Origin of the sequence: Leuconostoc sp. LN180020 (assembly GCF_014844115.1) — a bacterium.
Classification (GTDB): Bacteria; Bacillota; Bacilli; order Lactobacillales; family Lactobacillaceae; genus Leuconostoc; species Leuconostoc citreum.
Map to the genome: position 1 here is coordinate 115343 of NZ_CP039736.1, position 52158 is coordinate 167500.

Below are 52158 nucleotides of genomic sequence, written 5' to 3' on the forward strand. Positions count from 1 at the left end.
CGCTGTGCTTGCAATGCGTCATTGAAACCGACTACATCAACAGTCAAGCCTTCATCTGCAGCTTGCTCTTGTGTCAACTCAAGTGGAAAACCATACGTATCAGATAACTTGAAAGCATCTGCGCCCGAAATCACTTGTTGTCCTGATGCTTTTGCCTTTGCTATAACATCATTTAGTAATGACAAACCACCTGTGAGTGTAGCATTAAAGCGTTTTTCTTCGGCAGCAATGGTCTTTTGAATTTTTTCAGTGTTATCAGCAATTTCAGGGTAATAACTCTGCATAATCTCAGCAACGATTGGGACTAACTTGGTTAGGAATTCACCTTGAATACCTAATTTTTGTCCATGCAAAACTGCGCGACGTAATAAACGACGAATGACATAGCCACGACCTTCATTGGCAGGTAACGCTCCGTCACCAATAGCAAATGTGATGGCCCGAATGTGATCAGCAATCACTTTAAAACTTGTATTACTTTCTGAATCTTTTGTCGCATCGTAAGTATAGTCGGGCGACATTTTTTCAGTTGCACGGATAATTGGCAAGAAGAGATCAGTGTCAAAATTTGTACGGCCGTTCTGGAATACTGATACGAGACGTTCTAATCCCATACCCGTATCAATATTTTTATGTGGTAATTCAGGATATTGTGCATTATCAGTTAAACCAGGCAAATGATTGAACTGGGAAAAAACAATATTCCATATTTCCAAGTAACGTTCATTTTCACCACCTGGATACATTTCAGGATCATTGTCAGGCAAATTTTGAAAAGCAGGCCCACGGTCGAAGAAAATTTCTGAATCTGGTCCTGAAGGCCCTTCACCAATATCCCAAAAGTTATCTTCCACTTCATAGATATGGCCTTCAGGCAAATCTGTTTTTTCTAGCCAAATCTTTTTTGCTTCTTGGTCTTTAGGGTAGACTGTGACATAGAGTAAATCTTTGTCTAAGCCATACCATTCAGGACTGGTTAATAACTCCCAAGCCCATGGTATTACTTCTGCTTTAAAATAATCACCAACAGAAAAATTACCCATCATTTCAAATAATGTATGGTGACGTGCTGTTTTACCGACATTTTCAATATCGTTTGTACGAATCGCCTTCTGGGCATTAGTAATACGCGGATTTTTGGGTATGACCGAACCATCGAAATACTTTTTCAAAGTCGCTACGCCCGAGTTAATCCATAATAACGTTGGATCATCTTGCGGGATTAGATTTTTTGATGGCACAATTTCATGCCCTTTTGATGCAAAAAAGTCCAAAAACATCTGACGGACTTCTGATGACGTGAGTTCTTTCATCACTAATTTCTCCTTTAGTTGGTTAAAAATATAAAAAGACCAAAACAAAGTGCGGACGCGTGACCGTGGTACCACCGCAATTTGTAATGATCTTTCATCTTTACCTTCATAAGCTCATAACGCTGAGTCGCGGCATCTTTTCAGACACAATCATGATCTGGGAGCGTAAAATTAACGTTGTGTGTTTTTCATCAACCAACACATTTCTAACTGCCAAACGTAAATTTTATATATCCAGATTTCTTAAATTATTATAGCACATTACCAGCCAATGTGATTATCCGTTTCTGGCAAAGTAAGCTGCCCAGCTTCAAGCTCTGAAAACGCCTGGGATATCATAGTAAATGCTGATTCTAGTGCTGCTTGCGTTATCACAAGTGGTGGCTGAAAACGCAGCGTATTGCCACGTAAACTAATCATAATTGCCCCTAATTCAAAAATACGATAAATTAATTTAGTTGTCGCTTCATCATCTGGTTGCCCTTGTGAATCAACGATATCAATGCCCCCATTTAAACCGTACATACGAACATCACCAATAAAATCATAACGATTAGCTGCTTTTTCAAAAAATACTTTGGCAAAATTCCCCATTCGCTCTGAACGCGCCACTAATTGTTCGGTTTCAATCACATCTAACGTGGCCATCGCAGCGGCAGCTGTTACTGGATTCCCGGCTGTTGTATAGACATTAGCCGGTGCTGATAAACTAGCCATAATTTCTCGCCGACCAATCACTGCACTAAGCGGTAACCCACTAGCTATTGACTTCCCAACGCTCATCAAATCCGGCGCAATACCAAAATGATCAATTGACCATAACTTACCCGTACGTCCTAAGCCTTGATTTACTTCGTCTACTGCAAAAACGATGCCATGATCTCGCGTAAACTGGTAGACCAAATCCATATATTTCTGTGGCGCTTTGACAATGCCGCCATCGCCTTGAATTGGTTCGATAATGACTAACGCGACATCGTCTGCCGGCAAATAAGTTTCAAATGGCAATTTAAATTGCTTAAATAAGCGTTCTGAAAAATCATCATCACTTTCATTTTCCAGTCGTTGATTTTGATCGGGAAAAGGCACTTTGACAACTTCTGGTAATAAAGGGCCGATTTTTCGCGTCATATTTAAGCTCACACCAGATATCGATATGGCGCCGTAAGTCGAACCATGATAAGCACCAGTAAAACTCACAATATATTGTCTGCCTGTATATGCACGTGCAAACTTAATAATAGCATCGTTGGCATCTGATCCTGAATTACCAAATACCACTTGTTTTTCAAATTGGCCGGGTGCTAGTTTAGCCAAACGTTGTGTCAATTTGGCCGTCGTTGTATTAGCAAAATATGCAGGTGTATACTGAATCAGTTTCTCCGCTTGCTCGGCAATGGCTGCAACAACATGTGGATGTGAATGTCCTGTATTTGTGGCACTAGCACTAGCTAATAAATCGATATAATCACGCCCATCAGCGTCTGTAATTGTTGCGCCTTTACCATGATCAATGACAACATCGAAATATTTTACTCGTGAGGTATCTGCCAAATATCGTTTTTCTTCCGCTAAAATTTTTTTATTGTTAGACATATTTCCCGCCCCATTTCTCTATTTTTGTACAATAAAAGCCCTGTATAAACAGGACTTCGGTGTGATTATTAACGTGAAATTTTGCTATGACGTGCACCATAAGCTGCATAAATAATCAAACCAAGGACAAACCAACCAAAAGCATATAACTTTGCTTGATTATCCAACTGATAGAAAATAAATCCTGATCCAAGGGCTGCTAGAGCAGGCAGTACAGGATAAAGTGGCATTTTAAAGCCAGGAACTGGAATATCCTTTCCTTCACGCGGACGCAAAGCGTAAACCCCTAATGACACAATAATAAAGGCGATTAACGTACCAGCAGAAATTAAACCTGCCAATTCAGTAAAGCTAAAGACTGAACCAATTAAAATGGCAATCACAGATAAGACTAACAAAGCGTTATTAGGCAAACCTTTGTCATTGACCTTACCTAGAAATTTAGGTAGCAAACCATCACGGCCAAAAGCATAAAGCAAACGTGATCCAGCTAGCATCATCCCAATAATCGCAGTAAACATACCAACTAAGGCGACAACAGATAGCAAGTTTGAAGTGAATTCATGGCCAGAGTTAAGCAATGCCCATGCAGCTGGTGCGGCATTGTTAGCATACTTTGAATAATGGAACATACCAACCAATACTAAAGCAACCGTTACAAACAATATTGTGGCAATAACTAATGAGCCGATAATCCCACGCGGCATTGTCTTTTTCGGATCTTTTGCTTCTGCTGAATTAGCAGCAATAGAGTCAAAACCAATATAAGCTAAAAAGATTTGTGCTGCGCCGGCAAAAATACCTTGCCAACCACCAAAATCGGTACCAGGCTTATGCGCTGGAATAAATGGGACATAGTTTGCAGGATGAATAGCCGTCAAACCAACACCAATGAAAATCAGAATAACTAACACCTTACCGATAACCAAAACATTTTCAACCCGCGCTGTTGTATTGGTACCACGCCACAATAAGATTGTCACAATAAGCACTGCAAAGAGGGCCGAAAGATCGATTACACCACCATTGCCTGCCGCAAATGAACCTGCTAAAGCAGGTGGTAAAGCAAGTTGATGTGATGCCAAGAATAGTTTGAAATTAGCAGACCAACCTGAAGCAACAAAGGCTACGGCGATAAAATATTCAGCTAGTAGTGCCCAACCGGCAATCCACCCAAATACTTCACCGAAAACAACGTTAGCCCATGAATATGCTGAGCCGGCAAAAGGCAAAGCCGAAGCAAATTCAGCATAAGCAAATGCTGCAAGGCCAGAAACAACAGCAGCAATTACGAATGAAATTGCTACCGCTGGACCTGCATGCTTAGCTGCAACAATTCCTGGTAACGTGAAAATTGCTGTTGACACAATAGTACCAATACCAAGCGCCAGCATTTCTTTCACACCAAGAGTTTTTTGCAGGTGTGCATCACTTATTTCAAAACTTGACGGACTGGCTTTATGAAACCAGCCGCCTCTCGGTTTAGATTCCGACATATTTATCCCTCCAAAGGTTACAAAAGTTACTTGGATAATATTAACATTTTCTAATATTTCTGTCAATAAAAAAACAGAATTAAAATTCTGTTTTCTGAAAACTTATGCAAATATTGTTGTCATGATTAATATGACAATCAAACCTGTTACAGAGATAATCGTTTCAAGCACTGTCCAGATTTGGAAAGTTTGCTTAACGGATAAATCAAAGAATTCTTTAAAAATCCAAAATCCAGCATCATTAACGTGGGAAGCAATTAATGATCCCGCGCCGATGGCTAATGCGACAAATACCGGTAATAATGTATTTCCTGGGTTGGCTGCTAAGATACCTGTTACGATACCTGCAGCAGTCATACCTGCGACAGTTGCTGAACCAACGGATACGCGCAAAACAGCAGCAACTCCCCACGCAAATAAGACAATTGCAATAGGGCTCATGGCACCACCTGCCTGGAATGTTGTCGCAATCTTATCTGACAAACCAGATGTTACCAACACACCACGCAAAGCACCACCACCACCAACAATAAGTAAGATACCTGCTACTGCCGACATTCCTTCATTTAATGATTTACCAACTTCAGTCATTGACTTATGTTGCCAAATGCCCATTGTAAATATTGCAAAAATCAGGGCAATAGTCATAGCTACCGCAGGATTAGCAGCAAACTCAACGATTTGATCGACTAGCGTAGGATTCTTAGGTGTTACTCCGCCAGTATAAATTAATTTATAGACGGTCGCAATAATCATAAATACTAACGGGAATACAGATGTCAAAACAGATAAACCAAATTTAGGTGTTGTATTCAAATCGTATTCTTTAACCGGACCAACAGCTTCAATTTCTGTTTTAAATTGGAATGCATCTGGCGCATATTTTTGTGCTAATTTTGTAAAAGCTGGTCCTGCCACAACTGCAGTAATTACAGCAACAATTAAACCAAAAATCAACATCATCCCAATATTAGCGCCTAAGGCTGAAGCAACAGCTGTTGGTGCTGGCTGTGGTGGCAAAAAGCCTTGTGCTGATGACAATGCTGCTGTCATTGAGACACCAAGGTACAACAAAGGTACCCCTGCTTCAATAGCTACCGCAAAAACAATTGGAATCAACAAGACCATGCCGACACCAAATATCATTGAAATTCCAATAATAAATGACGCAATCAGAACTGCCCATTGTAATCGTTTCACACCGAACCAATCAATTAACGTTTTAGCAATGCGATACGATCCACCTGCATCAGCAACCAAACGCCCTATCATGCCACCAAAAATAAAGATAACAGAATTGGGACCTAAAATATTCCCAACACCCTGAGCGCCAAGGACCGCATCAGGAATTTTCATTGGCGCCATGCCTAATAGTAAAGCCAAAATAAAGGCTGTAATAATTAAAGCAACAAATGTGTTCAATTTAAATTTAGCAATCAAAACAAGCAAAATTAAAATTGAAATAATTAACATGACAAATTCCATGTTTTAATATGTAACGCGTGACATACGCAGCGCGTTTTCTCCTAACCTCTATAAAATAATTTATTTAGAATGCTTACGTTGATAATTTGCTATGTTTTCGTATTCAGTCTGTAACTGACGTGACAAGCGAATAAAAATTGGTGCCAGTTCACGATATGCCTGAAAGTTTTCAGGCATTGGTTGATACGTGTTCGCTGAGCCGATGTACTTCTCAATTTCATTAAGATTATCAATCTGACCCAATGCTTTTTGTGCCACAATAACGGCAGCCAAAGCACCTGATTCAAATGCTTCAGGCACAGTCACTGGTTGCTCAAAAATATCTGCAAACATTTGACGCCATAATGGTGACCGCGCAAAACCACCCGTGGCTTGAATAGACTTCAAATCGCCAACTACTTCTTCAAGTGCTAAGCTCACCATGTAAACATTAAATGTAATGCCTTCCAAAACTGATCGCAACATATGTGCTCGTGTGTGACCATGATTTAGACCAAAGAATGACCCACGAGCATTAGCATCCCAGATTGGCGCACGCTCGCCACCTAAGTAAGGATGGAATATTAAGCCTTCTGAACCAGCTGGTACGCGTGCAGCGATTTGTGTCATCAAATCATATGCATCTGTACCAAGCAAGGCAGCAGTTGACTTTTCGGCGTCAAACATATTATCTCGCGCCCAACGGAAAACATCCCCACCGTTATTAACCGGTCCACCAACTACCCAATGTTCTTTGTCTAAAGCATAAGTAAAGGTTCGACCTTTCGGATCAATCACCGGATGATCAGCAACTACTCGAATAGCACCAGACGTACCAATGGTAATAGCTGCAACACCTGGCTGAATCGCATTAACACCCAAGTTTGACAATGGGCCATCCCCAGCACCGTAGACAAACGGTGTATCAGCAGGTATCCCAATAACAGCTGCATATTCTGCTGCCATATTTGTTTCATAGGCATAAGGCTCTACAGTCATTGGCAATTGTGCTTTTTGTAACCCTGTTACTGATAAAGCTTGTTCGTCCCAATCTAAATTGAAAATATTAAACAAACCTGTACCAGAAGCTAGAGAAATATCCATTTTATTGACACCAAACAACCGGTGGAAAAGGTATTCTTTAATGCCAAGATAATGTGCTGCTTGGTTATAAACATCTTCGTGTTCCGTCTTTAACCATAGTAGCTTTGACAAAGGAGCCATCGGGTGAATTGGTGTACCAGTTTTTTGATAAATCTCTTGGCCAAGACCTGTTCGTTTAAGTTCTTCAGTGTATTTGACAGCACGCGTATCAGCCCATGTTATCACGCGTGTTAACGGCTGCCAGTTCTTATCGAAGGCAATTAATGAATGCATAGCTGATGAAAATGATACAGCTGATATTTTATTGCCTTCTGATAAGTTAGCCTGCCGAACGACATCACTTAAGGCATCAATCAAAGCTTCAAATATCTCATTCAAATCTTCTTCGGCCATATCTGGTATATCACGATAAAGTTGATACCCCTTATTAGCGCTAGCTACAACTTGGTTGCGATCATCAAACAAAACTGCTTTAGTTGATGTTGTGCCAAGATCGACACCAATCATATATTCCATAATTCACCTCATATCTATTGATAAGCGTTAATCAAATGCTAAACCAAACAGAAAAAGCTCCCTACTCGGGAGCTGCTACTCAAAATATCTTGAGCAGGTTTAATCATTATATTACTTAGCTGAATCCATTGCGTGACCACCAAAGCCATTACGCAAAGCTGAGACAACCTTACCTGTAAATGTATCATCTTGCAATGAACGGTAACGCATAGCAAGTGACAAGTAAATAACAGGTGCTGGTACATCAAGATCCAATGATTCTTGAACTGTCCACTTACCTTCACCAGATGAGTGCATACGACCAGCAATAGCATCCAACTTAGGATCCTTTGCGAATTGTTCTTCAGCCAATTCCATCAACCATGAGCGGATAACTGAACCATGATTCCACAACTTTGAAACAGCTTCATAGTCGTAATCAAATTGAGAAGCTTCCAAGACTTCGAATCCTTCAGCAATTGCTTGCATCATACCGTATTCGATACCGTTGTGAACCATCTTCAAATAGTGACCTGAACCCAAACGACCTGTGTACAAGTAACCATCTTCTTCGGCAATTGACTTGAACAATGGTTCGATAATCTTCCATGATTCGGCATCATCGCCACCAATCATGAAGTTACCACCGTTACGGGCACCATTCATACCGCCTGAAGTACCGGCGTCGAAGAACTTAATACCTGCAGCAGTTGTACGCTTGTTTTGTTCCAAGTTGTCTTTATAGTTTGAGTTACCACCATCAATGATGATATCGCCCTTGTCCATCTTTGAAATCAATGTATCAATTGTTGAGTTAGTTGGTACACCAGCTGGTACCATTACCCAAACAGCCTTTGGTGAAGGCAACTTTGATAGCATGTCGTCAATATCTGATGCCCCTTCAATTGCTGATGAGTAATCAGTTGCTGCCTTAACAAAGTCAGCGTTCAAATCAAACGCAACAACTTCGTGACCGTTATCAACGGCGTTCTTTACCAAGTTCAAGCCCATCTTACCAAGGCCGATCATCGCAAACTTCATGGTTCACTTACCTCTTATATGTTTTGTATTTTTACTACTATTTCATTATATGAAAATTTTTTACATATTGCAACCCTGTTATTGTAAATATTTTTCTTTTCTTGTATAGTTAACTATAATAAGTTATTCACATTATGTAATCATCGGAGAATGGCATATGGCTCAAAATATCATTGAACAATTACGTGCACAAAAAAAACAATATAATAGCACCGAAAATAAGTTAATTGACTATATTTTGCAAGACACTGTTCGCGCAAGAGAAGCAACCATTAGGGAACTCTCTAATGGTTCAGGCGTTTCAACCGCAACGATTTCACGTTTTGCTAAAAAAATTGGATTTGACTCCTTTCGTGATTTTTCAATGTCATTGGCCAGTGCCACCACAACGCTTTCGCCTGTCGATTTTTTTGGTGAAATTACAGATAATGATGACACTGATGCGATTGCTCAAAAAGTTTTTGCTGGGGCCAGCAACGCCCTCAAGGCGACTGTTAATCATTTAACAGCCAGTATGTTAGACACAGCAACACACTATCTAGTGGCTGCTAATCGTGTCGGCTTTTTTGGTATTGGCGGCTCATCTCTAGTTGCGTTTAATGCATACCATAAATTTTTACGTACACCATTAAATGTCATCGCCCATCCCGATTACGATATTCAACTCATGCAAGCTGTCAAACTAAATAATCATGACGCCGCTGTCGTGATTTCTCATTCCGGACGCAACAAAGATACCTTACTTATTGCACAAAAATTAAAAGAAAATCACGTTAAAGTAATTGCTATTACGGCTTTTGCTGAATCGCCCTTAGCCAAATCAGCTGACCTAGTCTTATTATCCTTGGCTGAAGAAATTAATTTTCGTAGTGAATCAATGAGTTCGCTGATTGCCCAAATTACAATCATTGACACGTTGTTTACATTAGTTGGTTCGCAATTATCGACACGAACACAAGATGTAGTCGATACCATGCGGACAACTATCGAAGAAACGCGTGCACATTAAAAGCGCTGACAATATTGTCAGCGCTTTTAATATCTAATTTTGTTTTAACATGGCCTTTGCTTGATTAGTCAACATGTCAATAGCAACTAAATTCTCGCCCCCTTCTGGGACAATAATATTAGCATATCGTTTAGTTGGTTCAACGAATTGATGATACATAGGCTTAACAGTTGCCAAATACTGGTCAATGACACCGCGTACTGTTCTACCACGTTCATCAATATCGCGTTCCAAACGACGCAAAAAGCGAATATCATCATCTGTATCAACAAATATTTTCATATCTAATAAGTCACGTACACGCGAATCGTTAAATAACAAAACGCCATCTACAATGATGACATCTGCTGGCTCAACAGGTTCAACTTCTTTGGCGCGCGTATGATTTGGATAATCATATATTGGCTTACTAATTGCTTCATGACGTAATAAACGTCGTAAGTCAGATACAAATAAATCTGTTTCGAAAGAATCTGGATGATCATAATTTGTCTTAACACGTTCTGACATTGGTTTGTCAGATTGATCTTTATAGTAAGAATCTTGCTGAAGTAATATAGCTGAAGAACCATCTTCTGTCAATCGGCGTACTAACTCACGACTAACAGTCGTTTTCCCCGAACCGGAACCACCTGTAATACCAATCACTAAGGGTTTCAATCCCATTATTGTTTTCCTCCCTCACTAGTAGCAATATCATCTGACAAACCCTCTAGGTTAAGAGACATATCTCTAAAATCGCTATCTTCAAGTGGGAAATGTTGTCTAAATTCATCGAAAATCTGTAACGTCCCGTCAATGTTCTGGCCTTCAAAATCAAGAATGTGGCCACCAAACTTTTTATCATCTGACAAAAAGTGAATATGCCACCCTGCAGCCGTAGGGCCACTAAAGACGCTAGGGGCAAAATAACCAACAATGGTCCCACTAATATCTTTCTCTTGAAATTCTGATTGGTTTGTTGCAACTTCTAATAGACTTGGATATGGTGTTTCTTGTTTCTGTGCGACACGAACATGCATATTTGAAAAGTCACCATGGAATTTGACTGCGGCAAAAATATTAGTCAACTTTTCTGACTTTAGTTGTTGACTTAATGTGTCGGTTGATGTCTCGGAAAAAGGTAGTCGGCGCGTTGGCTGATTAAAATGTACCGACACAAATGGCATCTTGGTATCCTTATCAGTGATATGGTTCAGTTTGCCATCACTTGTTGCTTGATAAACCTCACCATCTAAAACAATAACTTCGCCATCTAGACCAGTTAAAGTGCCAATACCTGTATCCCCGTGTGTTAATAACTCCGCGACTGTAATGGTGCCTTGTAATTGTTTGCCCATAAGCATGGCTAAAGTACCGTGTTGATATAAACTACTCATTATGTTCATCTACTATGCATCCTATCTGACGCACTTCCTCCATATCTTATTAACTTCATTTTAAGCGAATAAAAATGGACTGTAAAGCCTTTACTGAACTGTTTAACAATTTCAAACAAAAAAAGCGACCTTTCGGTAGCTTAATGACTGTTTTTAGTGCGTGCAACACTTTCAACTAGCAAACGAACATAATTGCGATCACCAGTTGGCCCAGGATGCACACCATCATCAGCGAACCAGTCTAAATGCTGTTTTGCTAAATCAAACCAATCAATCACATGTAAATTACTGTATTGTTTCTGCGCATCAGCTAACATCTGATTATTATCATTCTGCCAAGAACGGCTTTGAACAAAATTATTAAACCAATAAACTTGTCTCTTTTTACCAAATGTCTGCATCATTTTGTCAAGATCTTGTCGTTTAATATCACCATTTGTCCCCAAACCAATCACAATATTAGAGGCTAACTTACCTTGTGATGACATCTGGGCAACAAGGTCCGGTGTTTGGTAAGATTGACGTCCCACAGCAGCATCAACGAATATATTTTCATTTACTTCTTGTAAGTATGGAGCTGCATCTAACATCACTGAGTCCCCAATTGCTGTAAATGACATCTCTTTAAAGGCCAAATATTGTGATTTTTTCAATCCATAGCTTGAAATAATTGTTTGTTGTGCCGGTGTCAATTTAGTTGATTCAGAGGCATCATGTTTATTAGTTTTGCCTTGCGCTGCCTTAGCGTTCCGTTGCGCAACTTTTTGTTGATTAGATTTGAGTTGCTTCTGCAATTTGGTTTCTGGCTGTGCCATACCCGCCCGATGATCAAGTAAGCCGTTACCAATAAACACCGTCAGACAAACAAGCGCAATCATGACAGCAAAAAACAAATTGCGTGATCTCGCCAGGCGCATGATGACAAGTTTAAAGGCAGCCGGCTGACGAAAAATATTCTCAACAAAACGATAACTCAGCTCACTGAGTAAAAGCACAATCGCAACTTCAATGACCATATTGAGCAGATTAGGCTGATAATTTGGGATTAACTTTTCATAAAAAACAAAAACTGGCAACTGATATAAGTAAATGCTATAACTCCGGGTGCCTAAGTAATTCAAGATTGGTTGGTCGAGTAGATGACCATACCACGAAGCTGGATGCGCCGTGACGGCAATTAATATCGCAACAACTAAGGTAAACAAATACATCAAGCCATAATAAGTACCTTGATGTTGCCCATTAAGCCACAGAAAACCACAAATTGTTAATATGAAGGCTATTGTCCCTGTCGTATTTAAAAAATCACGCGTTTTTGGCTGAACCGCCGGATTGAGTCGGTTAGATGGCCATAAAAATGCCAAAGACGTTCCAATTAGAATAGCAAACATGCGCGTATCTGTCCCATAATAAGCGCGATTGATTGCCTCTGGCTGATATAATACTGCCATGGCTATCGCACTCAATAACGATAAAAATAGCAACATAATCGCAATATATGGTCGCTTAAGCTGTTTTTTTAATAACCACCATACGATGAACGGCCAAATTAAATAAAATTGTCCCTCTATTGATAATGACCATAAGTGCGTAAACGGTGAGGCCCCACCGAATTGTTGAAAATAAGATTCACCATGCCCAATAGCCCAGAAATTATAGACGTACAATAAATTAGTAACGACTGTATAGCGTAAATTATAAATAAGCTGTTGATCAAATAATAAAATAATCACAATGCTCAATAAGAGCATGCCTAATAATGCTGGATACAGTCTTTTTAACCGCCGTATATAAAATGTCACTGCAGCAATTCGTTGCTTATCATCAAATTCTTGGATTAAAAGGTCGGTAATTAAATATCCTGACAAAACAAAAAAAAGTGGTACCCCTAACCAACCGCCAACGAGCTTGTCAGGCATCAAATGAAAAGCTATTACACCAATAACTGCTAAGGCTCTTAGCCCATCAAACCCCTTAATATAACGCTTTTTTGTCATTTGAAATATGAACCTTCCATCGTAAATTTGTTCAAAATAAAAAGCAAACCACTTTTAATAGTTTACTTTTTTAACGTTTAAATGTCAAATATTACTATTATATTTCTAAACAATGATATTATTAATTAATTGTTGTGCCACGACGTTCCAAAGTGTGTGGCAACTTAACTTGCGTGTCATCAATAATTTCATTATTCATCAGCTTGGTCAACATTCGCATAGCCACAGCACCGATATCGTACTTTGGTTGCCCGATAGATGTGAGTTCTGGTCGTGTGACAATAGTAAATTTAGTATCATTTGAAGTAATAATCTCAAAATCTTCAGGGATACGTTTGCCATGCTCGCGCATGTAATTCATAATACCTAGTGCCACTTCGTCATCATAAGCAATAACACCATCGGCCTCTGCTGCTAAAATTTTCTCAGCAATCTGAAGGCCTGCGGCATAATCTTGATGCGCGACAAAGAGAAGTTTGTCATCAAAGACAATATCAGCCTTTTCTAAAGCAGTTTGGTACCCAACTAAACGATGTAATTTATTGATGGCATGCGTCATAGGACCAGTGACAAGTGCGATGCGCTTGTGCTTATTTTTGACCATTGTATCAACAGCTTCTTCAACTGCTTTAACATAATCAATATTAACACTTGGTAGTTGGCCTTCAGCATCAATCGATCCCGCCAATACAACTGGTGCATCGGCGCCCGCAATCGTATTTAAAACTTCACGATCTAATTCGTTCCCCATAAAAATAATGCCATCAACTTGCTTACTAGCCAAGTTATTGACTGCCATGGTTTCTCGTACCGGATCTTCATCCGTATTAGTCAATAGCACGTCATAGTGGTACATATTTGCAACATCATCAATACCACGTGCCAATTCTGAATAATACATATCCGTTACATCAGGCATAACAACACCAATGGTTGTTGTCTTTTTGGAAGCTAAACCACGTGCTACAGCATTAGGATGATAACCTAATTCTTCAATGGCATCTAATACTTTGCGTTTAGTTGATTCACGCACATTACTATTGCCATTGACGACGCGCGACACTGTTGCCAATGATACCCCAACGCGATTAGCGACATCATAAATTGTTGCTGAACTTTTTTTCTGCATCATTTAACCTTCTTCAATCATCATATATCTCATAAAACATCAACGTGTTAATATACCTCTGTCTATTATAGCAAAAAAAGTCAGGATTGCAAACGCTTACAACGTTATATTTACGAGTTTTCATCAATGTTTCTGTTTGTTACAAGAAAGGAACGTCAAAGCTAAAAGTGTTAAAATGTAATTAACATTAAGTGAAGAAGGAATAATATCTTATGGTAAATCAACAAAAATTAACTCATTTTGTCTCATGGCTTAATCAAAATGAACTGTCTGGTGCTATTATCACCAATTTTCATGATGTTGCTTATTTTTCAGGCTTTGAATCGGATCCCATCGAACGTGTTCTCGCACTCGTTGTTTTTTCCGACCACGAGCCACTATTATTTGGTCCTGCGCTCGAAGTCAATAGTATGCGCGCTAGTGGTTGGCCATTTGCCGCATTTGGCTATGCTGATCATGAAAATCCTTGGCTTATCCTTGCGCAACACATTAAACAGACAACTTCAGGGACAAAATTTGGCATTGAATATGACCATTTAAGCGTTGCCCGCTTTAATGCATTGCAAACAGCCTTACCAAGCTTATCCTTTAAAACTGATGTCACAAATGAAGTCAACCAACTACGATTACTTAAAACCCCGGCAGAAATTGAGCATATGATGGCTGCTGGAAAGGATGCTGATCGTGCTTTGACCATAGGCTTTCAAGCTTTGACATCTGGTATATCTGAATTAGCTGTATCAGCTAAGATAGAATATGAGTTAAAAAAATCAGGTGTCGCAGCCATGAGTTTTGACACGTTAGTCCAATTTGGAACACATGCTGCCGACCCTCATGGTGCCACTGCGACACGTGAATTAGCAACAGGTGAAATGGCCCTTTTTGATCTAGGTACAATAACCGAAGGGTATGCATCTGACGTCTCACGAACCATTGCGTTTGGACAGGTTGACCCCAAATTACAAGAAATTCATGCTGTTACATTGGCAGCACAACAAGCAGCGCAATCACAGGCAAAAGTTGGCATGACAGCCGCTGAACTGGATGGCATTGCTCGGCAAATTATAACTGATGCCGGCTATGGTGACTATTTTGTGCATCGATTAGGTCATGGCTTAGGCACATCAGTTCACGAGTACCCATCAATTATGGCAGGCAATAACATAACATTACAAGAAGGCATGGCCTTTTCAATTGAGCCAGGTATATATATACCTGGTCTGGGCGGTGTCCGTATCGAAGATTCAGGTTATATGAGCCACACTGGTTTTATCCCATTTACAACAACATCTAAATCACTGTACCAATTATAAAAAGCTATGTCTATCAAGACATAGCTTTTTATAATGCTTTAACAAATGCCATGATTAATATTGGCATCATTGTCACAAAATTATTGACAAAATGCACGGCAATACTATCTTGTAAGTTCCCTGTATGCTTATAGACATAGGCTAGAAACATCCCCATCGACATGTAGACAAGATAACTTAAGCCATCTGATAAATTCGTTGGTATTTTACCCATATGCGGAAAGGCAAATAAAATACCCGATAGAATGATACTTGCCCACCACCAAGATTTTCTGAAAAAATAATTAATTACCAGTCCGCGAAAAACAATTTCTTCCACTACCGGTGCTAGAAAGATAGCATAAATCATCATAGCAATCATAACTAAATTGATATGTGCTGTAAGTGATTGTATGGCTGCTTGATTTTCAGTTGTCGTATCGCCAGTCAATGTGAGACGTAAAAAATTAACAACCATTTCAATGCCCAACATCGCAAAAAACAGGCCAATGATATACCATATATGTTGCCAGTGCCTAACGTTAATACGATGAAATACCGGCGCTGTTGTTGTGCGCCTTAACAGGCGATAAGCGTAATAGCCAATCGCTAAATAAGATAAAAATAACATCATGATAAACAAGATTTGCAGCCAAACTGACTTTTGCATAGCTGCAATTTGTAAGAATGCTGGCGACAGCATCAATAAGAATGCAACAACGATGAAATTAACAATACGCTGCCACAGATATTTAGGTGTTGGTTGGGTTGTTAAATTAAGCAAATTACTCTTCCTTATCCAAATGTTCTTTTCGCGCATAATAGAATAACACGATATACCCGATATTGACAATTAAAAAAAGCACAATGGCTAAAATCAGCGTTACATGTACTGGCCAGTGAGCTGAACGACTCACAAAAAATAGCAGTATGAAAAATACTGCTGAAAATAGACCAAGTAAAATTCGTAGTATGAGGTTTGTCATATTACTGACCTGCATACTGATTAATAAAATCAGCAACAGCACCTTGATTATTAGTCGTTTTTAATACAACATCAGCAATGGCTTTGATTTCAGGTTTAGCATTCGCTACAGCAACGCCGACACCTGCTTTTTTAATTTGCGCTGCATCATTCAAATTATCTCCCAAAGCAGCAGTACGCTCATGAGAAATATTTAAAATATCAGCTAATTCCAATGCAGCCGTGCCTTTATCGACACCTTCTGGATTGAATTCAACATAACGTTCTGAACTAAACGTCAACAACACGTCTTTTTCAACCACCGCAGTAACTGCATCAGCTATTTTCTGACGTACTGCTGGATCTGGATGTTCGAAGATAACTTTCATAATGGGTGCTTCTTCTGATAAAAACGTCAGGTTATCATCAGTTAGTGCTGTATAGGGTACTTGCCGTTCTGCCATATATTTCTTATCCGATGGTGAAATATTATAAATAAACAGTTTGTCTAGCGTGTAGATATGTGTATCAACATCAGCTTGTACCTGTCCCAACTTAAATATTTTTTTTGCTAAGTCAAGTGACATACCATGTTGCAAAATCACCTTTTCAACACCAGCCGGTGATATCGCAACGATAGCACCACCATTGTACGATATCACGTATTGTGTCTGCTGATTAAGGCCTAATGTATTGAGTGTGCCATAAACTGATTTATATGAGCGTCCCGTATTTGGGACGAAATAACCACCGTTTTTTGTAAAATCTTGGATTGCCTCGATATTTTTAGGGTTGATACTACCATCATCATTAAGTAATGTTTCATCTAAATCTGATAAAATTAACTGAATCATGTATTTTCACCTTTCAACTGTCATTAATTACATTATACCTAAACTAGCCAATTTATTCGTGGTTAACTTGGCCAATAAAATTAAATCGCTCACCACATTTTACACAACGGTAGTTTGCCGTATTAAAGCGACGTTGTCGATAAACTGAGTGTTGATTTTGACAACGATACAACCATAAACGATAATGCTTTTTGCTATCTGATAGTTTTGGCGCGTATCTTAAGCCTGCAACACGCTGTAGCAACTGTTTAAAATCTAAATCACGATGTTGATAACCTTTGTTTGCTATGTGTAAATGATAGTGTACCAGCTCATGCTTAATAATACCGATAAATTCTGGTAGATCAGACATGCTAGGATTAAATTCCAAGTTATGAGTTTGTAGTAAATAACGTCCGCCCGTAGTTTTTAAACGCCGATTAAAGGACGCCTTGTGTTGAAATGTCAGGTTAAAATAACTGATGGACACTTGTTTCACTAAATTTTGTAATTCTATTTCTGTCATCATTTCAATAGGCCATGCGTAACCAAGTATGCTTTAGCCACTTTTGACGCGCTCTCATGCTTAACATTAACCGCATAGTTCATTTTCTGCATATCGGTATTAGAAATTCGATTATCTAAGCGATTTAGGGCTTTAACAATATGTGGATTGCGACTTGCAAACTCAGACTTCATCAAAGCGGCACCCTGATAAAATGGGAAAAAGTGTTTGTCGTCGGTAAGCACTTTTAATTTGTAGGCCACCAATTGTGAATCAGTAGCATAAGCATCAACAACATTGACTTGATCTTGGTTAATTGCTTGGTAACGTAATGCTGGATCCAAACTAACTGTTGGCATTTTTAACCCATACATTTTTTCAACCCCAGGCATGCCATCAGAGCGATCTAAAAATTCTGCCGTCATACCTGCTTTGGCATTTGGTAACTTAGTCAAATCGCCGATACTATTCAGCCCGTATTTTTGAGCAGCTTTTTGTGTCACCGCAATAGCATAAGTATCATTAAAACGCATTGGTTTGGTTAACAGAAGACCTTGTTGTTTCGCTACTTTTTGTGCAGCATTATAAGTAGTTTGTGCATCAGCGCCAATCGGTAACTTAACAGGGTTTTTAGCAAGAGAAGCTGTTACTGTACCTGTAAATTCAGGGTAAATGTCAATTTTATTACTTTTTAATGCTTGATATAAAAATGTTGTCACACCAAAGCTTGGCTTTAAAATAACCTTAGTATTAGGTTGTTCTGCTTTAATTAACTGTGCATACATATTAATTAAAATTTCTGGTTCGGATCCAAGCTTCCCAGCAATCGTGATAGTCTGCGGTGCTGACTTATCTGGCAGTAATGGCACAACACTGCCACCAATAAACAAAATAAGCAACAAGGATAAGGTGATACGACGTAGCCAACCTCGCAGGCGAAACAGCCAATTGATGAGTTGACCGCCTAATATTGCTAAAATTGCCGAAGCAATCGCACCAATCAAAATCAAGTCAGTATTATTGCGATCGATGCCAAGTAGAATAAAATCACCTAAGCCACCTGCGCCAATCAGGGAAGCCAAAGTAGCGGTTCCGATAATTAGCACTGTTGCTGTACGAATTCCAGCTATAATGTTGGGCATAGCCAAAGGAATTTGAATCAATCTTAATACACGACGTCTGGATAATCCGAGTGCCTTTCCTGCGTTTAAGGTATCTTGTGGTACACCGGTTAAACCCAGATAAGTATTTTGAAAAATTGGCAGTAGCGCATAAATGATTAGCGCGATAAGTGCCGCCGGTGTACCAATGCCAACTAGTGGTATTAATAGTCCCAAGACAGCTAAAGACGGTAATGTCTGAAATACGCCGGTAATCTGTAAAAGCCATTCTGCATAACGCCGGTGTTTTTCTGACCAAACCGCAAGCGGAATGGCAATTAGAGAGGCAATAATAATTGCAACGACTGTTAATTGAATATGCTGCCACAAGGCTGACAGAAACTCACTGTGACGCGTAATCAATGTATGCCACATATTTTACTGTCCTTTCTTCATCCATAATTTATTGTATAGAGCCCATTGTACAGATAAAAAAGCGATGACGCAAAAGCAAATGAACGTTACACCACAAAATGATTAAAAGAAGTAAGGTAAATCAGAGGCGATTGTCGGGTAAGCATAAATATGATTGGTTACGTCTTGATAATTTGCTTTTTGGTTAATTGCTGATGTGAGATAGTTAATTAATTCATCAGCATGTGTGCCAATTACAGTCGCACCAACAATAACCCCAGCATCATCAAGGATTATTTTAGCATGAACAACTGGTTCGCCCATACGATAATAGCTAAACCAATTTGTCATATCTAAACTGTGACTAGTAAGATTTGGCTGGTTTTCAGCTTGTTCAAGCGTTACACCAACTTGAGCTAACTTAGGTGTGCCATAGACAACAACTGGTATGGCAGGATAATTAATTGGTGATTGCTGAGCGTTAACAATTACCTTAGCTACATAACGCCCTTCGTAAGCGCCTACAGGCGTAATCTTTGCAACACCAGAGTTAGCGACATCTCCAACAGCATAAATATGAGGGTTGGTTGTTCTGAGATACTGATTTACTCTCACGCCAAAATGCTCATACATCACACCCGCGTGATTTAAGGCTAACGTATCTGCATTACTGATTCTACCGACAGCACTGATAACTTTTCCGACTTTTATACCACTATTTTGGTTGCTATGAACAACAAAATCATGATTGTCTTGACTGATGGCACTAACTTGCATATTGTAGTGAATAATTACCCCGCGTTTTTCGAGTGCATTGACTAAGCGCTTGACTAGTTCTTCGTTGAATTGCTTCAAAGGTCTTTGATTGTGCACAATCAAATGTACCTCGGCACCTGCGCCCGCTGCTATGGCGGCAAATTCAAATGCAATATAGCCCCCACCAATAATGGCAATGGCCTTTGGCATTGTGGCTAGGCTCAAAAATGCTTCAGAATCAATCGCCAAATCAGCACCCGGAATAGTCAATTTTGCTGGCCGTTGACCAACGGCAATAACCCAGTCGGTCGCCTTGATAGTAGTATCGGTTGCCCCAATCTTAACTGTATTATGATTCACAAATTGCGCTTGACCAAAAACATGATCAATCTCATTTGTTGCTAAAGAAGCCAATGTGCTTTCTGATACTTTTGATGTAAATTGAGTTTTATGCGCCATTAATGCCGACCAATCAATTGCGTTGTGTCCTTTAACACCCTTATCGGCTAAGAAAGTAACACTTTCTTTGGCTTCCACAGCAGCCAGTAGTAATTTTTTAGGATCGCAACCATAGTTTGGACATGTTCCACCCCAAAGATATTTTTCGATGACAACAACTGACTTACCTGCTTTTTTTAAATCTTGTGCGGCTGCTAAACCAGCTGGCCCAGAACCAATAATACCTACATCATATTTTTTAATAGTCATCATCTTACCCCGTCACTTTCATTCCTGATAAAACGCAAGGTACTATCACATTTTACTTATACACATATTCTAACAAAGTCTGGACAAAATGCTCCAAACTTACTTGATCTTCTAGGGTAAAGCGATTCAGCTCAGGCGAGTCAATGTCTAAAACACCAAGGCGTTTACCATCTCTCGTTATGATTGGCACCACAATCTCTGACTTAGATTCAGGATCACAAACAATATGACCTGAAAAACTATGAACATCTGAAACGATAATCGTTTTCTGAGCAGAAAAAGCTTTGCCTACAACCCCTGACTCTGGCGAAATAAGTGCCACGGCTGGTTTACCTAAAAACGGTCCCACAACTAATTTATCGGATTCTTCATCATAAAGATAGAAACCAACCCAATTTAACTGCTTCATATTTTGAAATAGAATTGCAGCAGCATTTGAATAATTAGCGAGTTGATAATTTTGACTTACTTCACCTTGAATCCAGGTCTCTAATAGTTGTGAAATCAAAGGTACTCTATTTTGTTCTTCTAACATTGTAATTCACCTCAACAGTTATCTATTATTATCAAAAAATGAAAAAGCATCCCTGCATAAAAAATTTACGCAGGGACGCTTAGCGTGGTACCACCCATGTTCATAACCACAAAACTGGTTATCTTAAGACGCAAATTTTTAGCCTAACAATCTAAAAATTTGCCTCAGAAAGATAACGGTTTCTACCGGATCACTAGCTTTCACCAGGTTACATGTTACATGAGTTCATCTTCACACAAACAACTTGACTGTTTTCACCAAACACAGCTCTCTTAGCAACTCACTCGTGCAACGCTTCTCAACATTTATTTGATTAACTTGAGCTTTAGTATACACTAACGTTTAGTAAGTGTCAAACAACCTTTTTAGGTTGTTTGATGCGTTACAATATAGTCAACAGTTTGTTGCAAGGTAACAAGACTTTCAGCATCTTCATCAGAAATACTGACATTAAACATGTCTTCGACTTCTAACACTAACTCCACAAAATCAATTGAATCAGCATCAATATCTGTTAAAAAATTCAAGTCCGGGGTAATTGCATCTCGGTTAACATTAAATCGTTGCGCAATTTCGTCTGCCATCATATTATAAATAGCGTCTTTTTCCATAGCCATTATGTGATCTCCAATATCATTCAATCATTAACTCCAAAATAGTATACCACATATTTAAGCGTTTATTTGCGCATTAAGCGCTTCCTTACCGGCTTGTAATTCTTCTGTATGTGTATCAATATAATTTTGAATATCACTGACCAAATGCTGATCAATCATTGTCTTAATTTGTCCCATTGTATTCGCAACTGCTGTCGCTTTAGCCGAACCATGCGTCTTAACCACTGGCGCCTTAACGCCTAATATAACAGCGCCGCCAGCCTCATTATAGTCTAATTTCTTTTGAATCGATTTGAAAGCTGGCTTTAGCAACGCACCGCCCATTTTACCGCGCGTACCTGAATCCATAATTGCTGCTTTGATTTGCTTAAGCATCATCAAAGCAGTGCCTTCGGTTGCCTTCAAAGCAGCATTACCAGAAAAACCATCAGCCACAACAACGTCAGCAGTGCCTTCCAATAATTCACGTGCTTCAATATTGCCTAAAAAGTTAAACGATGGCGCATTTTTCATTAATTGATGCGCTACTTTATGCACTTCATCGCCTTTATCTTCTTCTGCACCATTATTAAGCAACCGAACTGTGGGTGATTGGATGCCTAACACATGAGAAGCGTAAAAACTGCCCAAAATACCATATTGATATAAGTGTGCTGGTTTACTATCTGCGTTAGCACCCAAATCCATGAAGACGAACTGATCGTGTTCACCTTCAAAGCTAGGTAGCGCCGTTGCCAATGCGGGTCGATCTACACCTTTAATACGTCCTACTAAAAAGATGGCACTTGATAGTAACGCACCTGTATTACCTGCACTAAATAATGCATCAGCGTGCCCTTCTTTAACAGCAAGCGCAGCGCGTACCATCGAAGAATCCTTTTTACGGCGCATAGCCTTAACTGGTTCGTCACCCATTTCGATCACTTCAGTGGTGGGTATGAGTTCAATACGTTCCCAATTAGTCACGAGTGGTTTCACTTCAGAGGCGGTCCCATAGAGTTGAAAATCAATATCATCGTAACGATCACGTGCTATTTCAATCCCTTTAACGATTTCAAGTGGTGCAAAATCACCACCCATCGCATCTACTGCTATTTTCATGTATTTAAAATCTACTAGCTACTATTACTCGAGCTAGAGATATCCTCCAAATTATTAATCTGTTCTCTATTCTATCATTTATTCCGTTATAACGTCGACTATTCACACTATTTCGCTTGATGATGCTTACGTGTTAAGAAAAATACAATCGACATAATAATCAAGAAGCCCAAACCTATAAACAAAGGTATCCTTGTTGCAGGATTGACAACCATATAAGCCAAAGTCACCAGTAACATGATTATCGCAAAATAATTTGTAAATGGTGCTAGTGGCATCTTAAACGGATGATCAGCCATATGATGTTTATTATCATGTCTGAATTTAATTTGACACCATAAAATGACAAACCACGGAATCATACCAGGCAATGTACTAGCAGAATAGACTAATACGAAAATACTTGAACTGCCATGCCAAAATAACGGCAATAAAGCATTAAGTATAATACCAATTAGAATTCCACCCGACATGGCCAAAACCGGTAAAGTCGGCACACGATGCTTTGATAATTTCAAAAATTTTGGTGACAACTCTTTATTCAGAGCTAATGTGTATAACATACGGCTAGAACTAAAGATCCCCGAATTTAGAGCTGACATAGCGGCCGTCAACATGACGAAATTAATAATACCAGCTGCTGCTGTAATCCCTACGCGTGAGAACGTTTCTACAAAGGGTGAACCAAGCTGATCCAACTTATTCCATGGATAAATCGTCACAATAACAAAAATTGCACCAATATAAAATATCAAAATACGAGCAACAATTGATCGAATTGCTGCAACAATCGCATGTTTAGGATTTTCAGTTTCTCCGGCGGTAATACCAATAATTTCAATACCTTGATAGGACGTCATCACAATCGATAAAGCGAACATGAAGCCATTAAAACCACCAGCAAAGAATGGTCCATGTGACCATAAGTTTGAAAAGCCAATGGGATGCCAACCATTACCAAAGCCAAGTAGAATAACCATTAAGCCCAAAATGATCATTAAGATAATTGTGACCACCTTAATCATTGAGAACCATGACTCCATGTTACCGTAAGCTTTAACCGTTGTCATATTAGCTAATGTCAAGGTCCCCAAAACAACAATCCCAGTAACCCAATTAGGCACACCTGGGAACCAATAATTGAGATATAGACCAACCGCAATTGTTTCTGACACACCAACGGTCAACCACTGGAAGACATTTGACCACACAGTCAAGTATCCGGCTAATGGATGAATGTATTTTGTAGCATAATTGGCAAAAGAACCAACCGTTGGATCAACGTATAACATTTCTCCCAATGCACGCATGACGAGATAAAGCACAACGCCAGCTAAAGCATAGGCTAAAACAACAGAAACCCCTGTCCACTTAATTGTTGAGGAAGACCCCATAAATAAACCAACACCAATCGTTCCGCCTAAGGCGATCATCTGCATTTGATTGGATGACAAATCTCTATTTAAGCCACCATTATTTTTTCCTGCCATACGTACTCCCTTGCCATATTCATTCAAATAAAAACCAATGTGTTAAATGCCAGCGTCAAAAAAAAGCGCCCCTAGAACATATTATGATGTTCTAGGGGCGCTTTTGCGCGGTACCAACCCAATTTTGGACATTCTGGAACGCCCATCTTACGATAATTAGGTTAACGACCAATTACACCGACATTGCTTTCAGTACATAACCTAATCACAATATGCTTCAACGGTAGTTTTTCGTCAGCTACTTTCACCACTTTCAGCAACCGTGGTGTCTCTTTAAAAGTAAACATAACTAATCGTCCGTCTCAACGCTTGTAACAATAATACTATGGTTTTTGTATTTTTGCAAATACTTTTTTTCATTACAATAAAAAAGCAAGTAACTTTGAAGTTACTTGCTTTTTATGGAATATCCCAAAGGTCTCCTGATAGTTATATCAGTGCTCCCTCTCGGACTCGAACCGAGGACCTTGGGATTAAAAATCCCCTACTCTAACCAACTGAGTTAAAGGAGCAAACATGCCTTAGCACATTTATATATATTACAGAGTTTCATGAAAAAAAGCAACCCTTTTTCAAAACTTTTTTAATTATCTTTTTAATAGTTCCTCAAAGTGCTGATACAGCAACTATTACAGCAAATAAAAAACACCACTTTCATGGTGTTTTTTATGGTTTACTTTTCAATGTCGCCATCACTTAAATCATCTAAATCATTGGTTCCAGTTAATTCTGTTAAATTATCGTCGATTGTTTCGTCGTCACCAACAGCAATTTCTTCTTCTTCGTCGTCTTCAACCTCGACTTCAGAATCATCAACATCAACATCTGTTTCTTCTTCGGTAACTTCACCGAAATCTTCATCTTCAGGATCATCATCGTTATAGTCAATAACATCATCGTCAGCCGCTGAGTCTGCAAACACATTAACTTTTTTAGCGGCCTTTTTACGCTTTGGTGCGTCGTCATCATCATCGATTTCATGAATAGATTCATCAATTGCATCAACAGGATACCAAGCACGCAAGCCCCATTCATTATTACCTAATGAGATAAACGAACCATCTGTATTTAAATCCGTATAAAATTGCGAGAGGCGTGACTGGAACGTCTCTGCATCAACTGCCAAAAAGTCTTGAATTTCTTCAACTAATGAGCTAAATGGCATAACCGTCTTATGTTCTGATAAAATTGCAGTTGCAATTTCAACCAATGCTAATTCTTCTTTTGGGTGATTGCCTAATTGTGTGAGTGCCATAGTGCACGTCCTTTCGAGTTTCTAACTAATTAAGTTTACTAGATTTATCAGCAAATTGCAACTGAATATCATACTCACCAACAATTGTATCATGTGCATACAACTGATAGCTCAATGCGAGAGTCCCTTGTGTTTGCGTCAAGTCAACATCTACAGTCATCATTTTGGTGTCCGTCATTAATTGCATCTGGCCGGCTGGTGTCTGATAATAAGCTGGTAACCGTTGTGCCAATGCAAATGTTAATTTGGTGGTACTGTCACCAACACGATGCAACCTTACAGCATCTTTTTCAAATTTAAATAGGACTTGCGTAGGTGGCTGATCGGCTATGATCTCCGTATAGCGCAAAAAAATAGCGTGTTGCTTAATTAGTAACTCGCCACCGACATTAAATTCAAACGTTTCTGTGTCATCATTTTGCTTTACGGTTGTTTTCAAGCGAATCATGACAATTTTTTTTTCAGTATCTGGCATTCTGTCCTCAATATTAGTAAATCAATTATTTTTTCGTACTATAACCATATGTTATTTTATTATTTCTTTGTAAAAATTAGCACGAATACAACTTTTATTATTATTTTGTTTAACAATCTATTATAATATAATAAAGACTAAAAGGGCAGCTTATGTTATCAGAAAAATTATTAAATGAAAAAGTGCTTCGTGATCCTATTCACAACTTTGTTCATATCCAAGACCGCGTCATATTAGATCTCATTAATACCACAGAATTTCAGCGCTTACGACGTGTGCAACAACTTGGCATTACCGGTAGTGTTTTTCATGGCGCTGAACATTCACGGTTTGGTCATTCGGTTGGTGCTTATGAAATTGCAAGACGTATCACAGAACATTTTGAGCAATACTACGCTTCAAAAGAAGCTAGCGACGGTCTTTGGCAAGCAGATGAACGATTACTAACGTTATCTGCCGCCTTATTACATGACATTGGTCACGGTGCTTTTTCTCATACATTTGAACATTTATTTAACACTGATCACGAAGCTATGACACGCGCCATTATTACCGGCGACACAGAAATCAATCAAATACTATCACAAGTCTCACCTGATTTTCCAAATAAAGTGGCTAGTGTCATCGCCAAAACCTACCCCAATCCGCAAGTTGTCCAACTGATTTCTAGTCAATTAGACGTTGATCGCATGGATTACCTATTGCGCGATGCTTACTTCACTGGTACAAAATATGGCGAATTCGATATTGACCGCATATTGCGTACAATGAAGCCAACAGTAACTGGCATAGCGTTTGATATTGCTGGTATGCACGCGGTTGAAGATTACGTTGTCAGTCGTTACCAAATGTATTTACAAGTTTATTTCCATCCAGTTTCTCGCGGTATGGAAGTACTGTTAGAGCATTTATTGCACCGTGCGCGAGAACTCTACCTGAATGCGCATGACAGCGAACGTGATTTTGTTGGGCCACTACTACAGCCACTATTTAGTGGAGAATCTTTATCAGTAGCAGATTATCTGAAATTAGACGATCATGTCTTTATGACTTACATTAATATGTGGCGAAACCATCCAGATGCTATTTTGTCTGATCTTTCTCGTCGTTTCTTAGATCGTAAACCACTAAAATCAATCGTTATTGACGACAACACAGCCCCATTATTAGAGGACCTAGAAAAACTTGTTGCCTACGCTGGTTATAATCCTGCTTATTACACTGCCCGCAATGATGCGTATGATTTACCATATGATGACTATAAGCCCAATGTGGCAAAACCTCGTACCCAAATTGACTTTCTTCTTGGTGATGGGACGCATCGTGAACTATCTGAATTATCACCTCTAGTTGCCGCAATTAAAGGTCAAGTCTCTTTTGATAAGCGTTTCTTTTTTCCAAAAGATATGCTCAATATTGAACCTGATGAGCTATTCGCTGATACATTCAAAACTTTTAGGAGTTATATTCATAACAATGCCTTGACAACACCTAATCCGGAAAGTTAATCATCAATATCATTATAAAAACACATGAAATCATTCATGTGTTTTTATTTTGTGAGTGAGAGAAATACCTCAACCTTGCCATGATCTTCAACTTTTACAAAGCCTAAACTTGGGGCATTAACATTAAAATCTTTAAAAGTCACAGGTATGCTACTAGCCAATTGTACGCGTTGGTTGTGATAGCCTGTTTTAATCGGTATTGTCAGCATTTTTTTCACGCCATGTATCATCATCGTGCCAGTCACATTATAAGTGGCAGCCCCTTTATCCAATTTCACTGGCTGACTTAATACGAAAGTCGCATCCGGATATTTTGACGTTTCTAATGCTTTAGTTCGAAAATAGTCATCACGTTTTGAAGCATCAGTCTTAATATCAGCTACTTTTAAGTTAATTGTGGCAGATTCCAGTGTCTTATTCTTAACGACAATATTTCCCGATACTTTTTTCGTTCTACCAGTCACTGTGACATCTGTGCCATTTAATACTTCATTGACACGATAACCCGCATAGCTACCATCCCCAACATGCCATTCGCCAGCTAGATCAGCGACTTTTACTGTATCCTGATTATCAGAAATTTTACTTTCAGGTGATTTATCTGCCTTTTTAACAAAATAATCACGATAAATTTTTGGTCCAATAACTGCCCCAATACCGCCTATCACAACGACAATGATTATAACCACTAAAAGTTTATTTTTCATAGGCCACTCCTATTCATTTTTAGACCTGTTCTTCTCTTAATCATACTATATTATGACCAGACTGGCAGTTTTTTTGCTTACAAATAATCAGTGTTGTAGATAAAAAAGACGATTACTTTGCTTGTCAACAAAGCAATCGCCTTTCCTAAGGTTAAATATGTTATTTGTGTAGTGTTCCTAATTTTTTAAAGTCGGGAATAGTCAGCATAAATACTAAACTAATGACATACATTGCAGCTAAACTCATTAATACTGCAGATACGCTATAATGATCCATAATCCAACCAATGACAACAGATGAGAAAGCGCCAATAGCACGGCCTGATCCCATTAGAGTATTAGCAGCGGTCGCTCTAATTTCAGAGGGATAAAGCCGACTGATAACTGCCCCAAAACCACCATACATACCATTAGAGAAGAACCCAACAACTGCTCCCAAAATGGTTAATGTCCACATATTATAAGCAAATGTAAACGCGTAGATCATGAGTGCTGAAGCAATCAAAAAGATGGTAAACGCAATTCGAGGACCGATCTTATCTAAAATAGTCCCAAATGTTAGCATGCCAATAGCCATACCAATAATAATCGGAATCATGCCTAGGTTAACATAGCCTGCCGTCACGGTAGCTGTAATTCCCAGTTGCTTACGCATAATTGTTGGTAACCAATTCATCAAGCCATAGTAACCTGCTGTTTGAATGGTTAGCATGATAATAAGTACAAATGATGTGTAAGCACGTTTTGGTGTGTTAGCAATATAAGCAAAACTGAATTTCTTTTTTCCTGACTGATAATCAGATTTTAATTGCTCAAATTCTGGTGTTTCCTTCATATGCCGACGTACAATATAAACAACAATTAAAGGCAAGAAACCTATCATGAATAAGCCTCGCCATCCAAATGCTGGCATAATCATTGTCGCCAATATGGCGGCCAATATAGCTCCAACCTGACCACCTATGGCAGTAATAGAACTAATACGTCCGACTTTATTGGCTTTAAAACTTTCGGCAATTAATGCCATACTCACACCGTACTCACCGCCTGTTCCCATACCAAGTAGGAAACGTGAGGCATAGATTGTATGCGCATTATCTAAGAAAGCAAGTATGACAGTTGCAAATGTCACTAATATAATAGTATAAGATAGCACACGGACACGACCAATGCGATCAGCCAATATACCAAATAAAACACTACCAATAAGTGCGCCCCAGTTTGACATGGCAGCAATAATACCACCCTGTGCACCACTAATATGTAATTCAGCAATCATGGGTGCCAACGCAAATGATAAGAATGTTGCATCCATATGGTCGAGTGTAAATCCAAGCGTTGTTGATCCAAGCACTACTTTTTGATCTGGCGTCATTTTATTAGAGACTGCCTCATCGGCATTACTACTGAACTGACTGATAGACATTTAATTTTTCCTCCAAAATGGTTGTTCACTGGCAACCGTTATTTTGTCTGATAATCATTAAACCATAAAATCAAACGTTAAGCAATCAAACGTTTAACATAAATAATAACCAAAACCTAAAGACCAATCATCTGTAAAAGTATATTAATTCTCCATTAAAAAACAGACCGCTAGCAGTCTGTTTTTTAATTAAATATTGTCGCGAATAGCATCTATAACTTGTTTTTTCTCATTTTCAACTAACGTCACACGCGTTTCAATCACACGTCTATCCATTGTAATTTCACGTGTTAATGCTGGTTGCGATAACTTTGGTGTAAAGAAATTATTAAACTCATCAAGTCTTTCAGGTGTTTTCAATATATTAGCAATGACAGTAATAAACGAAGTAAACTCCATGTCACCACCAACCGTTGCCTCCAACCAAGACCATTCTTTTCTTATCCAGTCCCAAGCCAACTGTTCACCACGGGAATTATTTAATAGACCAGCAAACCAACCACGCAAATCTTGCGGCTTGATCACATCGGCATTTTTAAACTCCTTTATTATTTTTCTAATCATGTCGTGATCCTGTGTACTTGTCAGCGCTAAACGTAAATCTTGCTTATAACTGGCATCAGTTGCAGCCACATAATGAGACAAAAGTTGGTCAATCAACTGCGTCTTACCGTAGTTTGTTACTTCATTTAACAAAACAAAAGCCCTTGTGTCAGCCGTTAAAGCCATTAAATCTTCCTGATTAGCCATAAAAATTTCATGTGCTTGTGCAATGGCTACTTTATTATCTGCATACAATGCTGCTGACAATATATATGGTCGCGTTAACTGGTCAGCCACTGGTTCATTAGGTATAGTGGGAGCCCAGCCCAATCGTTCAAACTGGTCCTGACTTAGTTGATGATAAAGCTGCTTTAAATTTTTCTCCGCATCACTATCCGGTGCCACAAACTGCTTTAAACCACTAGCTAAACGATACAAAGCATTATTGACGATATCTGAACGACTATTGCCAAACTTTTTTAATAATGGCACAACTTTCGCATAAGACATTTGGTTTGCTTCCGATAACAATCGCCAATCCTGCAATAACTGTAACTGACTAATCGCGTCGAGCTGATTATCATACGCTAAAATGTCTTTTAATAATGTCTCATCGTAAGAAACAACAACGTGCGCGTTATTGCCAATATTTAAGCGGAAAGGCACACCTGCTGCTTGTCGTAATGACTGGTAGTCACCAACATTAATAGATGGTTCCGATAATAACGTTGGTATATCAGCATAATTGCTAGTTAAAGGGACTTGCCATAAGCGCGATTCCGATTGTCCATCCCCAATAAAGAACTGTTTTTGTGATAACTTTAGTTGTCCATCAATGACTTCAGCAGTGATGACAGGATAACCTGGTTGCTCCAGCCAAGAGCCCATAATGGCTGAAACATCTTGTCCCGAAGCCTCTCCTAAGGCTCGCCAAAGGTCTGCCCCCGTTGCATTACCATACTGATGTGCAGCAAAGTATGCCTTCAATCCCTGCCGTAATGCTTCATCGCCAATTAACGCACGCACCATGACCAACATACGCGCGCCTTTAGCATAAACTATGGCCGGATCAAATAACGCATCAATTTCATCTGGATGATTAACCTGAACATGAACAGGTTGTACTCCGTCTGTCGCATCACGCCTTAAAGCCGCTGGCACGTCAGATGATTGGAAAGTTTCCCAAATATGCCAGTCAGGTGCCAGAGCATCAATCGCAACATATTCCATCATATTAGCAAAACTTTCATTTAGCCATAAATCGTCCCACCATTTCATAGTTACCAGATCACCAAACCACTGGTGTGCCAATTCATGCGCTATAACAGTTGCTACGACTTGTTTCGTAGGTAAAGCTGTATTATCAGGATCAAGTAACAAATAGGCCTCACGATAGGTGACTAAACCCCAGTTTTCCATGGCGCCTGCAGAAAAATCAGGCAAAGCTAATTGATTCGACTGAGGCAATGGATATGGCGTATGATAAAACGTCTCAAAAAACTCAATTGATCGTTTCGCAATATCAAGCGCAAAATTGAGATTTTTAACCGGATGTGCTTTTGTAGCATACACACCTACTTTAACGCCACTTGCTGTTGTTGTTTCTAAATGCTGTAATTCACCAAATGCAAAAGCGACAAGATAAGTTGACATGCGAACGGTTGTATCAAAATAATGAACCCCGTTATCAACCCGTTTCTCCGGCATGTTAGCCAAAACTGTTTCACCAGGCTGCTCATCAAATTTTAGTGCTAAGTCGAATGTGGCTTTTGCCTCGGGTTCATCAATACTTGGAAACGCCTGACGAGCAAAATTGGTCTCAAATTGCGTCCCAATAATCTGCTGTTTACGCCCATTGATGTCATAATATGATGGATAAATACCCATCATAGTATCTGTTAGTGTCGCATGATAAATAATATCAATCTTTACGGTCCCTGTTTTTGGTAAAACAAGATGTAGGGCGTCCTGCGCAGAGTCAATTTTATAGGTGATTGTTTGACCATCTACCTTCACTGCTGTAATGACTAAATTCTTTTGATGAAGTGCTATTTCCGGCACTGTGGCATTGCCCAAGATAGTTGTTTGCCCATTAAACTGTTTATTCTGTCGATCAATGTCTAGATAAATATCATAATGTTGCGGTTGGAAATTATTGTAAAATCGTGTGAATTCTGCCATGTTTTCTCCTAGTTTTTGTTAGAATAATTTTATTATACACTTTTCCCCATTGACAAACGAGTAAGCAAATCTTCGAAATAATTTTCGAAATTACTAGGATATCATCAATTTACTATCGTTTTTTTGTTATAATACGTCATAGTTATTATTAATATTATTGTCACAGAGAAGGACCCCATGAGCGCACTTTATACGTTATCATTACTGGTTATTGGTGTAATCGGTACAAATATTATTAAACAATTCATACCTAAAATACCAGAAGCTTTTATTTTGATTGTTGTCGGCGTGCTACTATCTTTTACGCGTATATTTAATCACTTCGAACTCGAACCAGAGTTTTTCATGCTTGCTGTCATCGCCCCACTAATGTTTTTAGATGGTCAACAACAATCTTTCAAAAAAATCAGACAGCGCTTCAGTATTATTCTGTTGTTATCTGTTGTGTTGGCCGTCGCTTCAGCTGCAGCAGTCGGTGTATTAGCGAATTGGCTTGAATCGAGCTGGTCATTGCCATTAGCTATTGCTTTAGCTGCCATTGTGGTGCCTACTGATGCAGTAGCTGTCAAATCACTTACTTCTGACACCCAAATGCCTGAGGGCGTGAATGAGGCATTGGAACTTGAGTCTTTGTTTAATGATGCCACCGGTTTAGTGATGTTAGATTTAGCACTCTCTGTCTTACAAAAAGGTGCTTTTTCATTGACTACTGGGTTAATGCACTTTTTATTTGTCGCTATTGGCGGTGTTATAATTGGTATTTTAAGTGGCTTTATACTAGTTTGGTTGCGTAGTAGTATCGCTTTTAGAATGGCGCAACCGGAAACAACAATTATTCCAATTAGTTTGCTCACACCTTTCGCCGTTTATTTCATGGCAGAAACATGGCATACATCTGGTATTTTAGCAGTCGTGGCCACAGGAATTGTACACAATTGGGAATCAAGCAAGCTAAAATTAACTTCCACCAATGTTCAATTAACCCAGACAACAGTTTGGCAAACATTTTCAAACATATTAAACAGCATCGTTTTCTTGATTCTTGGTATTTCTCTACCAACTGTGTTTCACGAAATCGCTAGAATTGGCCTCAATGTCACCATACAACTCATTGGTTTAGCAAGTTTAATTTATCTCACGATGTTCATTGTTCGCTTTATTTGGGCAAGATATGAAGACAATAAAAGTTCCGAACACTTTTTTGGTCCCCGACATGCCCCACAACATAATTTTTATTCTCGTGTCTTTGCCATCAGTGGTGTGCATGGTACAGTGACGCTCGCTATGGCTTTCTCCTTACCTACACATATTGGCCACCAACCGTTTCCCTACCGCGAGCAATTAATTATTGTCGCAACAGCAGTCATTCTAATTAGTATGATTATTAGTGCTATTGCCCTCCCACTTATGTTACCAGCACAAGTGACTAGTTACACACCTGATGAGTTGAATCAAACACGAAATGATATGGTTGATTTTGCAACGTTACAAATGCGACGGATCATTTCAGATCATGACCAGCGTGAAATTGTAACCGCGCAGCTTCAGTCACAAAAAGGCTGGCATCAAATAACAGACCGTGAAACTATCAAAAATAATTATCAGTCGCTATTAACTGATACCCAAAACTTTATTTCTGATTACCTTCATAGTGACCAGGTGACCACTCATTATCAAGTAGAAGTTATCAATGCTTACCAAAAAATTATCACACGTTTTGATGCTAACCATCAACGACTATCATTGGGTCGTATGCACCTGCTAAAAAGAATCACACATCGTCTGGCCAAGTCTTTAAAACATACTACGTGGCATCTTGGCCATCGGCAGTTTACTAAAAAACAAAAGCAATTGGCACGCCAAAAATGGTTAACGCAACACGCTGATAAACAACAACAATGGGCAGATATGAAAAGTGGTCTATTAGCTCTCAATGACGAAGTCATTAATGCAGTAGATCATTATTTAGATGATGTATTAGCTAATAACATTGCCAATAATCATACCGAAAATCAGCATATCGATTTTGTGCGACGTGATTTAGATCGCTATTTCACACTCATTCGACGCGACTACAGCAAAAACACGCCTGTGATTGCTAGCACAGTTTATATTGAAGCTTTTCAAGCAGAGTATAATTTTATTCAAGACCAAGTTAAACAAGGCAAGATTCCGGCTACTATGGCTAGTCTGCTCTATACCGAGATTAACCAAGCTCAAACCCTCCAGCTGCAACAAGCCGAGCAACTAGAAGGGCTTGGCGACCAATAAAAAGCACCCCAACTTTTTGTCGGAGTGCTTTTTATATATGCTGATGATTACTGAGACTTCATTTATACTACATGTTTACTTAATCTAGCCAGGCTTTTACTTCGCTTGTCAACTTTGTCGCCGCATCAGTCCCATGTAACCAAATCAAACCAGGAATTTGATGCCTGAGATAAGTCAACTGGCGTTTCGCGTAGCGTCTAGAATCCTGCTGCACGGCTAACAGCGCTTGCTCTCGTGTAACTTCACCCCGAATATAAGGAAAAAATTCTTTATAGCCAATGGCTTTCCCCGCTTGAATTGATTCACCACCGACTGACATGATATGCTCAACTTCAGATAGCAAACCATCATCCAACATTTTTTGAGCACGACGATTAATACGTTCATATAAAATCTCTCGTGGCCAATCGATTCCGACAATCAAAGCATCGTAAGTTGGCCGCGAAATATCTTCTTGCCGCTTACCATGCCTCGCAATTTGTATCGCTCGAATCACACGTTGTTTATTATTTAAATCGACACGTGATGCTAGTATCGTATCAGCTGCTTTAAGCATTGTCACCAATGCTGGTAATGACTTTTGTTTTAACAATGCCACTTCTGCTTCATCACTCGCAACAAAATCTAGTGGTTGCTGACCAAGTAATGCTTTAACGTAAAATCCTGTGCCACCAGCAATAACTGGTAATTTACCGCGCTTGGCAATATCATTAATCACTTGGTCAGCACGTGTGACAAATTCAGCCACTGAAAATTTATCGGTCATATCGACAATGTCAATCAAATGGTGTGGCACAAGTTCTCGTTCTGCTTTAGTAACTTTAGCAGTACCAATATCTAAACCACGATAAATCTGCATGGCATCAGCCGAGACAATTTCACCATTAAAGCGCTGCGCCACACTAATCGCTAAATCACTTTTCCCAGAAGCTGTCGGTCCTGCGATGACAACAATTTTAGTCATTTTTGTCTCCTTGAATTTCTTCACGTAATCTTGTTGCCAATGCCAATTGATTAGTAATAATACCCTGTAGACCAGCGCGATAAACCCGGCGCATATCTTTTTCCTTATCGACAGTCCAAGCCCTTAAATGCCAGTTAGGTCGCCAAAAAACTGTTGGTTTCTGTTTTAATATACGGATATCGGCATGTATGTAATCAAATACTCCCCGCCACTTTAACCAATAAACTTTTGGTGTTGGCCAGTAGACTAATGCTGCAATTTCTGCATGCTCATCTAAGCGACGTATTATTTTGAGTGTTTCAAGGTTGAAACTTTGGTAAATAATGCGATACTCAGGCTGAAAACTGGCTATCATATCTAAAATTTCTTTTTCAATCCCTGAATAGTTGATATGGTCTGTTTTAATTTCTAGTAACAATGTTTTATCAAATTGTTGATCACGCAAAAAACACAATAATTCTGCCAAAGTGGGCACTTTGACATCATTCATTTTAGGCATTTTATACTCACCGGCATTTAATTGCTTAATCTCTGACAACGTGAGGTCCTTTACCAAACCAGTGCCATCCGTTGTGCGGTCGACTTTTTCGTCATGAATAATGACTAAATGACCATCTTTGGTACGATGAACATCTGTTTCAAGCATATCGGGATGATAAGCAAGCGCAGCTTCAAAAGCTGGTATTGTATTTTCTGGTGCAACAACGCGATAACCTCGGTGTGCAATAATTTGTGTCTGTCTTGTCATAATTTAATTATACTAAACTCATTTACAAATATAACAAAATAGTTGATAATAGACTTTAGAAAAACTTAAGAAAAGAGTGCAAATTATGAAGTCATTTAAATCAGGCGTTATCGTTGGTATTATTGGTTCAGCTCTTGTTGCAGCAGCTTCCGCAATCAGTTATCGTCAAACAGTAATTAAGCCTGCGCAAAAAGCTGAAGAACATCATGACGAAGTATCAAAACAAGCTATTCGTCGTAGTATTGCTGCACATCAATCTCGTTTTTAATTTTTCATCATTCAAAACCTTTCCAAGCTCATTTTTGGAAAGGTTTTTTAGTCTCATCTTGAGTCATGTAAGCTGTAAAGTTACCAACATCCCCCAAACGCTGCATAGAAGCAATCAGTGTTTTGGCGACCTGTTCTGGCATAACCGGTTCATCACTAGCCAACCATGTTTCTAATAATTGCCACAAACCACCAAAAGAAAAAGCTGTGACAAAATTAATTTCTTGTGGGGTTCCCTCAATATGCCAAGGGGCACTGTACTTTGTGTACAGTTTACCCGAGTGACTGCTCAAACGTGTGGAAATTACATGAAACATACCCCTATCAATTAATATTTTTACCACCTGCCGATCTTGCCACCAAAAATTCAGAAATAAGTTAACAATGTCTTCAAAACTCATTTGTCGGCCATTTTGTGCATTTAATTGACTCACATAGCGTTGCACACATTGATCTGAATAATAATCCAACAGGTCGTACTTATCCTTATACAAACGATAAAAAGTGCGTCTGGAAACGCCTGCTTTATCAGCAATAGCTGTAACGGATATCGTTTGAAATGTTTGATTTTTTAGTAATTCAAACAAGGCTTCTAATAGCCATTGTTTAGACTGTAAAGCTAGTTTTTGATGTCCATCCATTTTGTTCTACTCCTTGTCACGATTCATTCTTCAATGTGCCACTTCAATTAATTGACTAGTAATTTATTATTATCAATTTTATACTTTGTTTAGAGATGTCGCACGTGAGACACTTTAAGTTTAACAAAGTTAAGGAGCATTGCAAATGAACAAACTTAAATATGTATTACCAATTTTATTGGTAGGTAATATTTTATGTATGATGGATGTCTCGATTATGACTATCGTTATTCCAGAAATACAAACAGCCTTTAGCGTCAGTCTATCTGATCTTTCTTGGACTGTAAACGTCTATACGATTGTCTTTGCGGCACTAATTATCCCTTTTGGCCGCTTAGCTGAGCGCTGGGGACAACATCGTATCGTGTTTCTTGGTCTGATGACCTTTGGTTTCGGATCGCTGATGACTGGTCTAGCACCAAATTTGGCCTTTATGCTTGTTGCACGTGGGATTCAAAGTATTGGCGCAGCAATCATCATTCCAACAAGTATGGTTATCGCTCTAGACTTGAGCAATGCAGATAACCGCAATAAAGTTGTGGCTGCATTGGCTGGGTCTCAAGGTCTAGCAGTTGCGCTTGGCCCAGCAGTGGGCGGTTTTGTGGCACAATATCTGGATTGGCGATGGGTTTTTTATATTAACTTACCATTTATTATCGTATTACTAGTTATCTATCCTTTCGTACTAAATATTCGCCGCGAAACACGACGTGCTGTAAAAATTGATTGGCTCGGTGCCAGCCTTAGCTGTATTTTCTTGACAACACTGTCACTTGGTTTGATTAAAGCAAACGATTGGGGCTGGACTTCATTAACCATTGTGACGATGTTTATTGCTTCCGGCTTAACTTTTATTTTATTTATTGTACAAGAGCTTCACACACCATCACCAATGATTAATTTATCTCTCTTCAAAAACAGGAACTTTACAGCGTCAGGCATTGCCCTATTACTCTCAAATTATTTGCTTGGTGGTATGGTCATTCTAATACCAACTTTATTAACCAAAGTTCAAGGTGAAACGGAGCTGAATGCCGCGCTATTAATCACACCTTATTCTGTTTCAGTGATGCTAACGGTCATTATGACATCTTTACTAATCAAAAGAATCAATCAAAAAATACTAATTGGTTTGGGTTTTATCATTATTGCTGGTAGTTATTTATTAATTGCGCATTTAAATTTATCACAGGGCTATCACCGTCTCATTATTGCAGACATTTTACTGGGTATTGGCTATGGTTTAGTTGCTGCGACAGCTAACATTCTGGTGGCTTCTGATTTTCATGGGCGTGCCTTGACTGATTCACAGAGTGTGGCAAATATTTTACGCCAAGTTGGTTTTATCATTGCCATTGCCCTATTTACTTCAGTTTTATCCACCAACATCAACACTGCAAAACAAAACACTATCACCTATGCACATCAGCAGATTCAAACACTAGATATTCAGCAGGCACTTAAAAACAAAATGCTTACTAAAGTTGACCAAAAATTAAGTCCTAATGATTCACAAAGTAATCGTGCAAACAACAACACTATGTCTATATCTGTTGACACAACTAAAATTAAGCACCAAGCACTAGATACAGCTTATCAAAAGCAGTTACAATTAGCCGCTACACAGTTGCATACAAACATCGATAATATACCTGAACCTGTTAAAAATATCATTTACCAAAAAGTATCAAATGTTGCACTGCCTCGTATTGAACAAGACATCCAGCAGACAAAAAACCAGCTTAATACAACGATTAGTCACATTAAAGACCACTTCATTATTGAATCAAGACAAGCATTTATGTCTGTTTATCAGGTCATGATTATTGTCCCAATCTTATCGTTATTGCTATTGTTTGTATTTAAAAAAATGCAGCCTAAACGTTAACCATGACGTCACTAAAAAAGAGACCCTCAACAGGTGGTCTCTTTTTTTTAACGTAATAAGTAGCCGCCATCAACAGGAATCGTTGCGCCAATGACATAATTAGAAGCTGAACTAGCGAGATAGACTATCGTCCCCATTAGTTCCGACGGTTGTGCCCAGTGTTCAGCTGGAATATGATTAAGAATCTCTGTATTGCGTGTTTCATCTGCCTGCAAAGCTTTCGTCATATCTGTGTCGATATAACCTGGTGCTAACGCATTGACCTGTATGCCATAAGGCGCCAGCGCGTCTGCATAAGCTTTGGTTAAACCAACGACAGCATGTTTGCTAGCTGCATAGGGATAAATATATTTTCCAGCTCGAAACGATTGCATGGAGCCAATGTTGATAATTTTCCCAGATTTTTGTGTAATCATCACTTTAGCGGCTTCATGTGACAAATAATACAGTGCATTAAGATTAATATCAATCACTTTTTGCCAATCTTCATCCCGATAACTCACGATATCGTTGCGAATTTGAACACCTGCATTATTAATCAAAATGTCTAACGATTCAAAATGCTTTTTAAATTCAGTAATGACATTAATAGCGGCTTGTTCAGCAGTTAAATCTTGTGTCATAAACACAACTTGTCTCCCATGTTGTGCTGCAAAATGCCGGAGTTCCTGCCAACCTTTTTCGGAACGGCTAACCACAAAAACATCGGCGCCAGCACCAATCAAAGCCTGCGCATAGTATTGACCAAGTCCTGATGCCCCACCTGTGACAATCGCAGCTCGACCTGTTAAATCAAATAATTCAGGAATCGTTGTCATTTCAAGCCTCCATGATGCTTACTGATTATTATTTATTTTCTCTATTTTATGCCTACCACCAAAAATTGTCAAAAATATCATGATAGTGCATGATTATTAATCAAAGTAACTAACTCACGTGGCTTATCGACGCCTAGTACCAAACGCATATATTTTTCATCTTTAAGTTGAATAACAACTGGTAAGCTCGTGTGTTTAATGTTAAAAAAGGTCATTTCATCATTTTTTCGAAACGTACCTGCCCAGTAACCGGGTATGGCTGTTCCCGGCATTCTGAATCCCTTACTTTCATTGATTATGCCAGTATCGATTGAAGCACCAACAACGTGCGTCAATGGTATCGCAATACGCTCTTTAAGTGCTGCAATTTTAGTTAATCCGACTGGTTCAATCACTAATTGCTCATTTTGTATATTAACTACGTTTTCCATTGTCGTTATCCCCCGATAAAATATGACTATGCTTCAACAACTGTTGTCCTAATTGCGTTGCTATATTAGGACTATTCTGTTTGGCGTACCACTGACTGACGATTTCATTCACAGCTTGGCTATTTGACGTTAATTCTAGCATTGCCACAAGCAATAAACGCCATGTGACATCATCTAATGGTTGCTTCTTCAAATTTGCTTTTAAACACGCCATAAACATGCCCTGTTTACTACCAAATTCACTATAAAGGCTGCCACGTAATAATCCTGTCGCTGTGACTAAATCATCTAAAGATGTTCCTTCAAAACCACGCTGCACAAACAATGTACTCATTTGTGCAACGACAATATGTTGATCAAAACTTTTTTTTCTACCCATGCCCTTAGTATAGTTTTATTTGACTGATTGGTCAAGTAAAATAATAATTAATTTAATATCCCCTTGATTTTTTTATTAATAGCGTTGTATACTGAAGTTAGTTTAGAATGATTATAATTTAAAAGGAGGAAAATCATTATGACTAACTTTATTGACCAAGAAATCGCAGACTTTTCTGTCAACGCCTATCACGACGGTGATGTCACACAAGTTACTAAGCAAGATACCCTAGGAAAATGGGGCGTGTATTTCTTTTATCCCGCTGACTTTTCATTTGTTTGCCCGACAGAGTTAGGTGACTTAGCTGACCATTATGCTGATTTCCAAAAGGCTAATGCTGAAATTTATTCGGTTTCGGAAGATAGCGAATTTGTTCATAAAGCCTGGGCCGAAGCAACAGATACCATCGCTAAAGTAAAATATCCAATGCTTGCTGATCCCGCTGGCAAATTAGCACGTTTCTTCAATGTCTTAGATGAAGACGCCGGTTTAGCATTCCGAGCTGTCTTTATCGTGAATCCTGAAGGGAAAATTCAGTCTTATACAATCAATAATATGGGTATTGGTCGTAATGCCGAAGAAATTCTCCGTACACTAGAAGCCGCACAATTTGTGGCTGAACACGGCGATCGTGTTTGCCCAGCAAATTGGCATCCAGGCGAAGACACCATTGCTCCTAGCTTAGATCTAGTTGGTAAAATTTAAGAGGCTTAAATTCATGACAAAACCCCACATTTATGACACTTTGATTATTGGTGGTGGTCCAGCCGGACTTTCTGCTGGTATTTATGCTGGCCGTGCCACGATGGACACATTGATTATCGAAGGCAACCAAATCGGTGGACAAGTTACAACTACATCAAGTGTCGCCAATTATCCGGCGGTAGATACCATTGAGGGTACTCAATTGGTGAATAACATGAAGCAGCAAGCCGATGCGTTTGGTGTTAATTTTGTATCCGATACCATTACATCAGTTGACTTTAGTCAACCAGCAGTTAAAACCGTTTCAGGCAAGCAAAATACTTATCAAGCTCGCAGCGTTATTATCGCAACCGGCGCCCAACCTCATCAAGTTGGTTTTACAGGTGAAAAAGAATTTCGTGGCCGTGGTGTTGCCTATTGTTCAACTTGTGATGGCGAATTATTTAGCGGTTTGGAAGTTTTTGTCATCGGTGGTGGTTACGCGGCAGCTGAGGAAGCTGAATATTTAACACGTTTTGCTAGACATGTGACTGTTGTGATGCGCTCCGATGATTTTACTTGTCCGCCACTAACAGCCGATCGCGCGCGACTTAATGACAATATTACGGTTTGGCCAAACACTGAAGTGCAATCTGTTTCGGGTAAAGATTATTTAACTGAAGCTGTCTTTGTTAATAATCAAACACATGAAAAGAAAGTCTATCATGTTGCTCAAGGTGACAACACTTTTGGCATGTTTATTTATGTTGGGACCGACCCGCAAACTGATTTATTCACAGAAAAGTTAACACTGGATGATGATAAATACATTATCGCTGACAACAAATGTCAAACTAATATTTCCGGTGTCTTTGCTGCTGGCGATGTGATTGCTAAGCCACTACGTCAGATTGTCACTGCGGCGGCTGATGGTGCAAATGCTGCAACAAGTGCCGAAGTTTATGTCACAAATCTTAAGAAAGCATTGCATATTCCTATTCAACGCACACAGATTACAAAAAAACACCAGCAACCTGACAATATGCGACAACAATCGCAACTGGGAGATGAACCACATACTGCAACCCAACATCAAGGACAATGGTTCGATCAAAATTTAATCAAGCAACTCCAACCTATTTTTGACCAACTATCCAAAACAGTCATTCTGTCTCAAATCACAGATAATAGTGATAAAAGTCATGAATTATCGTCATTTTTAACCGAATTAGCTGCATTAAGTCAACATTTAACGTTGCGTATCACCGAAGCAAAAGCCGCCGACATGCCATTATTACCACATTTTACGTTGCTCAATGAAAATAATGCGGCAACAGGTATTGCATTTAGTGGTATTCCCACTGGTCATGAATTAAACTCGTTAGTACTTGCGCTATACAACGTTGCTGGCCCAGGACAAAAACTTGATACGCAGCTTCAATCACGTATCAAGGCTTTACCAGCAACTGATATTAAAATTGGTGTGTCGCTAACCTGTCATTTTTGTCCAGATGTTGTTGCTGCCTGTCAGCACATCGCAGCTCTTAATCCACATGTCTCAGCTGAAATGATTGACTTACAGCTTTTCCCTGACATTAGAAATTCGCATCACATTATGAGTGTGCCAGCGATGATGATTGATAATCAACCAGATATTATTTTTGGCAGTCAAACGATGTCAGATATCGTGACAGCAATTGAAAATGTAAATGCATAAATAAAAAAACGCCACACAACTCAGGTGGCGTTTTTTATTGAGATTATTTTCTGTATAAAATTGCTAACAATTTGATTAAAGGTGTCTGGTGCTTCAATATGTGGTATATGACCGGCATCTTTGATAATAACATATTCGCCTTTAGTAGCTAATTGGCTTGTCACCACTGCATGTTGGGCTGGCCACAGAGGCGATTTATCACCCGCAATAAAGAGATGCGGGACTTTTTCACGCGCAACGACATCACGCCAATCTTGCAATAGGCTATTAAATAATAATGGTGCATTATATTGAAAATCAAATGGCTTATAATGCAGACTAATTTGACGTTTCATTTGTTCTGATAGCTTAATATTGGTTAATTTCGTACCAGGAAGCTTGCTCATTGCTTCAGTGACATGCTCAAAATCGGCTTGAAATAAACCAAATTGCCAGTCTTTTTGCTTAACCATGACCGGAACTTGATCTTCTGTAATGATGCCCAAAACGTTATCATCTCCATATAATGACAAGTAGGCCCAAATCGTGCTAGCCCCCATTGAATGCCCTAATAATATAGGCTTTTTTAGCTTAAGGTTTGCAATTAATTCAGCTAAATCTTGCCCATGACGTGATAATCGCATCCCATAGCCAACATTGTCACTATCACCATGATTACGTCTATCATAGGTAATCACTTGTAACCCGTTTGCAACAAGCTGATCAATCTGTCCAGACCACGTCGCCTGATTACCTGAATAACCGGCAACTAATATGATTGGTTGTCCAAAACCATAGATATGATAGTCTAACATCACATAATCATTTGTTGTCAGTTTTGCCATGTTACTCCTTTTAAGTTCAGAAAATCTGTTAAATATGAATTGGTAAACCATCCGCTAATTCAGCTGTATCCATGATGGCTTCGCCTAATGTTGGATGTGGATGAATTGTGAGTGAAATATCATTGGTGGTCAAACCATTTTCAATCGCCAGTGATAACTCTGATATCAAATCAGAAGCACTGGGACCAACGATTTGCGCACCTAACAAGCCATGTGTTGCTGTATCACTAATTAGTCGAATAAATCCGGTTGTCTCATCCATCGAGATAGCACGCCCATTAGCGGCAAATGGGAATTTAGCAATCTTAACATCTAGTTGCTTTGCCTTAGCAGACTCTGGCGTTTCGCCAGTTGTCGCCAACTCAAACTGTGTATACGCCACGGCAGGCAGAGAATAGTGCAAGTCATGTGCTTGAGCTTCACCAGCGATCGCAGCAGCAGCTATTTTACCCTGAAAGCTCGCCTTATGTGCTAGCTGAGGGCCAATTGTTACATCCCCGATTGCATAGATATGTGACACATTTGTTTGCATGGTATCCGCAATTTCAATTAAACCTCGGTCACTTAGCTTGATATCCGTATTATTTAAACCTAATCCATCTGTATTAGCCCGACGACCAACAGCAACTAGCAAATAATCGCCAGTTATCGTATGTTCTTCCCCATCTACTTCATAAGTCAAACTAACATCTTGGTCAGTTTGTTGTGCTGATTTTGCCATGGCAGATGTCACGATATGACCACCATGTTGTTCAAAATCGGCTAATACTGGTTTCGTCATTTCCGCATCAAAACCATTGAGCGTATGATCTAATCCTTCAACAATTGTGACTTCGGTACCTAAGTTAGCGTAAGCACCACCAAGTTCTGACCCAATGACCCCGCCACCGACAATAATTAATTTTTTGGGAATATTTTCCAAACTCAAAGCCCCAGTTGAATCAATAATTCGGCCACCAAAAGGCATAGTAGGGATTTCAATTGGTCGCGAACCTGTTGCTATAATGGCGTTGTTAAATTGTAGCAATTCATGGCCGTCCTCTTGCACCACATTCAATGTTTCATTATCGTTAAATGTCGCTTCACCTTTAATGATTTCAACGTGATGCTTCTTTAATAACATACTGACACCACTCGTTAAAGTATTGACAACTTTATTTTGTTTCCAATCTTGTACTTTTTGCCAATCTAATGTAGCACCATCGATATGCAAACCAAATGGTGTTTCTGCCAATGCATTACGATAATGATGTCCAACATTAATCAATGCCTTTGATGGAATACACCCAATATTTAGGCAGACGCCACCAATATTTTCACGTTCGATAATCGTGACATGCTGTCCCAATTCCGCTGCACGAATCGCTGCGACATAACCACCAGGTCCTGAACCGATTATTACTGTATCAATTTCACGTGCTTGTGCACCAACAACCATTATTAAACCTCCATTAGCATATAAGCCGGATCAGACAATAATTGCTTCAAATAATTCAAGGCACTTTGTCCTAACATGCCATCAATTAATCGATGATCATATGTCAAAGACAACTTCATATTTTGTCCAACAACAACTTCGCCATCATCGTTGATGATTGGTTCCTTCACAATTGAGCCCAATCCCAAAATCATGACTTCTTTACCGTTAATAATTGGTGTAAACCATTCACCACGAGCAGAACCGATATTAGAAATCGTCATTGTGCCACCCTGCATTTGTTGCGGCTTAATACTACCATCACGAACAGCCTCGGCTAATGCTGCTATTTCTCGTGCGATTACCAAAATTGACTTGCGATCTGCATGTGCAATGACTGGTACGAATAGGCCAGATGGGGCATTGACCGCTATGCCCATATTGACATCATCATGATAGACGATTTCTTGTGTGGCCATATCCAAACTAGCATTTAATTCAGGGAATTTCTTGGCCGTTGCTGCCAGCGCTTTAACGACATAAGCAAGGTAGGTCAAGCGAATGCCCTCTTCAGATGCCTGTAGTTTGAATTGACGACGATGCGCCACTAATTTGCTAACTTCAACTTGGTCAAAATTAGTTACCGCTGGGATATCCGTATGTTGCGTGCTCATTGCTTTCGCAATTGCCTTTCGGATTGGCGTCATCGGCTGACGGCCTTCTCGCAAAGGCTCAGGGATATCGATGGCGTTGTGTTTTGCTGGCTCTTGTTTAGGCTGTGGCGCAACTGGATTAGCAGCAGGTTGAATAGTTGCTGTACCTGCTCCCGCTGCTGCTTCATTAGGATTAAACTTTTCAACATCCGCCAACGTCACATGACCATGACGACCTGTCGCAGGTACTTGCGTGAGATCAATCCCCTTTTCAAAGGCTAGATGACGTACTGATGGCATAGCTAAGACATGCCCATTAGCTGTTTGAACCGTTGATGATTCAACGTCAACTGAGGTCACTGTAGGTGTATCTGCTACTGTCTGTTGACTCTCAGTAGCAGAATCTGTGTTTGTTGTTGCTGCACCGGCTTGTGGTGAGGCAGACGCACCACTACCATCCCCATCAAATTCAATTAAATCATCGCCTACAGATACCGTTGTGCCAGCATCCACAAATATTTTAGTGACCTTTCCGCCGTAGGGTGATAAAATTTCTTGAATTAATTTATCATTCTGAACTTCGGCAACAGGGTCGTCCATTGCAACCTCGTCACCCACTTTAACCAACCATGAGGTAATATCTCCCTCAGCCATGCCTTCACCAATATCTGGCATTTTGAAAATCTCAGTCATAATTAACAACCTCCATTACTTTAGCAACCACATCATCAGCTTTAATCATCCAGTCATTTTCAGCTTGACCAAACGGATAAACTGAATCCGGTGCTGCCACGCGCCCAATTGGTGCCTTTAAATTAAGAATAAAGCGTTCCGAAATTTCGCTCATGACGTTAGCCCCAATCCCTGCCATACGTTGCGCTTCTTGTACAACAACAACACGTCCGGTTTTTGCGGCTGTGGCGCCAATACTTTCGATATCTAATGGGGAAACTGTCCGCAAGTCCAAAACCTCAGCAGAGATATTTGACTTCGCCAATGTTTCGGCTGCTTTAAGCGCAACAGGGACACCACCGCCATAAGAAATAATTGATACATCACTACCTTCTCGTGCAACAGATGCCTTATCTAGGGGTGTTGTATAATAACCTTCTGGCACTTCCCCCTTCAATGAACGATATAAATGCAAATTTTCTAAAAAGACAACAGGATCATTGGATTCTATGGCGCTTAATAATAGGCCTTTTGCATCAGCTGGATTAGCTGGCATGACAACACGAATACCGGGAATTTGCGACACCATGCCTTCCAAATTATCCGCATGCATTTCCGGTGTTTTCGTGCCACCACCATAAGGCGCACGTACCACAATTGGCATTTGACGTGTCCCATTAAAGCGGAATCTATTCCTTGCCATTTGTCCAGCAATTGAATCCATGACTTCGAAAACAAAACCAAAGAACTGGATCTCCATGACTGGTCGATAATTTTGTGTAGTCAAACCGATTGCTAAACCACCAATACCAGATTCCGCCAGAGGCGTATTAAATACACGATCTTCGCCATACTTTGCTTGCAGTCCATCTGTTGCACGGAAGACACCACCGTTTTTACCAACGTCCTCACCAAAAATCAACACATCATTATCTTTTTCAAGCGCTAAATCCATCGCTTCTCGTACTGCATCGATATAACTTTTAGTAGCCATGTTACTTTCCCTCGCTTTCGAAACGCTTAATCTGTTCTGACATCGCATAACTTGGGACTTCAAGCGTATTTTTGACGAAATCAGAGATTTTTTGCTTTGGTACATTATCAGCAATCTTAATCTGTTCATCGATCAGAGTATTCACTTCAGCAATATAAGCATCTTCTTTTTCCTGATCCCAGATACCTTTAGTTGTAATATATTTTCTCATGCGTATTAATGGCTCTTTTTGCCACCAAGCATCGATATCATCTTGCGTACGATAGCGTAATGGATCATCACCGGCAGTTGAATGTGGTTCCAAACGATCTGTGATTGCTTCAATCAGAACTGGTCCTTTGCCACTCGTAGCCCAAGTACGAGCCTCTTTTGCAGCTAGATACATCGCAATAGGATCGTTGCCATCAACAACCAAACTTGGTATCCCAGCAGCCCAACCTTTTGCAGCTAGATGCTTCGCAGCTGTTTGTAACCGTCGTGGTGTTGAAATCGCATAACCATTATTCTGCACGAAGAACACAGCATTGGCTTGATAAGCACCAGCAAAATTAATGCCTTCATAGAAATCACCTTGCGATGTACCACCATCACCAGTGTAGGCGTACACAACAGCATCTTTTTGTCTCTTCTTTAAACCAAGTGCAATACCGGCAGCTTCAACGTATTGTGCACCAATGATAATTTGTGGCATCCAAGAATTTACTGGCTTATCATCAGCCGTAGTGAAGACATTTCCTAGTACGTGTCCTCGCGACCATAGAATAGCTTTCCAAATTGGCCAACCCTTAACAATAATTTGTGGAATATCACGATATCCTGGCATTAGCCAATCGTCATCGTTAAATGCATATGAGGAAGCCATTTGTGATGCCTCTTGTCCAGCTGTTGGCGCAAAAAAGCCAAATCTACCTTGCTTAGCTAATTTAGTTGAGCGAATATCCAATTGGCGGCTTAATAGCATACGCTTCATGATATTAATTAAATCATCATCATCTAACTCAGCACGCTTTACTGCAGTTTCATCAACAATGGCCCCATCAGCAGCCAGCACACTTAACATTGGAAATGTATCGTCTTGTGCCGCAATCTGATTGTCAAAATCCAATGCTTTCTTATTTGTGTCTACAATATCAACCATGAACCTTTACCTCATCTTTCTGAAAAAAAGTTGTCAATAACTCGTCTTGTGTAATGCTACCAAAATATTGGCCATCCGCATTTCGCGCAAGTACCTCGCGAATAGCATCGCGTGTAAAGGGAATACCTATAAACTGTGCTTTAATTTCACGCCAATCTCTAACGCCCAAAAAATCACCCGTGAAGTTAATATCCGTTATTTTACCAGCCACAGCATCAATATGAACATCAATGCTCCCACCAGTATATTTTGCATGATTATTATACATAAATTCTGGGCTCTTACCATAATTCCAATCCCATGTTGCAAATTGGTTATCACGTAATGCTAGTATGGCTGATTTTTGTTCCTGACTTAATTTGTATTCTTGATCTTTTCCCTGATTGGATAAGTAGTATGTCAATTGTGAAATAAATTGATCAATGGTTAAGTCAGTTGGCGCGTAATCTTTAATATTACCTACACGCGCACGTACAGATTTAGCAGCTTTAGAAATAAATTTCTCATCAGCAACATTCAATGCACGAACCATGGCGTCAACATCTGTATCCCATAGCAGTGTCCCATGATGCATCAAGTAGCCACCTGCATATCTTTGCGCATTGCCCGATACTTTTTTACCTGCAATTTCCAAGTCATTTCTACCAGACAAACTGACACGAATACCTAACGACTCTAATGCATCAGCCATCGGTTTGACAAACTGATGAAAATCGACCTTAGCACTGCTCGCCACTGGCACAAAAAAAGTAAAACAAATATTTCCTAAATCATGATAAACAGCCCCGCCACCAGATACACGACGCACAACTTGAATATCATGTGCTTTGACATAATCTTCATTCACTTCGGAAAAAGTATTTTGATTTTCACCAACAATGATTGCGCGTTTATTTTGCCATAAAGCAAAAATTGGTTCGTTAAGCTTTAAATTTCTTAAAAGCCATGCATCCATCGCAATATTTGTATAAGCGTCTTGATTAAAATAATTAATATACCGCATTGCTTTACCTTCCTATTGTAAGCGCTTCCATACTACACCTTTAATTATACGCTTGTTTACTGAAAATTGAATACCCTTTTCATGATTCGTTTATTGATCTAGCAAAAGAGCTGATAATGTTATCGTCATAACATTATCAGCCCTATAAAAATTATTTTGTTTTTTTACCATTATATTGCGCAAAACCGCCACGCAAAAGAAAGATGTTATGCCTATCATAACCCTGCTTCTTCAATGACTTACTAGCACGAATAACATCACGTAGCCGCTCACCATATAAGAAAATATCGCGATCTTTACGTAAACCAGACTTGCCCTGTGTGAAATTCATCGCTGGCATATTACGGGCACCCATGATATGTGAGCGCTTATAAGACGCAGACTCTCGAACATCAACAATCTGGCCAGATTCTTCAGATATTTTATCAGCAAATTCTGCTGACTTTAACAATACACCAGTTGATTTTGCAGTCATAATAACCCACAACCAAGTTCCCAATGTCATTAATAACCATAAAACGATTAACATTAGAATCGTCACTACTAAATTCATGTTCTACCTCTTCCAACTTACATCAATTGTTTTATTATATCAAAAATTAACACGGTTAGCTTTAAAAAATACGATTAATTTCTTCCAGTGCATTGTCTTGAAATACTATTTCAGCGTGTTCTCGCAATACATCCATATCCTGATTACTTTCTTCAGCGAATTCAATCACTTGCGCTTTGTGGTCTGCCAGCATATCACTCGTCAAATCATCATTGCGGAATCTTAACGTTAAATAAAAGATTTTGTCGTAACGATATAAGTCTGATTCAACGGTAACACCACGCAGTAGCTGAGATATTGTAATTATTGTTTCAAAATTGGGCAACTTCAGAGTTAAAATATTACTTACTGGTTCTGTTTGCTTATCTGCGATCATTGGATGAGCCTCACCATCATCAGATTGTTGCAACTGAGAGCGTCGCTCTTCAGAAACATCATCAACACTATCTTGCTTGTTTTTAGCATAAGACATTAAATTATTTATCACATCGCCAACCTGCTCATCTTCATTTAAACGAGAAATAAATAATTCAAGACCATTTTTGTTTGGTAGTATTTGGAAAGTCACCTGATCATCGTCACTAAAATCATGATCAACATCTACTTCAGATAAAATACTATAAAAAAACGATTCTATCTTATCATGATTACCCAATAATTCCATGATTGAAATACCACGTTCTTTTAAATCGTTGTTTTCAATCATGACACGAATGGTATTATCATTAATGCGTTCCATCTCCATTATGGTCACCACCTTTCATCACTATTTTAGTCATACACAAAGTCAAAAGTAAAGAAAAAAGACTGACTGTTCAGCCTTCTTCAACTATTAAATCTTTGGCCTTTTCATTAAAATCAGCCTTAAAAGTCGCTCGAATCAATTCTCTTTGGCGTACTTCGCGTGGCAAGAAGCGACGAATGTCATCATCATTATAACCAACTTGCATACGTCGCTCATCAATAATGATTGGCCGCTTTAATAACGAAGGATGCGTCACAATCAAATCAATTAATGTATTGATAGAAATATTATCTAAATCAAGGTTAAGTTGAGAAAATATTTTGGAACGCTTAGAGATAAGTTCTTCTGTTCCGTCTTCTGTCAGACGAAGCATTGCCTTGATTTCTGCAACACTTAAAGGCGTTTTATTTAAATTACGTTCAACATAGGGAATATCATGATTTTCTAACCACTGTTTTGCTTTACGGCATGAGGTACAACTTGGTGACGCGTATAATGTAACCATAGCATGCTGCCCTCCTTACTTCGAAGTAAGTAAAATATATAATTGTAAACAAATTACCATACTCAATTATAACAAATACGAATAAAAAAGTATATAAACGCATAAAAAAAGCACTCTTCTCAGAGCACTCCCTATGTACGGCACCGCATCTTCCTATCCTCGCAGCCAGCGATCCGGCAACTACTTTCGGCGTGATAGAGCTTAACTTCTGTGTTCGGAATGGGAACAGGTGTGTCCTCTATGCTATCAATACGACACCTTTGAGTTATTCACTCAAAACTAAATAGTATCAAATTCTTTCTCTTCATTAAACCACTCATATTACGTTTTGAACTTCCGTTCTTGACTTTGGTTAAGTCCTCGACCGATTAGTACTAGTCCGCTACATGCCTCACAGCACTTCCACTTCTAGC

General features: G+C 39.3%; 49 protein-coding genes, 1 tRNA gene and 2 rRNA genes (2 of these 52 only partly in view). 8 read left to right on the forward strand and 44 right to left on the reverse strand.

Features of this window, described 5'->3' with window-relative positions; genetic code table 11:
• From alaS to gnd, 6 genes are all read right to left on the reverse strand, one after another.
• Window positions 1-1313, reverse strand: the 5' portion of a protein-coding gene (gene alaS / locus FAZ25_RS00640; RefSeq protein WP_146973228.1) for an alanine--tRNA ligase. The gene continues 1372 nt to the left of window position 1, outside the view; the window shows 1313 of its 2685 coding nt (coding positions 1-1313); it begins with the start codon at window positions 1311-1313; its stop codon lies off the left edge, out of view.
• 261 nt (window positions 1314-1574) lie between these two features.
• Entirely contained in the window at window positions 1575-2909 is a 1335-nt protein-coding gene (locus FAZ25_RS00645) for an aspartate aminotransferase family protein (RefSeq protein WP_040189952.1), read from the reverse strand.
• Window positions 2910-2977: 68 nt separating this feature from the next.
• Window positions 2978-4405: an APC family permease gene (locus FAZ25_RS00650; protein ID WP_004903146.1), complete on the reverse strand. Its 1428-nt coding sequence runs from the start codon at window positions 4403-4405 to the stop codon at window positions 2978-2980.
• A gap of 102 nt (window positions 4406-4507) precedes the next feature.
• Window positions 4508-5890 carry a gluconate:H+ symporter gene (locus FAZ25_RS00655; protein WP_036058559.1) on the reverse strand — a complete coding sequence of 461 codons (1383 nt, stop codon included), beginning with the start codon at window positions 5888-5890 and terminating at the stop codon, window positions 4508-4510.
• A gap of 60 nt (window positions 5891-5950) precedes the next feature.
• Window positions 5951-7489 carry a gluconokinase gene (gene gntK, locus FAZ25_RS00660; protein ID WP_004903151.1) on the reverse strand — a complete coding sequence of 513 codons (1539 nt, stop codon included), beginning with the start codon at window positions 7487-7489 and terminating at the stop codon, window positions 5951-5953.
• A gap of 111 nt (window positions 7490-7600) precedes the next feature.
• A complete protein-coding gene (gnd, locus tag FAZ25_RS00665) occupies window positions 7601-8509 on the reverse strand; it encodes a phosphogluconate dehydrogenase (NAD(+)-dependent, decarboxylating) (RefSeq protein ID WP_004903153.1) in 909 nt (302 codons plus the stop codon).
• Window positions 8510-8666: 157 nt separating this feature from the next.
• Here gnd and FAZ25_RS00670 point away from each other — a divergent pair, with 157 nt between their 5' ends.
• Complete coding sequence (locus FAZ25_RS00670; protein WP_004903155.1) at window positions 8667-9518, forward strand: MurR/RpiR family transcriptional regulator; 852 nt, start codon at window positions 8667-8669, stop codon at window positions 9516-9518.
• A gap of 33 nt (window positions 9519-9551) precedes the next feature.
• Here FAZ25_RS00670 and udk read toward each other — a convergent pair whose 3' ends face one another.
• From udk to ccpA, 4 genes are all read right to left on the reverse strand, one after another.
• On the reverse strand, window positions 9552-10184 hold the full coding sequence (gene udk, locus FAZ25_RS00675) for a uridine kinase (RefSeq protein ID WP_004903157.1): 633 nt from the start codon (window positions 10182-10184) through the stop codon (window positions 9552-9554).
• The gene (budA, locus tag FAZ25_RS00680) at window positions 10184-10897 is read right to left on the reverse strand and encodes an acetolactate decarboxylase (protein WP_004908982.1); all 714 of its coding nucleotides are present in this window, start codon (window positions 10895-10897) and stop codon (window positions 10184-10186) included. Before budA ends, udk begins: the two co-directional genes overlap by 1 nt.
• A 140-nt stretch (window positions 10898-11037) precedes the next feature.
• Window positions 11038-12894 carry an acyltransferase family protein gene (locus tag FAZ25_RS00685; protein ID WP_004908984.1) on the reverse strand — a complete coding sequence of 619 codons (1857 nt, stop codon included), beginning with the start codon at window positions 12892-12894 and terminating at the stop codon, window positions 11038-11040.
• Between the two features lie 121 nt (window positions 12895-13015).
• Window positions 13016-14023, reverse strand: coding sequence for a catabolite control protein A (ccpA, locus tag FAZ25_RS00690; RefSeq protein WP_012305072.1), 1008 nt, complete (start codon window positions 14021-14023; stop codon window positions 13016-13018).
• A gap of 212 nt (window positions 14024-14235) precedes the next feature.
• Between ccpA and FAZ25_RS00695 the strand changes: the two genes are divergently transcribed.
• Window positions 14236-15336, forward strand: coding sequence for a Xaa-Pro peptidase family protein (locus tag FAZ25_RS00695; protein WP_004903165.1), 1101 nt, complete (start codon window positions 14236-14238; stop codon window positions 15334-15336).
• Between the two features lie 28 nt (window positions 15337-15364).
• Here FAZ25_RS00695 and FAZ25_RS00700 read toward each other — a convergent pair whose 3' ends face one another.
• The 14 genes from FAZ25_RS00700 to FAZ25_RS00760 all read right to left on the reverse strand — a co-directional run bounded on the left by FAZ25_RS00700 (window position 15365) and on the right by FAZ25_RS00760 (window position 26068).
• Window positions 15365-16099: a CPBP family intramembrane glutamic endopeptidase gene (locus FAZ25_RS00700; protein WP_036061180.1), complete on the reverse strand. Its 735-nt coding sequence runs from the start codon at window positions 16097-16099 to the stop codon at window positions 15365-15367.
• Between the two features lies 1 nt (window position 16100).
• A complete protein-coding gene (locus FAZ25_RS00705; RefSeq protein ID WP_040190134.1) occupies window positions 16101-16301 on the reverse strand; it encodes a hypothetical protein in 201 nt (66 codons plus the stop codon).
• A 1-nt stretch (window position 16302) separates the two neighbouring features.
• Window positions 16303-17133, reverse strand: a complete 831-nt coding sequence (locus FAZ25_RS00710) for a Cof-type HAD-IIB family hydrolase (protein WP_004905735.1) — start codon at window positions 17131-17133, stop codon at window positions 16303-16305.
• Window positions 17134-17185: 52 nt separating this feature from the next.
• Entirely contained in the window at window positions 17186-17641 is a 456-nt protein-coding gene (locus FAZ25_RS00715) for a SprT family protein (RefSeq protein WP_004903180.1), read from the reverse strand.
• Window positions 17638-19152, reverse strand: coding sequence for an ABC transporter permease/substrate-binding protein (locus tag FAZ25_RS00720; RefSeq protein ID WP_004909082.1), 1515 nt, complete (start codon window positions 19150-19152; stop codon window positions 17638-17640). Before FAZ25_RS00720 ends, FAZ25_RS00715 begins: the two co-directional genes overlap by 4 nt.
• Before the next feature lie 102 nt (window positions 19153-19254).
• Window positions 19255-20598, reverse strand: coding sequence for an NAD(P)/FAD-dependent oxidoreductase (locus FAZ25_RS00725; protein ID WP_227005684.1), 1344 nt, complete (start codon window positions 20596-20598; stop codon window positions 19255-19257).
• A 49-nt stretch (window positions 20599-20647) separates the two neighbouring features.
• Window positions 20648-21130 carry a GAF domain-containing protein gene (locus FAZ25_RS00730; RefSeq protein WP_004903187.1) on the reverse strand — a complete coding sequence of 161 codons (483 nt, stop codon included), beginning with the start codon at window positions 21128-21130 and terminating at the stop codon, window positions 20648-20650.
• Window positions 21131-21495: 365 nt separating this feature from the next.
• Window positions 21496-21747, reverse strand: coding sequence for an acyl carrier protein (locus tag FAZ25_RS00735; RefSeq protein WP_004903188.1), 252 nt, complete (start codon window positions 21745-21747; stop codon window positions 21496-21498).
• 54 nt (window positions 21748-21801) lie between these two features.
• Complete coding sequence (gene plsX, locus FAZ25_RS00740) at window positions 21802-22848, reverse strand: phosphate acyltransferase PlsX (protein WP_004903191.1); 1047 nt, start codon at window positions 22846-22848, stop codon at window positions 21802-21804.
• 107 nt (window positions 22849-22955) lie between these two features.
• Complete coding sequence (locus tag FAZ25_RS00745) at window positions 22956-24338, reverse strand: amino acid permease (protein ID WP_004903194.1); 1383 nt, start codon at window positions 24336-24338, stop codon at window positions 22956-22958.
• 161 nt (window positions 24339-24499) lie between these two features.
• Window positions 24500-24625 (reverse strand): hypothetical protein, encoded by a 126-nt coding sequence (locus FAZ25_RS09665; protein WP_004905743.1) that lies wholly within the window; start codon window positions 24623-24625, stop codon window positions 24500-24502.
• Window positions 24626-24776: 151 nt separating this feature from the next.
• Window positions 24777-24850 (reverse strand) — tRNA-Lys (locus FAZ25_RS00750).
• A gap of 161 nt (window positions 24851-25011) precedes the next feature.
• On the reverse strand, window positions 25012-25593 hold the full coding sequence (gene rpoE, locus FAZ25_RS00755; RefSeq protein WP_004903195.1) for a DNA-directed RNA polymerase subunit delta: 582 nt from the start codon (window positions 25591-25593) through the stop codon (window positions 25012-25014).
• A 25-nt stretch (window positions 25594-25618) separates the two neighbouring features.
• Complete coding sequence (locus FAZ25_RS00760) at window positions 25619-26068, reverse strand: DUF1934 domain-containing protein (protein ID WP_040176653.1); 450 nt, start codon at window positions 26066-26068, stop codon at window positions 25619-25621.
• A gap of 152 nt (window positions 26069-26220) precedes the next feature.
• On the opposite strand from FAZ25_RS00760, the gene FAZ25_RS00765 reads away from it, so the two are divergent.
• A complete protein-coding gene (locus FAZ25_RS00765) occupies window positions 26221-27576 on the forward strand; it encodes an HD domain-containing protein (protein ID WP_004903199.1) in 1356 nt (451 codons plus the stop codon).
• 44 nt (window positions 27577-27620) lie between these two features.
• On the opposite strand, the gene FAZ25_RS00770 is transcribed toward FAZ25_RS00765, so the two are convergent.
• The 3 genes from FAZ25_RS00770 to FAZ25_RS00780 all read right to left on the reverse strand — a co-directional run bounded on the left by FAZ25_RS00770 (window position 27621) and on the right by FAZ25_RS00780 (window position 32433).
• Window positions 27621-28283 carry a YceI family protein gene (locus tag FAZ25_RS00770; protein ID WP_004905748.1) on the reverse strand — a complete coding sequence of 221 codons (663 nt, stop codon included), beginning with the start codon at window positions 28281-28283 and terminating at the stop codon, window positions 27621-27623.
• 160 nt (window positions 28284-28443) lie between these two features.
• Window positions 28444-29709 (reverse strand): MFS transporter, encoded by a 1266-nt coding sequence (locus FAZ25_RS00775; protein ID WP_004909090.1) that lies wholly within the window; start codon window positions 29707-29709, stop codon window positions 28444-28446.
• 189 nt (window positions 29710-29898) lie between these two features.
• Window positions 29899-32433, reverse strand: a complete 2535-nt coding sequence (locus FAZ25_RS00780; RefSeq protein WP_004903204.1) for a M1 family metallopeptidase — start codon at window positions 32431-32433, stop codon at window positions 29899-29901.
• A gap of 177 nt (window positions 32434-32610) precedes the next feature.
• On the opposite strand from FAZ25_RS00780, the gene FAZ25_RS00785 reads away from it, so the two are divergent.
• Window positions 32611-34704 carry a sodium:proton antiporter gene (locus tag FAZ25_RS00785; RefSeq protein WP_048801581.1) on the forward strand — a complete coding sequence of 698 codons (2094 nt, stop codon included), beginning with the start codon at window positions 32611-32613 and terminating at the stop codon, window positions 34702-34704.
• Between the two features lie 79 nt (window positions 34705-34783).
• On the opposite strand, the gene miaA is transcribed toward FAZ25_RS00785, so the two are convergent.
• Window positions 34784-35668 (reverse strand): tRNA (adenosine(37)-N6)-dimethylallyltransferase MiaA, encoded by an 885-nt coding sequence (gene miaA / locus FAZ25_RS00790; RefSeq protein ID WP_048801582.1) that lies wholly within the window; start codon window positions 35666-35668, stop codon window positions 34784-34786.
• Window positions 35661-36416, reverse strand: a complete 756-nt coding sequence (locus tag FAZ25_RS00795) for a glycerophosphodiester phosphodiesterase family protein (protein WP_048801583.1) — start codon at window positions 36414-36416, stop codon at window positions 35661-35663. Before FAZ25_RS00795 ends, miaA begins: the two co-directional genes overlap by 8 nt.
• An 85-nt stretch (window positions 36417-36501) precedes the next feature.
• Here FAZ25_RS00795 and FAZ25_RS00800 point away from each other — a divergent pair, with 85 nt between their 5' ends.
• Complete coding sequence (locus FAZ25_RS00800) at window positions 36502-36684, forward strand: DUF3042 family protein (RefSeq protein WP_004903213.1); 183 nt, start codon at window positions 36502-36504, stop codon at window positions 36682-36684.
• Between the two features lie 28 nt (window positions 36685-36712).
• Here FAZ25_RS00800 and FAZ25_RS00805 read toward each other — a convergent pair whose 3' ends face one another.
• On the reverse strand, window positions 36713-37324 hold the full coding sequence (locus FAZ25_RS00805) for a TetR/AcrR family transcriptional regulator (RefSeq protein ID WP_004903216.1): 612 nt from the start codon (window positions 37322-37324) through the stop codon (window positions 36713-36715).
• Window positions 37325-37469: 145 nt separating this feature from the next.
• Between FAZ25_RS00805 and FAZ25_RS00810 the strand changes: the two genes are divergently transcribed.
• Window positions 37470-39212 carry an MFS transporter gene (locus tag FAZ25_RS00810; RefSeq protein ID WP_048801584.1) on the forward strand — a complete coding sequence of 581 codons (1743 nt, stop codon included), beginning with the start codon at window positions 37470-37472 and terminating at the stop codon, window positions 39210-39212.
• Window positions 39213-39259: 47 nt separating this feature from the next.
• Here FAZ25_RS00810 and FAZ25_RS00815 read toward each other — a convergent pair whose 3' ends face one another.
• The 3 genes from FAZ25_RS00815 to FAZ25_RS00825 all read right to left on the reverse strand — a co-directional run bounded on the left by FAZ25_RS00815 (window position 39260) and on the right by FAZ25_RS00825 (window position 40840).
• Entirely contained in the window at window positions 39260-40030 is a 771-nt protein-coding gene (locus FAZ25_RS00815; protein ID WP_040176646.1) for an SDR family oxidoreductase, read from the reverse strand.
• Window positions 40031-40107: 77 nt separating this feature from the next.
• Window positions 40108-40461: a hypothetical protein gene (locus tag FAZ25_RS00820; protein WP_192269724.1), complete on the reverse strand. Its 354-nt coding sequence runs from the start codon at window positions 40459-40461 to the stop codon at window positions 40108-40110.
• Complete coding sequence (locus FAZ25_RS00825) at window positions 40445-40840, reverse strand: TetR/AcrR family transcriptional regulator (protein ID WP_040189923.1); 396 nt, start codon at window positions 40838-40840, stop codon at window positions 40445-40447. The genes FAZ25_RS00820 and FAZ25_RS00825 overlap by 17 nt, the downstream gene beginning before the upstream one ends.
• A 138-nt stretch (window positions 40841-40978) precedes the next feature.
• Here FAZ25_RS00825 and FAZ25_RS00830 point away from each other — a divergent pair, with 138 nt between their 5' ends.
• Together FAZ25_RS00830 and FAZ25_RS00835 are read left to right on the forward strand one after the other, a co-directional pair.
• A complete protein-coding gene (locus FAZ25_RS00830; protein ID WP_004903225.1) occupies window positions 40979-41545 on the forward strand; it encodes a redoxin domain-containing protein in 567 nt (188 codons plus the stop codon).
• Between the two features lie 13 nt (window positions 41546-41558).
• Complete coding sequence (locus FAZ25_RS00835) at window positions 41559-43241, forward strand: FAD-dependent oxidoreductase (RefSeq protein ID WP_048801585.1); 1683 nt, start codon at window positions 41559-41561, stop codon at window positions 43239-43241.
• A 20-nt stretch (window positions 43242-43261) separates the two neighbouring features.
• Here FAZ25_RS00835 and FAZ25_RS00840 read toward each other — a convergent pair whose 3' ends face one another.
• The 11 genes from FAZ25_RS00840 to FAZ25_RS00890 form a co-directional block, all read right to left on the reverse strand.
• Window positions 43262-44065 (reverse strand): alpha/beta fold hydrolase, encoded by an 804-nt coding sequence (locus tag FAZ25_RS00840; protein WP_004909111.1) that lies wholly within the window; start codon window positions 44063-44065, stop codon window positions 43262-43264.
• 28 nt (window positions 44066-44093) lie between these two features.
• The gene (gene lpdA / locus FAZ25_RS00845; protein WP_040189920.1) at window positions 44094-45503 is read right to left on the reverse strand and encodes a dihydrolipoyl dehydrogenase; all 1410 of its coding nucleotides are present in this window, start codon (window positions 45501-45503) and stop codon (window positions 44094-44096) included.
• Window positions 45504-45505: 2 nt separating this feature from the next.
• Window positions 45506-46828, reverse strand: a complete 1323-nt coding sequence (locus FAZ25_RS00850) for a dihydrolipoamide acetyltransferase family protein (RefSeq protein ID WP_040189917.1) — start codon at window positions 46826-46828, stop codon at window positions 45506-45508.
• The gene (locus FAZ25_RS00855; RefSeq protein WP_040189916.1) at window positions 46821-47801 is read right to left on the reverse strand and encodes an alpha-ketoacid dehydrogenase subunit beta; all 981 of its coding nucleotides are present in this window, start codon (window positions 47799-47801) and stop codon (window positions 46821-46823) included. The genes FAZ25_RS00850 and FAZ25_RS00855 overlap by 8 nt, the downstream gene beginning before the upstream one ends.
• A gap of 1 nt (window position 47802) precedes the next feature.
• Window positions 47803-48939, reverse strand: a complete 1137-nt coding sequence (locus tag FAZ25_RS00860; RefSeq protein ID WP_004903237.1) for a thiamine pyrophosphate-dependent dehydrogenase E1 component subunit alpha — start codon at window positions 48937-48939, stop codon at window positions 47803-47805.
• On the reverse strand, window positions 48932-49942 hold the full coding sequence (locus FAZ25_RS00865) for a lipoate--protein ligase (protein WP_004905777.1): 1011 nt from the start codon (window positions 49940-49942) through the stop codon (window positions 48932-48934). The genes FAZ25_RS00860 and FAZ25_RS00865 overlap by 8 nt, the downstream gene beginning before the upstream one ends.
• Window positions 49943-50093: 151 nt before the next feature.
• On the reverse strand, window positions 50094-50495 hold the full coding sequence (locus FAZ25_RS00870) for a rhodanese-like domain-containing protein (protein ID WP_004903241.1): 402 nt from the start codon (window positions 50493-50495) through the stop codon (window positions 50094-50096).
• 61 nt (window positions 50496-50556) lie between these two features.
• Window positions 50557-51240 carry an adaptor protein MecA gene (locus FAZ25_RS00875; RefSeq protein WP_004903243.1) on the reverse strand — a complete coding sequence of 228 codons (684 nt, stop codon included), beginning with the start codon at window positions 51238-51240 and terminating at the stop codon, window positions 50557-50559.
• Window positions 51241-51310: 70 nt separating this feature from the next.
• A complete protein-coding gene (gene spx, locus FAZ25_RS00880) occupies window positions 51311-51745 on the reverse strand; it encodes a transcriptional regulator Spx (protein ID WP_004903245.1) in 435 nt (144 codons plus the stop codon).
• Window positions 51746-51885: 140 nt separating this feature from the next.
• Window positions 51886-52002, reverse strand: a 5S ribosomal RNA gene (gene rrf, locus FAZ25_RS00885).
• Window positions 52003-52093: 91 nt separating this feature from the next.
• Window positions 52094-52158: ribosomal RNA gene (locus tag FAZ25_RS00890) — 23S ribosomal RNA — on the reverse strand; it runs 2847 nt beyond the window's last position.

What these genes read in the sequence shown, in the direction of transcription:
- FAZ25_RS00645 (WP_040189952.1), bottom strand. Translation starts at nt 2,909, where the DNA reads ATGTCTAACAATAAAAAAATTTTAGCGGAAGAAAAACGATATTTGGCA.
- FAZ25_RS00650 (WP_004903146.1), bottom strand. Translation starts at nt 4,405, where the DNA reads ATGTCGGAATCTAAACCGAGAGGCGGCTGGTTTCATAAAGCCAGTCCG.
- FAZ25_RS00655 (WP_036058559.1), bottom strand. Translation starts at nt 5,890, where the DNA reads ATGGAATTTGTCATGTTAATTATTTCAATTTTAATTTTGCTTGTTTTG.
- gntK (WP_004903151.1), bottom strand. Translation starts at nt 7,489, where the DNA reads ATGGAATATATGATTGGTGTCGATCTTGGCACAACATCAACTAAAGCA.
- gnd (WP_004903153.1), bottom strand. Translation starts at nt 8,509, where the DNA reads ATGAAGTTTGCGATGATCGGCCTTGGTAAGATGGGCTTGAACTTGGTA.
- FAZ25_RS00670 (WP_004903155.1), top strand. Translation starts at nt 8,667, where the DNA reads ATGGCTCAAAATATCATTGAACAATTACGTGCACAAAAAAAACAATAT.
- udk (WP_004903157.1), bottom strand. Translation starts at nt 10,184, where the DNA reads ATGGGATTGAAACCCTTAGTGATTGGTATTACAGGTGGTTCCGGTTCG.
- budA (WP_004908982.1), bottom strand. Translation starts at nt 10,897, where the DNA reads ATGAGTAGTTTATATCAACACGGTACTTTAGCCATGCTTATGGGCAAA.
- FAZ25_RS00685 (WP_004908984.1), bottom strand. Translation starts at nt 12,894, where the DNA reads ATGACAAAAAAGCGTTATATTAAGGGGTTTGATGGGCTAAGAGCCTTA.
- ccpA (WP_012305072.1), bottom strand. Translation starts at nt 14,023, where the DNA reads ATGCAGAAAAAAAGTTCAGCAACAATTTATGATGTCGCTAATCGCGTT.
- FAZ25_RS00695 (WP_004903165.1), top strand. Translation starts at nt 14,236, where the DNA reads ATGGTAAATCAACAAAAATTAACTCATTTTGTCTCATGGCTTAATCAA.
- FAZ25_RS00705 (WP_040190134.1), bottom strand. Translation starts at nt 16,301, where the DNA reads ATGACAAACCTCATACTACGAATTTTACTTGGTCTATTTTCAGCAGTA.
- FAZ25_RS00710 (WP_004905735.1), bottom strand. Translation starts at nt 17,133, where the DNA reads ATGATTCAGTTAATTTTATCAGATTTAGATGAAACATTACTTAATGAT.
- FAZ25_RS00715 (WP_004903180.1), bottom strand. Translation starts at nt 17,641, where the DNA reads ATGATGACAGAAATAGAATTACAAAATTTAGTGAAACAAGTGTCCATC.
- FAZ25_RS00720 (WP_004909082.1), bottom strand. Translation starts at nt 19,152, where the DNA reads ATGTGGCATACATTGATTACGCGTCACAGTGAGTTTCTGTCAGCCTTG.
- FAZ25_RS00725 (WP_227005684.1), bottom strand. Translation starts at nt 20,598, where the DNA reads ATGATGACTATTAAAAAATATGATGTAGGTATTATTGGTTCTGGGCCA.
- FAZ25_RS00730 (WP_004903187.1), bottom strand. Translation starts at nt 21,130, where the DNA reads ATGTTAGAAGAACAAAATAGAGTACCTTTGATTTCACAACTATTAGAG.
- FAZ25_RS00735 (WP_004903188.1), bottom strand. Translation starts at nt 21,747, where the DNA reads ATGGCTATGGAAAAAGACGCTATTTATAATATGATGGCAGACGAAATT.
- plsX (WP_004903191.1), bottom strand. Translation starts at nt 22,848, where the DNA reads ATGAAAATAGCAGTAGATGCGATGGGTGGTGATTTTGCACCACTTGAA.
- FAZ25_RS00745 (WP_004903194.1), bottom strand. Translation starts at nt 24,338, where the DNA reads ATGGCAGGAAAAAATAATGGTGGCTTAAATAGAGATTTGTCATCCAAT.
- FAZ25_RS09665 (WP_004905743.1), bottom strand. Translation starts at nt 24,625, where the DNA reads ATGTTTACTTTTAAAGAGACACCACGGTTGCTGAAAGTGGTGAAAGTA.
- rpoE (WP_004903195.1), bottom strand. Translation starts at nt 25,593, where the DNA reads ATGGCACTCACACAATTAGGCAATCACCCAAAAGAAGAATTAGCATTG.
- FAZ25_RS00760 (WP_040176653.1), bottom strand. Translation starts at nt 26,068, where the DNA reads ATGCCAGATACTGAAAAAAAAATTGTCATGATTCGCTTGAAAACAACC.
- FAZ25_RS00765 (WP_004903199.1), top strand. Translation starts at nt 26,221, where the DNA reads ATGTTATCAGAAAAATTATTAAATGAAAAAGTGCTTCGTGATCCTATT.
- FAZ25_RS00770 (WP_004905748.1), bottom strand. Translation starts at nt 28,283, where the DNA reads ATGAAAAATAAACTTTTAGTGGTTATAATCATTGTCGTTGTGATAGGC.
- FAZ25_RS00775 (WP_004909090.1), bottom strand. Translation starts at nt 29,709, where the DNA reads ATGTCTATCAGTCAGTTCAGTAGTAATGCCGATGAGGCAGTCTCTAAT.
- FAZ25_RS00780 (WP_004903204.1), bottom strand. Translation starts at nt 32,433, where the DNA reads ATGGCAGAATTCACACGATTTTACAATAATTTCCAACCGCAACATTAT.
- FAZ25_RS00785 (WP_048801581.1), top strand. Translation starts at nt 32,611, where the DNA reads ATGAGCGCACTTTATACGTTATCATTACTGGTTATTGGTGTAATCGGT.
- miaA (WP_048801582.1), bottom strand. Translation starts at nt 35,668, where the DNA reads ATGACTAAAATTGTTGTCATCGCAGGACCGACAGCTTCTGGGAAAAGT.
- FAZ25_RS00795 (WP_048801583.1), bottom strand. Translation starts at nt 36,416, where the DNA reads ATGACAAGACAGACACAAATTATTGCACACCGAGGTTATCGCGTTGTT.
- FAZ25_RS00800 (WP_004903213.1), top strand. Translation starts at nt 36,502, where the DNA reads ATGAAGTCATTTAAATCAGGCGTTATCGTTGGTATTATTGGTTCAGCT.
- FAZ25_RS00805 (WP_004903216.1), bottom strand. Translation starts at nt 37,324, where the DNA reads ATGGATGGACATCAAAAACTAGCTTTACAGTCTAAACAATGGCTATTA.
- FAZ25_RS00810 (WP_048801584.1), top strand. Translation starts at nt 37,470, where the DNA reads ATGAACAAACTTAAATATGTATTACCAATTTTATTGGTAGGTAATATT.
- FAZ25_RS00815 (WP_040176646.1), bottom strand. Translation starts at nt 40,030, where the DNA reads ATGACAACGATTCCTGAATTATTTGATTTAACAGGTCGAGCTGCGATT.
- FAZ25_RS00820 (WP_192269724.1), bottom strand. Translation starts at nt 40,461, where the DNA reads ATGGAAAACGTAGTTAATATACAAAATGAGCAATTAGTGATTGAACCA.
- FAZ25_RS00825 (WP_040189923.1), bottom strand. Translation starts at nt 40,840, where the DNA reads ATGGGTAGAAAAAAAAGTTTTGATCAACATATTGTCGTTGCACAAATG.
- FAZ25_RS00830 (WP_004903225.1), top strand. Translation starts at nt 40,979, where the DNA reads ATGACTAACTTTATTGACCAAGAAATCGCAGACTTTTCTGTCAACGCC.
- FAZ25_RS00835 (WP_048801585.1), top strand. Translation starts at nt 41,559, where the DNA reads ATGACAAAACCCCACATTTATGACACTTTGATTATTGGTGGTGGTCCA.
- FAZ25_RS00840 (WP_004909111.1), bottom strand. Translation starts at nt 44,065, where the DNA reads ATGGCAAAACTGACAACAAATGATTATGTGATGTTAGACTATCATATC.
- lpdA (WP_040189920.1), bottom strand. Translation starts at nt 45,503, where the DNA reads ATGGTTGTTGGTGCACAAGCACGTGAAATTGATACAGTAATAATCGGT.
- FAZ25_RS00850 (WP_040189917.1), bottom strand. Translation starts at nt 46,828, where the DNA reads ATGACTGAGATTTTCAAAATGCCAGATATTGGTGAAGGCATGGCTGAG.
- FAZ25_RS00855 (WP_040189916.1), bottom strand. Translation starts at nt 47,801, where the DNA reads ATGGCTACTAAAAGTTATATCGATGCAGTACGAGAAGCGATGGATTTA.
- FAZ25_RS00860 (WP_004903237.1), bottom strand. Translation starts at nt 48,939, where the DNA reads ATGGTTGATATTGTAGACACAAATAAGAAAGCATTGGATTTTGACAAT.
- FAZ25_RS00865 (WP_004905777.1), bottom strand. Translation starts at nt 49,942, where the DNA reads ATGCGGTATATTAATTATTTTAATCAAGACGCTTATACAAATATTGCG.
- FAZ25_RS00870 (WP_004903241.1), bottom strand. Translation starts at nt 50,495, where the DNA reads ATGAATTTAGTAGTGACGATTCTAATGTTAATCGTTTTATGGTTATTA.
- FAZ25_RS00875 (WP_004903243.1), bottom strand. Translation starts at nt 51,240, where the DNA reads ATGGAGATGGAACGCATTAATGATAATACCATTCGTGTCATGATTGAA.
- spx (WP_004903245.1), bottom strand. Translation starts at nt 51,745, where the DNA reads ATGGTTACATTATACGCGTCACCAAGTTGTACCTCATGCCGTAAAGCA.